This is a genomic window from Paenibacillus plantiphilus (genome assembly GCF_927798095.1).
Taxonomy (GTDB): domain Bacteria; phylum Bacillota; class Bacilli; order Paenibacillales; family Paenibacillaceae; genus Paenibacillus_Z; species Paenibacillus_Z plantiphilus.
Window position 1 is genome coordinate 57,672 of the sequence record NZ_CAKMMF010000005.1, and the last position, 57,065, is coordinate 114,736.

Genomic DNA, 57,065 nt, shown 5'->3' on the forward strand with positions numbered 1-57,065 from the left:
CAGAACAGAACGATGTGGAATAGGAGCGGGTATCCCCCCCTGTCCATACAACGGAAAGGAATGGATGACATGGACCTGGAAGAAAGGGGATTGCCGGATTTCCAAGCTAGTATGAATCATTACCGCGTTCCGGGAATCGGAATGACTGTCTTTCGGGAGGGCATAATTGAGTGGTCAGGGGTCCAGGGAGTTGCAGAGGCAGGCACACTACATAAAATTACAGCGGAGAGCCCCTTCCATGCATGCTCTATGAGCAAGATGGTCACCGCTATCGGGGTGATGCGTCTAGTCCAAGAGGGTTTGCTGGACTTAGAGGAAGATATAAGCCGGTATTTGGTTTCATGGCGGCTTCCGGAGAACGCGTTCACAGATCAAAGGAAGGTCACACTGCGCAGTTTGCTGGCTCATCAGGGGGGATTTGTAGACCCGGAGGGAAGTTTTGACGTTTATTATAAAGGGGACCCGTTCCCCACACCCGCAAATATACTCGAAGGAAATACCAGATATTATCCAGAACCTGCACAAGTGAAGTACATGCCGGATAGCCAATTTTCTTACTCCGATGCTGGTTATACAATTGTAGAGCAAATCATCGAAGATGTAACAGGAGAGTCCTTTGCCCAAGTGATGGAGAGGGCCGTAATTGCGCCACTTGGCTTATCGCGGACATTCTTCTGGGGCGGCGATGCCGGAAGCGGGGCGAGTTTGGATATAGACAAGGCAAGAGATGGAGCGGTGACAGGACATGACAAACACGGCCGTCCTGTTGAGGGGAAGCGAGCGCATTATCCTAATTTATCCGGTGCCGGTTTATGGACGACCGCTACTGAGTTTGCATTATTGTCTATGGAAGTGACCAAGGCCTGGAATGGTGATACAGCATCGTTCTTGCGACCAGATTTAGCTCGAATGATGCTGACTGGGCACGGGTGTGCGAAGGGAGTTGGCCTCGGGGTTTTCCTTCCGAAGGAAGGTAAGGAGCCACATTTCGTTTCCCAAGGTTGGGGAGTAGGCTCTCAGTGTATGATGGTTGCGTACCCAGAACTAAACAGCGGTATCGTTGTTATGACAAATTCTGAACCGGGAAAGCATCAGAATGAGGCATTGGTAGGGGAAGTTATTCGAGAAATTAGCAAGAAGTATGGCTGGCCGAGCGTGTAGGGGAGATTATTTATTGTTTTGGAAGTTTTAAGTTGCAGATAAACGTCGGCAGGCTGCAAACAATAGCGTTGCAGCCTGCTTCCAGCCGATCCGCCCTTAAGATAAGAATCCACTCGCTTCATCCCATTCCAATAGTTGAAATCCTTTTCCCGGGAAGGAACGATGGCTTACGACGTCTACGGCTTGCAACCGCTGTGGCCAGCGGAAGCATGGGGGACAGTGGGATCTCATCGTATTCACTCCCGGGGGGAATGCAAACTTGAATGATGTATAATAGGCTTGGAAGGGACTGGATTGTGAGAAAATAGAACATTTTGAGGTTTGACGTCGACTAGTACCTTGACCACTTCTGAATAAAGGTTTGGCACCGACAAGCAGGCCAGTGTGACCCATTGTATATGAATAATCACATACATTTGGTCTTCAAGGAGCTAAATTCGCAATTGTATACGATAAATCACATACATTTGGCCTTCAAGAAGCTATATTGCGAATTGTATACGATAAATCACATACAATTCGCAATATAGCAAACGTGGAGCCCGTTCTATTCGAAAAATCATAGAATGAATACGGGCGAGCTTGTTCATATGCACACCCAAGGTTAGCCTATCCAGTGGGATTATACCACACCCAATAGAATTTCAAGAAAGAAGAAAGGGAACGGCAGCTCCTATTCTTGATTGCGGATGAACGACAGCAAGCTTTTCGAGAGGAGTATCCAGGACTCGACCAGCGCATTCCGCAGTACCAGATCGCCTTCTATTGGGGCATCAGTCCAGTCTCGCTCAGCCGACTGGAAGAAACATTAACATAGGTTAATGAGCTGTCCGCTCCCCCAAGCTATGATGGAGTCATACGAAGGGGGAGGATTAGGTTTGAATATAACAGGACAAACGGTGCTTATTACGGGGGGCGCTTCAGGAATAGGTCTGGCGGTTGCGAAGAAGCTTGCTCGGTTGAACAATCAGGTTATTATCGCAGGGCGCGATCCCCGGAAGCTGGAGGCAGCATGCGCTGAGGTGAAGGAGCTGATCGCCATCCCTTGCGATATTAGCAAGGAGGAGCAACGCTTATCGCTTGCGTCTGAAGTTGCTGAGCGATATCCGAAGCTGACGCTGCTGATCAATAATGCAGGGATACAGTTTCAAAGCCGATTCGATAGCAACCCGCCGTCGCTTGAAGCCATCCACGAGGAAATGGAGACGAACTTCGTCGCCGCGGTGCGGCTCATCGCGCTTATGATACCGAGTTTGCTGAAACAACCGGAAGCCGGAATTATTAATATGTCATCCGGGCTCGCTATCGCTCCGAAAGCAGGAGCGCCAATCTATTGCGCTTCGAAGGCGGCTTTGTCCGCATTCTCACGGTCGCTTCGCTATCAATTGGAGCCGACCCCGGTCCGAGTGTTCGACGTGCTTGCTCCGCTCGTCGATACAGCCATGACCGAGGGCAGAGGCAAGGGCAAGATAAGTCCGGAGCGCTTCGCCGATGAGCTGGTGGCGGGGGTGGCCAAGGATAAATATGTTCTGCATGTGGGCAAAACCAAATACTTATACGCGCTCTCCCGTCTGCTTCCGAAGCTGGCTTACCAGATTACGAAGAATGGGCTGTGAAGAAGAGCTTCTCGAATCCCGGTGCTCTGATAAACACGTGGCTACTACAGCCACGGCAGTTAGAATACGAAGGTATGTTGACGGAACATGGAAAGTAATTACTGTACTGTCAGGGCAAATAAAGTGCAAGTGACCAAAGAAATATATGAGAAATACAAAAAGCCGCCAAAATCGGCGGCAGTTATATTTTTGCGTGATTATATCCAGAAGAAATTCGCATTTGCGAGGCGAACTTCTTCGCTGGATGCAGGATGGAATACCGATTATGCGGCGTTGACCTTCTCATTTTCTTTGTTCTTGCGCCCGGACAGGAACCATCCGGTAGCGGCGATAAGAAGAAGCACCACATAGAAGGTCAGCTTCCATGCTGTCGATTCTGCAAATTCGTGCGGGATGACGTGCAGCGACGGGTGTGCCAGTGTATGGACAGCGAGCTTGACGCCGACCCAGCCAACGATGAAGAAAGCAGCGACTTCCAGCGCTGGTCTGCTCTCCAGCAGCTTCACGAACATATTCGCGGCGAATCGCATGATCAGAAGGCCGATAAAGCCGCCCAGGAAAATAACGATAAAGTGCCCGCCGTCCATTCCGCCGATCTTCGGCAAGTTCGTTGTCGGCAGTGCTACAGCAAGCGCGACAGCTGCCAGAATGGAATCAATAGCGAAAGCGATATCCGCGATTTCGACCTTGAGAACCGTCAGCCAAAACCCGCTTTTTTTCTTCTCTTTCCCTGCATTCTGATTCGCAGAATCTTCGCCTTTCTTTACGATGAGTTTTCGGAAAATGTGGTTCAACGCAATAAATAGCAGATATAGCGCCCCAAGTGCCTGAACCTGCCAAACATCCACCAGAAACGAAATCGCGAACAACGAAGCGAAGCGGAACACGAACGCGCCTGCCAGACCATAGAACAGAGCCTTCTTTCGTTGTTCCTCAGGCAAGTGCTTCACCATAATCGCCAATACAAGCGCATTGTCAGCTGCCAGCAATCCCTCAAGCGCGATCAATACAAGCAGTACCCAACCATACTCCATCAATAATTCAAATCCCATTCCACTTCCCCCTCTGACCGAAATGATGAGCCTACGCTTATTCTCTCCACAAAAGTAAAGAAACCTTCGCCAAGTATGGGCAAAGGTCTCGCTAACAGCGCCGTATCACGGCAATGTCAATAAAGCCGGAGAATGTGAGTTCTCGTATTGACGACTTTATTGTGACAGCTACTCCCCTTTGGAGTTTGGTTATCCATACGTTTGCGGTATGCGTCTTACAGAAAAGTAGTACGTTGAACGAGCCCCCCGGTTTCATTAATGTTCTCTCGTAAAAATGGAGGTGTGAAATGTATCAGTGTCGTCCTGTACTGGCTGAAGATTACTCATTCATTTGTTCGTTTCCTCAAAATGCAGAGGAATTATTTTATATGTTTCCTACAGCTGTCTACCCATTGACAGTGGATCAGATTGAAGGAAACTCGAATAGCAGATTAAAACCAACAGTGATCCTCAATCACAGTGGTCAAGTCACAGGGTATTCAAACCTATACAATTACGAAGAGGCCGAACGGTGTTGGCTCGGAAATGTAATTTTATCACCCGGTTATAGGGGAACAGGCTTAGCGGAGGCTTTAATAAATAACATGATAGCTATTGCACGCAATGAGTTGGTAGTGAAGACATTGCATCTATGTTGTCATAGTACAAATACAAGAGGGCTGCTGTTTTATTCAAAGCTAGGTTTCAAGCCGTATGATCTAACAAAGATTACTGGAAAGCAAGGGGAATTAATTGCCGGGATCCTTATGAGAATCTCTCTGAACGATTAATTGATATCGAGCTGCGCGCGGTGCGGAAGCTTATTGCATGGGTTGAAATAGCAGCAATGAAAGGCTCATATACAGCAAAGACTGCCGGCAAGATGCCGACAGTCTTTGAAAGCCATAGGATACCATATTACTACACTGCAAAAACACTATTCAGCGGTTTCGTTTACTTGCAATCGCTTGAATTGGGTTAGCAGATAGCCTCCTGTCAATACGGTTACAACCCCTGACCAGAAAAACCACGATTGAACGCCATACTTCTCCACGATGGGACCAGCCAGCAGCAATCCGAACGGTGAGGCGATCAGCATCACGCTGGTAACAAGTGAAATTACGCGACCAAGCATTGCAGGCTCGTACGCTCTCTGAATCATAGCCATATACGGCCCGTTGAAGAAAGGAGCGGCCGCTCCCATTACGAACGACAGAACGACAAAGATGTAGAAAGCCTCACTGCTGATTACTCCGCAAGCCAAGCAGGTTAAGCCTATGACAATCAGGCTCCAACAAATATACGTAATATCCTTCCACTTCGAAGCTGCGACGGCCAACAATAATCCGCCAAGTATCATACCGACACTGAACACAGCCTCGACAAGGCTTGCGCTATATCCTCCACGTCCAAAATGCGATAGCGTCATAAAAGGAAACAGTGTCGCAAGCGGCATAAACGCCAAGCTGAATATCGCCGTAGCCAGCGTAATGATGACGATTGCTCTAACTTTAATGAAAGCCCGCCAGCCCAGCATAAATTCGCTTATGAAGCTGGGTGATTGCTGCGCATCCGGCTTCGGCTGGTTGATGCGGACGAATAGAAGCATGAGGTTGGCGATTAATGCGCCTGCTACGTCCAAGAACAACACGACGCCAAGGGAAGTTGCTGAATAGACAGCAATACCAAGCGCCGGACCGATCACGGTGGAGAACGAGAAGACCATCTGGTGCCAGCCGGCTACCCGCGTCAATTGATCTTCGGGAGCCAGGAGTGGAATGGATGCCTGGAATGCCGGGGCGTGGAAAGCGGCGGCGACAGAACGCACCATTAATATGAGATAAACAAAGCCCAGGCTGGGATCGCCCAGATAAAAGTATATACCTAGAACGAGACTGAAGAATGCAATCGCGCTATCAGCTGCGATCATCGTTGTCTTGCGGTTCCATCGATCCAGCCAAACGCCGATAAATGGACCTAGAATCGCTTGCGGCAAAAAGCCGACAAGTCCGGCTATAGTCAGCACAATTGCCGACTGTGTTGTTTCAGTTAAATGCCAAATAATAGAGAATTGAACCATGGAGCTCGTTAATATGGAGAAGATCTGCCCGGTAAACAGAATCGCGAACGCTTTTTTCCAATGAGTTGTCATACAAAGACCCATCCCTTCGAATTTAGATAATGTGACAATGAAAACACAAATAAACCCTTACCATCTCTTTTTAAAAAAAATGGCTGAGCTGCGTGGTCCATTCTCTCATTACCATATCCGCTTGAAATGAATACCCAAAAGAAACACCTCCAAGTAAGCTACAGTTCAGTTTATCAATGACTGGATAACTTTTCAATAGAAACAGAAGAAAGGACAAAACTTCTGGACTGGATAGACGATTGCGGCTAGAGTATGATGAGTGTATAAGGAGGGGACGATATGCGATTTGAAGAGTTTCAAATTAACCAATGGTTAGAAAGCATTACTGTCGAGGAGCAAGCTGCGATTAAAGGTGTATTCAGTAAGCAATATAACGTAAACATTGTATTTTCACCCGAGGGGCTGGCGTCTTTGGACATAGAACTGTTGGTCCCCCTGAGAGATTGCATCCGTGGACTTGTACTGACTAAGACGAGAGTGCCTAATATGATAGACGAACACGCTTTGCGTTCGAAGAAGCTGTCACGTAAAATTGAGTTTGGAGCCGTAAGGGACTCGGAAGAATAAGGGTATTCAGATTGAGAGAGTGTCGAATACGGATTTGAGGACTGCGACAGGTTAGGAGCATGTGGCCTGCTGCAGCCCTCTGGGACCTGGGTGTTGTTCCGACGCTTGCAGCCGCAATTTGGGTTGGCGGCAAGACAATGCCATATTAACGCTTGAACTCGACTGGTCCCTTATCCATCAGAAACGTGCCGTCATCGTTAAGCTTGGGGGAATTCTCCCTGAATGCTTTCGAATAAGTCTCGACGTGACTGATCTTCATCTGTTGATTATCGGTGAAATCAATATGGGCGATGGCTACCCAATAGGAGAACTTATTTTTCTCCAGCAGCGGGACCACGATCGTTTGCCCACTATGGTTGTCCACCTCCGCTCGGGCTTTCATTGCATTGAAGCTGCCGAACCCATTGGATAATGCACTATACGCGCAAAAGAGTACATATTTCAGATTAGCAGTCGAATGAATCGTGATGGTCTCTGTTCCTGCTGAACGAGAATCCCCATCAAGGACGATATAGGGAGCTTTGTTGGCATCGCCAAGCTGTTTATAGTAGATTTTGTCGTTCACACCGTCATTCGTTACATAGAAGCAATAGAGATCAAGATCCTTGGCGTTGTTGTCCCAACGCAGCTTGGCGGTTATCTTGTTCGGTTTCGCAATCGAGACGCTTTCCTTCTTCTTCAGATCCAGCTTGCTTAATGTAAAAGGAGCTGCTACAGGCGGTTGTGGTTGTTCTGCCGGCGAGGGCTTCACCGGTTCAATTATAGCATCCTCTTCAGCCTCAACCTCCAATCCATAGTGGTTGCACAGCGCTGCCAATCCACCGTTGAAGCCGCTGCCGATCGCGCTGAATTTCCATTCTCCGTTATGCAGATAGAGCTCACCGACAACAATGGCGGCCTCCTGCTGCAGATCTTCCCCAAATTCATAATGGAGCAGTTGTTCGTTGGTATTCGGGTCGACGAGACGAATATAAATGTTCGAGACATCTTTGAAGTATTGTCCCGCCTTCTCCCCTTCATGAATCGTCAACGTAACAGCGATTCTCATAATCTCCGCAGGCAGCTCCCGCAGCGAGACATCTATTCGTTCCTTATCTGCTCCCTCTAGCTTGGCATGTACGACTGCTTGAGTAGGGCTGGCAGGATTGCCATAGAATACAAAATCCTCATCGCGTTCGCATATCCCTTTGCCTGTGAGCAGAAATGCGGCGCCGTCAATTTCCATATTTGCAGCTGTAGTCTCCCACCCCAGATATAAGCTTACTCGGCCCAGACCTCGATTCTTGCTCACATCTGCTTTCTGTCCTCGCATCAATTTCATAGATTGGGAACTCCCTTTCTTCATCTGACTGATGGGTATGATTCTCTTAACATATAACTATGTGTTGCGTATAATTTCTACATTTGGGAACGAATACCCTTCAGCAGCAGACATAAGAACGCGCCCCGCCTCAGTTGTTGGCTGAAGGGGGCGTGTTCTTATTTGTTCAGGCGTGAGGGCTATCCCTTGCTGTTCTTCTTCTCCATAGCGGCCTTGAGCAATTCGCCAAGGTTGGAGCCAGCGGACTCCTGACTTTTGCCGTATTGCTGGACAAGCTTTTGCTGCTCGCGCTTATTGATATGTTTGCTATCCTTATTCACCATTTCCGTAATGCCGCATGACAAGCACTGCACATACATGCCGGCCTTGCCTTCCTTCATCTCCATCTTCTTATGGCATTGGGCGCAGCGGCGATTGGACAGTCGCTTCTCGTCGGAACGGCGGTAGCCGCAATCCTCGCTCGGACAGACAAGCACGAGTCCGCGTTTAGATTTCTTCTCCAGCAGCCGTGTGCCGCAGTCTGGGCAATGGCTGCTGGAAACGTTATGCGGTTTATAAGAAGCGTCACTCTTCTTGATGCCGGACACAAGCCCCTGTGCCATATCACGAATCCCTTGTAGGAAGGGCTCGGGCTTGCCTTGTCCGCGGGCGATTCGTTCCAGCTCGGCTTCCCAGCTGGCGGTCAGCTCTGGCGACCGCAAGTCCGTAGGAGCAAGCTCAATCAATTGCTTGCCCTTGCCCGTTGGGTGAAGCTGGTTTCCTTGCCGCTCAATCGTATCCGAGCTGACAAGCTTCTCGATGATGTCCGCCCGTGTCGCTGGCGTTCCAAGCCCATGCTTCTCCATTTGTGTCAGCAGAGCCGCTTCATTGTACCGTTTTGGAGGCAATGTCCGTCCGCTCTGAATGCGACACTGCTTCACGGTTAGCGATTCGCCTTCACGCAGCTCAGGCAGAACTGCTGTGCTCTCCTCGGACTCCTCTTCATTCTCGTCGTCCTCCAGGGAGCGCATGTCATAGACTGCACGCCAGCCGCTGTCTTTGATCGTCATGCCTTTAGCGAACAAGGTTTCGCCAGCCATGCTCACAGTCACAGCAACCTGATCGAACCGGGCTGGAGCATAGAACAAGCTGATGAACCGTCTTGCAATGAGATCATATAATTTGCGCTCTTCCGTGCTTAGCAGGTTCAGATGAACGGCCTGCTCTGTCGGAATGATCGCATGATGATCGGTTACTTTGCTATCGTCGATGATGCGTTTGCTAAGCGGGAGCGTGCCTCGCAGCAAAGGTCTTGCCAGCGGTGCATAGGGGCCTACCGCTATACTCGCCAGCCGTTCCTTCAGCGTATCCTTCATATCCGAGGTCAGATAGCGGGAATCTGTTCGCGGATAGGTGACCAGCTTATGCTGCTCATAGAGCCGCTGCAGCACATTGGAGGTTTGCTTCGCCGAAAATCCGAGCAGGCGGTTAGCATCCCGCTGCAGCTCGGTCAGATCGTAAGCGAGGGGATGCGGCACGGTTTTCTCGCTTTTCTTAAGGCTGGCGATTTTGCCGGTGCGTCCTGCGAGCTTTTCCTGCAGCTCTTTCACTTTCGCCTCGTCAAATATTCTCGAATCCCCGTTCGTTCCTTTCCATACTGCCTCGAATTTCCCCATATCGATGCGGAGAACACTGTAATGGTCGGATCGGAATGAGAGAATGTCGTTCTCCCGCTGCATAATCATGCCAAGGGTCGGCGTTTGGACGCGTCCAGCCGATAACGGGGCCCCGAATTTACAGGTTAGGGCGCGTGTTACATTGAGTCCGATCATCCAGTCTGCTTCGGCGCGGCAGCGGGCGGATTGGAACAATCGGTCAAATTGGCTGCCCGGCTTCAGCGAAGCGAAGCCCTCCTTGATCGCTTTGTCGGTCTGCGAGGAAATCCATAGCCGCCGAAAAGGCTTTTTCCACTTTGCCCTATCGATAATCCATCGTGCCAGCAGCTCGCCCTCCCGAGCCGCATCGGTTGCTACAATCAGCTCGCTAATATCTTGCCGCTGCATGAGGGCTTGCACCGCTTTAAACTGGTGGCTGCTCTCGCGCAATACTTTGAGCTTCATTTGGCCAGGCAGAATCGGGAGATCCTCAAGCGCCCACGTTCCAAGCTTCACATCGTAATCCTCAGGCTCAGCCAGTCCCACGAGATGGCCCAACGCCCAGGTTACGACATACTTCGGCCCTTCAATATAGCTTTTGTTCTTATTGTGGCTTCCCATTACACGCGCGATTTCTCTTGCTACTGATGGCTTTTCCGCCAAAATTAATGTTTTCATATGCGCAAAGAAACATTCCCTTCTCAATTATTCTGCCTCCGGCTACAACGGTGGCCTTGTTACATACAGCATATTTCAATTAGGCCTCCATCCGAAGCTGTAACGAGCGTTCCAGCGCGCCTCGGCCCACTTTTCCGAGCTGTAACGCGAGATTTCCGCCTAAATGGAGCTAGCCAAAGGGCATTCTGCGATGCCTTGGCATCTGTAAGAAGGTTTTTCAGTGTTTCAGCGCGCCTTGGTCCATTTTTTCGAGCTATAACGTGATATTTCCGCCTTATGGAGCTAGCCAAAGGGCATTCTGCGATGCCTTGGCATCTGTAAGAAGGTTTTTCAGTGTTTCAGCGCGCCTTGGTCCATTTTTCCGAGCTATAACGTGATATTTCCGCCTTATGGAGCTAGCCGGAGAGCTTGGGGGCTATTATTTGGACCAGTAAACACTACCCCTCAAGTACACAACATTGTACTTTCTTCCAACTAATTATACTATCTTGCATCCAGGTATTACAGCCCGAGGGGCTGCAGGATTCTGATCGGCATACCCGATACAGCACAAAGGCAAGGGAATCGCCTTGTAATTAAGTAATATTCTTCTTTTATATATAAAATTTTGATATCATTGAATATCTGATCTATCATGGATGGTTCACGTCAAAGTCATTTAACAAAGGGGCCCATTTTAATGAAGCAGCTGTTTCATTTTAGCGAGGAAAGCGCCATAAAAGTTTTTGTGCCCAGAGTGAAAGAGAATCGCAGGGATATGCCGCCTGTCGTCTGGGCGATTGATGACAGGCATGAATTTACCTTTTACTTTCCCAGAGAGTGTCCGAGAATTGTTTATACGAGAACGAATGATATGACTGAGGAAGATAACAGCAAATTTTTTGGTCTGACTAATTCGGATATTATCATCACGGTCGAAACGGATTGGTACGAGCGAATGATGAACACAACCACTTATAGATATAGAATGCCTGCCGATTCTTTTCAACTGTTTGATCGGACTGCCGGATATTATATTTCCACTCAAACCATAGTGCCAGAGGAGGTTGAACCGCTCAATAATCTGGTGGACAGACTGATAAGTCTCAACATTGAAGTAAGATTCACTCCAAACTTGTATCCGCTGAGAAACGCTATTCTTAGCTCATCTATCACTGATTTCGGCATACACAAATTTGCTAATGCCATGTCCGAGACATAGGATTCGAATGTGAGAGAGTAGGAGGAATAATAGTGAATAGAATAAGCTTAATTATCCTGTGCATAGTAATCGCATTCGTTCTGTCATCATGTAATAACGAGAGCAGTAATGCTTCGATAATCGAGCAGCCCCATAAGGTTGCAGACACAGCTGGATCTGGAATAACGGTTACAGCAGGGGGAAGCGAAACAAATGAGGCTGTAAAATCAAATTCAAGGTCTATCGAGATTATTGATTACGAGAATACGGAGCTTTACCAAATGATTATGAATGATTCTAAGGGCTCCATTCCATATGTCGAGCTTGGTGAAAGCATACAAATCGCCTTTAGCGGCGAGCCCCCTGATTCATATCAATTAACGGATAACGTCTTGCTTGAAGACGGAACTATCAAATATGGGGGGCAGAGGCAAGCCGTGAGGCCTATCAATATTAAATTCGATCATGGAATCGGGTCCTTTATCCTTCGGGGGAATATGTCGACTATGTATAGCTCTAACATGAAGGATGATGAGCCGGGTGCAACAATACGCGGTTTCCGATTAACAGGTACGTGGAAGAACGAAATAAAGGAATATGTATTCATAATCCGAACAGATGCGCGTAAAAAAAGCTAACGAGGGAGCGCCAATGGATTTGGCAAACAGCGGGATATATGTGAATACGGGGCTGTATCTAGACAATATCGTCTCACTCTTTAGAGAAGAGCTGAGTGGGAATTTAGTAGGCATTTACTTGCATGGCTCATTGGCAATGGGATGTTTTAATCCTCAGAGAAGTGATATCGACCTCATCGTTGTGGTCAAAGAGAAATTGACGGCGGACAATAAGAAAACAATCGCACAAAGGATTTTAAAGATAAATGATGAACTGCCCAATGAAAGAGGGCTTGAGTTCAGCGTGATCATGGAGACGCATCTGGAACCGTTCGTTTATCCTACTCCATGTGAGCTTCATTATTCAGATTTTCATAAGGAAAGGTATCGATCAGATGAGAACTATGTTTGCGGAGGATATGATGACAACGACTTAGCGTCACAACTGGTTGTTGCCTATTACAGGGGGATGCCCTTATATGGCCGACCCCTCAATGAGCAATACAAGCCTATTGCAAGACAATACTACTTGGCGTCCATTCTGCATGATATAGAGGGTGCTTCTCAAGATATTGTTGATCATACGATTTATGTGGCGTTGAACTTGTGCAGAGTGCTGTTCTTTTTGAGAGAAGGAATAATATCCTCCAAAAAAGAGGGGGGAGAATGGGGACTCCGCTCACTTCCGAATCAATACGAAGACGTAATCAGAAAATGTTTAGATGAGTACACAGGGATTGCAGATAAGAGTGGATTTGATAGTCAGCTTCTGTCGGAATTTGCTGATTATATGCTGCGCGAAATTGATTTCATTGTCCATCGCGACGTAGTGGAGGGAGCAGGGGATGTCTAAATTTAAATGCATTCGTATAGCTGCTGTAATTGGAATATTGATTCTGAGCGGGTGCAGCGGGACAACTTCGGAGCCAGAAATACCTGCTATTGGGAACTCTACTTCATGTAAGGAACCACCGGAGGTTCTGAATTGGCTGGGTACGAATTATAGCCTAAAGGAAGCAAGCACCTCATTGGAACCAGGTATGAAAATTGGCTTTGTTCAATGCGATGATGGAAGATTTGCACTTGGAGATGAAGGGCCACAATCATTTCGTGTATACAGCAATGGCGACCCTCGGACCAATAATGACTTGCTTTTCTTAGGCGCATGGGGAAGAGCGTTATATACAAAGCAAGGTGAAAAGTAATGGCTTAAACGACCCAAAGACTTTCATATCGGCGTCAATTAGGAAAGCGAAGAGCGGGTAACGAGAACGATCAATGGTTGAACGGGAAATTAGAGATGGATAAAGAGCTGGCGGCATTATTTGATCTGTACCAAGATTAGGCACATAGTTGACCAACTTCATTCATGTATCTATAATGTTTACAAGGAATACTAATCAGGCGATAATCAAAGACATGATTTCCTTTGCGAGCTGTACAGAGAGAGAGGTTCAAGCTGAAAGCCTCTCAAGCTATCGGAAGCGAAATTACCCCTTTGTAGCCGTGTCGTTGAACCTGTGAGCCATTCATGCTCATGATGAAAGTAGACGATGCCGCCTTATCCCCGTTACCGGATACTGATTAAGGACCTTGCCCAGCATGTTTCGGCATATAGCTGATTCATGATAAGCGGCGGGTTGAATTAGGGTGGAACCACGAGCTGAACGCACTCGTCCCTTCGAGGAGATGTGCGTTTTTTTGCGTTCAATTCAACCCTGAGGAGGCTCAACATGGTCATCAAAGTAACATTGCCAGATGGAAAAATTCGAGAGGTCGTGCAAGGGACGACGATTGAACAGGTGGCGGGAATTATCAGCCCAAGCCTAAAGAAGAGTGCGGTAGCGGGTAAAATCAATGGCACACCTGTTGATCTGAATAGATCAATCGATGAGGATAGCCGGATTGAAATTATTACACTTGATAGCCAAGACGGTCTGGAGGTTTATCGTCATAGCACAGCCCATTTGATGGCTCAAGCGATCAAGAGAATTTATGGACAGACAGCCGTGAAGCTGGGTATTGGACCTGTCATTCAGGAAGGATTTTATTACGATATTGATATAGAGCAGCCGCTGTCCTCCGATGACCTGGCTGCTATTGAAAGAGAGATGGAAAGGATCGTGCAAGAGAATCTGCCGATCATTCGACGTGTCGTTAGCCATCAGGATGCGAAGCGGGTGTTTGAAGAGCTTGAAGATCCACTTAAGCTGGAGCTGATCCGGGATCTCCCGGAAGATGCCGTGATCACTCTGTATGAACAAGGTGAATTCGTGGATCTCTGCCGGGGACCGCATCTCCCGTCAACTGGCCGAATCAAGGCATTCAAGCTGTTAAGCGTGGCGGGTGCATACTGGCGCGGCGACTCCAACAATAAGGTGCTCCAGCGAATTTATGGTACGTCATTCCCGAAAGAAGCCCAATTGACCGAGTATTTGCATGTCCTGGAGGAAGCCAGGAAGCGTGATCATCGCAAGCTGGGAAGAGAGCTTGGACTGTTCATGTTCTCCGAAGAGGCACCAGGAATGCCGTTCTATCTTCCGAAGGGAATGACGATCCGGACCGAGCTTGAGGACTTCTTGCGCGAAGTGCAGAACAAACGCGATTACGAAGAGGTGCGCACCCCTTTCATGATGAATAATCGGATGTGGGAGCAGTCGGGGCATTGGGAGCATTACAAGGATAATATGTACTTTACGCAGGTAGATGAAACGAAATTTGCACTCAAGCCAATGAACTGTCCGGGACATATGCTTATTTTCAAGAATACGCTTCACTCCTACCGGAGCTGCCGATTCGGATATCGGAATTCGGCCAAGTGCATCGCCATGAATTCTCCGGGGCTCTAAACGGAATGATGCGGGTACGCACATTCTGTCAGGATGATGCGCATATTTTCCTTCGTCAGGATCAGATTGAAGAGGAAATCAATCGGACGATTGCGCTCATTGATCATATCTATCAGGTGTTCGGCTTTGAATATAAGATTGAGCTGTCGACTCGACCCGAGGATTTCCTGGGAACTGAGGAGATCTGGAACCAGGCGGAGCAAGCTTTGCAGAACGCATTGGATAAGCGAGGCATGGATTATCAAATTAATGAGGGCGACGGTGCTTTTTACGGGCCCAAGATCGACTTTCATATTCTGGATGCCCTTAAGCGCAGCTGGCAGTGCGGGACGATTCAACTTGACTATCAAATGCCGGAGAAATTCGACCTTACGTACATCGGCGAGGACAATCACAAGCATCGGCCGGTTGTCATACACCGGGCAATATACGGCTCAATCGACCGGTTCATAGGTATTCTGACCGAGCATTACAGTGGGGCATTCCCACTGTGGCTTGCTCCTGTTCAAGCGAAGCTGCTGCCGGTCTCGGACAGCTTTAACGATTATGCGCTTCAAGTGAAGCAAGAGCTTGCGGAAGCGGGTATCCGCGTTGAGGTGGATATCCGAAGCGAGAAGCTGGGATATAAAATTCGCGAGGCGCAGTTGGAGAAAGTCCCCTACATGTTCGTAATCGGTGAGAAGGAGAAAAGCTCTGGTTCAGTGGCCATTAGACATAGGGGAAGAGGGGATATCGGTTCCATGCCAGTCGCTGAAATTGCCGAGCATATTATTAAAGAAATTCGAGAAAAGAGATAGTTCAACGCTACATTCATTCATCATCTGTTCGGAGGTAGAAGGCAGTTGTTGCAGCATTTGCTATAGCGACTGCCTTCTATTGTGTAGTGCGTCTTGCCAAGCTAGGTGCGATAAGTCGGTACGAATGATTTACTCACCAAAAGACGCGCCAGGAAATACGGTGTAACGATCCAAATACTGCGTTGAATTGGGGACAACTTTAACAGAACCGATCTTGCCGTCTGGACTATATGTAAATCCCCATTTCTCCACTTTTATCTTATAATCGTCTTCCGCAGTTACCCGCTGTACAATTTGTACCGTAAATTTATCGTCTGTGGATTCAACTGCTCTGAAGTCGACAATGCTTGCCATATCTAAAGTGCCAACTGGAAACTCTGAATAAATATCGGTTGTAAAGTTGTCGGAGACCAGGTTCTTGATGGCGTCATAATCTCTTTCATCATAAGCCATGATAAACCTATAAATAGGGTTCCTGCTCGAAACATATGAAACCCAACCTCGCTCTTGTTTAAAGTTTGGATCAGAATTGACATAAACCGTCTTGGTTTTGTTGTCCCAGCTAATCGGTGTTCCAAATCCATCAGAGATCGCTCGAATGGGAACATAGACATTGCCGTCGATAATTTTGGGCTGTGTACTGGTTTTTACTTGATTGTTGTTTACAAAGATTTTGGGAGTAGTCATGGCAGTGGCAGCATAAGCCCCAGCACTAAATATTAAAGCGCATCCTAAACTAATTAGACCTATCTTAGCTAATCGTTTCATTGAATACCTCCTAATTAAATGTCATACTATTGACGTAAATAGTAAGAAAAGGTTTCAAGTGTAAACGAATGTTCAGTTTGCAGAGCTACATGAGGTTCGGAGGGTGAACGAGTGATGAAATATTTTACAAAAGAATGGTATGAGAAAATGCAAGTAGTAGGTTTTTTGGCCTTTCCTGAGACGGAACAGGAGTGGGAGGAGAATGTTGCTTGGTATCAAGCGGAAGGAAGAAACTTTGATGCTTTGTGCAGGGAGGAGCTGGAGCATCGCAAACAAGAATTGCTCAAATTCCTTCCTGAATCATTCCATCCTTATATTCATGCTGGAACGCTGAGATGCCAGTTCCCTACGACAGAGCTTAGGGAAATGGCTGAACGGTGGCGACAAGAGTGCTACGAAAGAAATGAAGCTATGCGTAAAGAATACCGCAACTACTATCTTTCGATTAAAGATTCCCTGCCCAGTGGTGCCGTTCAAATATATGAAAAGTCATTGCACGATGCAAGAGTTCGGTCACTTGAGATGCCTGCTAAGGATACTTTCATAATGATATTGGATTGCAGGGGAAGCTTTCATTATTACACCGACGTGAAATTAACATTCACAGGCGTGAAGCAGCTGCAATGTTCGGATATACATGCGGACAGTTCCTGGCTTTATGACGAAATTTACTATACTGATGCTGGATTTAAGCTTCAGGTGCTATTCGAAAGTCCTTTAGAGGAACTAACCATTATTGCAGACAATGTTTTGATTGAAGTGCTTGGATGACGGATTAGACCCACTAATCGAGTCGCCACACGCCGGAAGAGATCAGGGATAAAGTAATGCATATGGTGCTGAAGGTGGCAAATTGTGAAACAATAAGAGAGACACACTATTTTACACAAGAAGGAGAAATGAAAATGAACCAGGAAGTCGTCGATTTTATTGAAGCGGTAAAAGAGCCTTGGCAACGGGAGCTGTGCTCTCGCCTGCGGGGGGTTGTCCACGGAGCGATTCCAGACCTTCAGGAGCGCATCCAGTATAAGAAACCTCATTTCTTGAAAAATGGGAAATATGCCGCCGTCATTTCAACATCGAAGGATGCGGTAAGCTTTACAATCTTCAATGCGAGCGGCCTGTCGCTTCCAGAAGGATTGTTCGACGGTCCTCCTGAGAGAAAGACAATCAAGTTGCGGCAAGGGGATACAGTTGATACCGAGCAGCTGTCGTCGCTGGTTAGTCAAGCAGCCGCGGCATTATAAACGAACGCGGGACAGGTCTTCAAAATTGACATAAAATCCCTATCGCGTTATCATTTAAGAATCATCATCCCAAGAGTAATGCCGCACAGGCATAGCCTGTCGTCTCTTATTGAGATGGCGGGCTTTTTTTTAGAAAAGAAAGGGGATTCAATTATGCCGTATATTAATTTGCAAATTACTAAGGGTGCTACCCGTGAACAAAAGGCGCGAATTGTGAAGGAGTTTACAGAAACGCTCGTTCATGTGCTAGGCAAGAAGCCTGAACATACTCATATTGTCATTCAGGAGGTGGAGGATGAGAATTGGGGGTTTGCCGGTATATTAACCGATGAATATCGGAGAATTGAAAACAGCACCCCTACTGCTGCCAAGGAGGAATAGGAGCTTGAAATTCGTGTGGTGACACCGCACCGCCCTACGCGCGCTGGGAGCAGCGCGCGGTACAGAAGGTTGCCGGAGATGCGAATAAGCCGCCAGAAATCTGGCGGCGAGTGAATCAGGATTAGTGTTATGGCAACACAATCACGCTTGTCACGATTACATCTTCAATCTCAATTCTCGTATGATTTCATGTCCGTTTCGGTCCACCTGCTGGAAACCCAAAGAAGCGTATAAGCTAGACGCTCGTTCGTTCTCAGGCCGATGCCCAAGTACGATTTGGCCGCAGTCGTGCTTTTCCTTCATATAGCGTATAAGCTCTACCATGCCAGCCCGTCCCAATCCTCTATGCTGGAACCTATGATCGATCATATAGGACATGATCCAGTATTTCCTGTCATCGGGATCGACGGTGTAAACCGCGAATCCTGCTAAATGATCGCCTGTGTAAATAGCCAAAGGGAAAAACCCGCAATAGGCCGACTCTGCAAGCCAATATACAGCTGGGACAGGGAATGTGCTCTTCTGCTCCTCCGCAGCTTCAAGCTGGGTGCAGGCATACCAATTGCTTTGGTCAATCGGTTTGAGTTCCACTGCTGGCCGATAACGTTCACGTATCCGATCACATATCCCCAGCAGCTTATCCTTAAGTCCAGCGGCCCAATCCGGCGAGCTGGCGATATCCATATCTTCAATACTGCGCAGCAGTCGTGCGAACTTATACAGGTCTGCAAATCTCTGAAACACGGGTAGCAAGCTCATGAAACGTTCATCCAGCAGCTTGACGGACCTATACCCTGCAAGAAATTGCTCAATCTTGCTTCTTGCTTCTTCGCCATCTTGTTCCAGAAGATCGGAAATGGCGGACGCAGCATCCATCATGAACCAATGCACCATCGCGTCATCGAAATCAATGGCGTAGTATTGCTTTTCCTCTGCTGCATAGAAAATATTGTCGATCTCAAAATCATAATGGATAAGCCCCGTATATCCCTCGCCTGCAGGCAGCTCTGCGAGCTGGCCCCGCAATCGTTCGAGCTCTTTCAGAAGGCCTATTTCCTCAGGGTAACGCTGCAATACTGACGAGATAAACGTCAGCGCATCGGTCCAGCTTCTTCGTGATGTCGTACCCGCGACATAGGTTTCGGATAAATGATGAAGAGAAGCGAGCTGTCTGCCCCAGCTTTCAAAATGAACCTCCGACATCTGATCAATCGGGATATGCTGCCCATGTGCCTGCTCGAAAACTACACCGTAATAAAGTCCACTTTCTGTAGCAATTGTTTCAATCCAATGCCCGCTCTTGGAGCGCACAGGAGCAACAGTCGGATAACCGTTGTCTAACAAATACAGCATGAAATCAAGCTCAGCCTGAATATGCTCGATCGTGTTGTCCTCTTCATGAATGAACCTGAGAAAATGCCGAATACCGTTTCTCTCGAACGAGTAGATGAAATTGCTGCTTGCTCTCCAGAACTTCAATGTTTCCGCATCATGATCCCACAACGAAATCAGTTGTTTGGCCGGGGAATCATTTGCTGATCCTCTTACCATGTTTCTTAAAGACATCATTGCCTGTTTGCCTCCCATTACCTAATGAGAGGTGTATTCGTTTACGAATGATGACCTCTCACAGGCTCTCTTGTGTTTTTGTACGTATTCAAACACCATCACTCCTTAAGTCGTAGTAGGGATATATAGACTGTGTGCAATTTGAATTGATCCCCCATGAGAACATTATTGGGTATACACCCAATTTTATCAAGTTTTAATTTGCTAAGGCATGCTATTAGATCAGGTTGCTTCCTTTACAAGCTCCTCCAAATCATTCATCAAAGCAGATATCCAGGCTGCTGATCCAGGAATTGTCTCTGTACCTAATTAAGCTGTGCTATAGATAGGTCAGTACCGTTCTCGTGAAGAAATGCAGCTAGCATATCCGCCCTCGATACATGGCTCCAAGCACGGGCCTCCTTAATTAAGCAATATAAATCACCCAGATGGGGACTTAAATAACCGATAGCCCAATCAATCGGCAGAATACGACTCCCTTGAATCAACAGGTTTTTGGCATGATAATCGTGATGGACAAGTGTAAGGGGGAGCGTATCATATAACGTATGCAGATCGCACGGAAACGTGGTTTGCAGTCTACTAAGAACGCTGTTATCTGAGAAATGATTCGACCGCAGAAGATCATCCAACAGGGTGAGAAAGTTTGCAGCAGATACGGTGTATAAACGAATCATGTCGCCTGGAATATTCAATTCCAGATTATCTGCTGCTATCGTCCGTATTCTTGCTAGTTCCCTTGCTGCTTCCAGAAAATAATCGGAGTGGGGCTGCTGCTCCAAATTATTGCTTCCACGATCCTCCATCACCATAACTGCACTATTCCCTACTTCAAAATAGCCAAAGATGTAGGGAGCTTTAATATTCAATGGGCCCACCAGCCGCTTATAAATAGCAGCTTCTCCCGCCATGTCGTCTCTGCCCCATTTCATAATGCGAGTTTCACCGCTTGCCAAAGTTGCTCTATATACTTCAGAAAGCGACCATTTCCTCAATAGCGACCATTCAATAGCTTCATCCAGCACAGGCATTAACGAGCGATAAGCAGAAAAACATTCTGGAATCATCGGTTTATTTTCCTCCGTATTCGTGGTAGTGGCACAGAGAAATTTTTACATATACAACCAAAAAAGTATAGACTTATAATTCCCCCTCTGCTATGATGTTGAATAAGGTCTTGGAAAAATTCAGGACTCTTTTTTTTATAGGAACAATGAAGCAGCCCGTCCTTAATGGGAGTGGGTTTTTTTTGCATCCAAACGATGATAGAGGAGGCACTTATATGGAAATTTATCTCCATTCAGAGAGACTGCATTTACGCCTGTTGGAATCAGGAGATGCGGATGTTTTGGAAAAACTAGCTGGGGACAAGGACATAGCCAGCACTACGTTAGGCATCCCGCATCCATATCCTAAGGGTTCGGCAGCGGGATTTATTGCAAATAGACAAGAGGCCGCATCGCAAGGCGAAGGCTATTCTTTTGCAGCATTAACGAAATCCGAGGGAACGTTCTTGGGCGTTGTCGGTCTGCACCTGGATAAGAATCATAACAACGGGGAATTAGGCTATTGGATCGGGAAGCCATATTGGGGCAAGGGGTACGGCTCGGAGGCAGCCCGAAGGGTGGTTCAATTCGCGTTTGATGAAATCAAATTAAACAGAGTTTGGGCAGCAGCAATGACTAAAAACCCTGGGTCCTCCAGAATTATGGAGAAGGCGGGCATGAAGCATGAGGGCACTTTTCGGGAGCACATACTGAAATGGGATGTTTACGAAGACCTGTCTTACTATGGCCTGCTCCGATCGGAATATCTATTGGGGTGAACCCCAATAGAATCCGTTATTTTAGGGGGAGTGAATATGAATCGAGCTGAAAAGGATCGAGATAAGATGCTTCGTATAACGAAAATAATGGAGAATGAAATAGAATTAAAAAAGATCAACCAGAAGAACCGGTCGACCTCATAACAGGAGCTTGCGGAATCGTTAATGTTAGTCTCAATGCTGCCTGTCAACCATTATCGGCAATGCCTGCGAAACGGTCGATGACGTCTAGCGGCAAGTGATCCGTAACCAGACGGCCGTAGTGCACAATCTGCAGGATGCCACTCTCATCGATGAGGAACTCTGCTGGAATACGGTGCATATTGGACCCCGCCTCTGGAGTCAATGCAAAACCTTCGGCTGCTGCCTCAGCCACAAATGTCTGTGTGCTCGAATCGGCTATCGTCGCCTGTACTTTCTCCTCGGACACCTCGACACCGTACAACTTGTAAAGGTCGGCCAGAGGATCGGCACATAACGGGAATGGCGACTCCTGCTTGCCGACATGCTGGAGCATGCTAGAGTCTGGCGACTCGAACACCGCCACTACCTCCAATCCATGCAGATGCCACTGATTATAGCGCCGGATAAAGTGCCGAATGCGCAAGTTGCACAGTGCACAAGCGGCGTTGCGCAAGAACGCGATTAGTACCTTGCGACCACGAAGATCGGACAAGCGGAGAGGATTCCCGTCGATACCGGTGAACGTGAAGTCAGGGGCCTCCATCCCCGAAGACAATGGATTTCTCATTTGTAATAACCTCCTGGTTATAAATGGTGTAAACATCAGTCGAGCTGACTTTATTTACTTTACCAGGCGGTGCTATACGGCTTCTGTGACCTGGTCACCAATGAGTTCAGTCAGCGCTCCCCGCTGCCGAACGGTAACCACTCCCCGTCCAGTTTCTATCCACCCCTTCTTCTTCATTCGACCCATAACACGGCTGACTACTTCACGAGCGGAACCTAATTCGACAGCTAACTGCTGATGCGTAATCCGAACGGTCGGCTGCTGCGCCGACGTCAGCTTCAACAGCGTCTCGGCGAGTCGGAAGTCCAGCGGCTGCGACATTTTATCGGAGAGGAGACTGCCCAGTTGAATTAACCCATCTAGAATATTGCCGAATACTGCATTTCGGATAGGTGCATATACTTGTATCCAATGCAAAAATGCTTTTTTCTCTACGAACATGACCGTTACCTCAGTCTCGGCTGTGATCGTTCCGGGATATTCGCGATCGCTCAAACCACTCAGCACCATCATGGCACATATATCGCCAGCGGAGAGACGGTTAGTCAGCGCTTCACGGCCACCTTCGGTTAGATTCAAGATTTGCACAGTTCCTGAAATAAGGAACAACGTATAATGAACAGCATCATCACTGCGAAATAAGGTCGATTTGGCAGGGAACGATCTAAGGTGAGGTTTTGCCGCAGCCCACTCCTCAGTGGGGATTGTTCTGAAACAGGGAAAGATATCGAACAGGCTATGCAATTCGGGAAGAACATGAGCCATAGGAATTCTCCAATCTAATATAGAATGTGTTTTCATTGTACATTCCGAGAACTCATTACTCAAAGGAATTCACATCTAAGGGAAATGATTGCTCTATATTGCAGGAGCTGACCATAATCCCCCTATGATATTAATTGGATAATACGCGAGGGGAGGAGTGGTCGCCAAGTTCATCGGCAAACAGAGCGTCGAAATCTCCCTTATCTCCGTACAAATAGAGTACGTCTCCGGCTTCCAGCGCGGTTTCGTACTTTTCTCTGCGCACATTGGACCGTCCCTCGCTTGATGTATAGCAGGTTCAAATCAGCATCCAAGGATAGGACATCACTCATTTTCTGCCCGATATAGGGGGAATTCGGACTGATCGGCATTTCTGCAAAGTGGTCGGATTCCTCCAGTAATAGAACGTCTTTAATAGGCAGCTCATGTACGTCGAATTTGCGTTCCAACGAGCGGTTGAATTTGGAGGATAGGAAGGCTGTCATCATAGGAGTACGCACCAAGATAAGTAGGGCGATTAGAGAACATGCGGACACGGCCAAGTAAGAGGACTGAAATCCCGGGGCGAGAATAGTCGCAAAAGCAGACACGATGACCGCGAATGAGAAGAGTCCGAAGAGAATGAGAAACATACCGATCCGGCGGCGGATTGGATGGTCGCTAATGAGCTCCGACTCCATTGTCGTAAAGCCGGTACTCGTAAGAAGCGAAATCACCTGAAATCGCGAGATATCCTTGTCGAGTCCGGTAGCACGCATGAGGACAACGGAGATTTCGACAACGGCAAAGACGATGACCATATAGATAATGATGAACTCCATGTATTGCCACCCCCTGAACTAGGCTGCTGCTACTCCTGTTTTACCCCAAATCTTAAATCTTCAACAGCCGGAGTACGGTTTCTTGTTGTTCGACGCCTATGATCTGGCCTGGGAGCCATTCGATCAAGCCATGTTCGAGCATCACAAGACCTTGATTGGTCTCAGAAAGACATGCCGCGTTCTGGAATAGCGAGCTAGCGTTCATTCGCAATACGGAGCCGAAGGTAATAGCATACAGCAGAAGAAGTGGGAATGAGGAATACCTCATTCTGGTTAATCTATCCGATCAAGCAGCGACGCCCCAATTTACAAACGGGGATATGGCAGTAGCAGCATTTTCCAGCCGGACGACGAAGGAAGTCATCTATCGCACAGGGGCAGATAATGATGCTCCAGCATATCTGCATGGCCGGCTATTTATTCATCCCTATGAAACGTTGATTGTAAAAGTGTGAGAAAGGACTTCGACGCGGCGGAGAGGGGAACTCCCCGTAGTGTCGCAATCCCTACATTGCGCTCCGGTATAGGAGGGCTCAATGGAATTTCGACGAGATGGCCGGCATTCAGCTCGTCCAATACATAATTGCGAATGACAAATGCAAGCCCGAAGCCCCGGATAGCGAACTGTGCAAGCAGGTCGATGCTGCCAAGCTCGAACTCTGGCGTTAACTTAATCCCATAGGCGGCAGCATAGCTATCAATGAAATTTCGTGTGCTTCCACCTGGCTCAAGTATTAACAACGGATATTCATGAATGGAATCCAACGATAACGGACTGTTTGCCAGCGCAGCGAATTTCTTGCCGCCTACGAGGCAGTCTTGAATGGGGGAGCTTGGCTGAAAGTCAATCTGCTTGTCCGATGCGGGCAAGCTGACGATGCCGAAGTCAATCTTCCCCTCTTTAAGCAGCGCAATTGTTTCGGGCGTCGTTCGGTTTGTTATGCGGATGCGGATATCGGGATATTGCTGATGGAAGCTCTCCAGGCAAGGCAGCAGATAATGCTTGCACAATGTGTCACTCGCTCCGATATTGATCTCCCCGCGATTCAGGCTGTGCATCTCTGCGATGGCCCTCTCGCCAATCTCCACAAAGTTAAAGGCTTGCTGGATATAACGAAACAACACTTCGCCTTCCGCATTAAGCCGCACTCCCTTGGGCGTTCGGAAGAACAGCTGCCCGCCACAACTCCCCTCCAATTGCTTGATGGTATGGCTTACTGCAGGCTGTGTAATGTGCAGCCGTTCTGCTGCTCTTGACAAGCTGCCTGTCTTCGCTGTCCAGTAGAATACGCGATACCATTCCAAATTGATTTCCATAGCTATTACCTCACCTTATATCAGGTATTATCAATATTAATTTTTCTAATGCTGATTCTTGGAATTATAATAATTGATGTCAATAAAATCAAGTTCGGGAGGCGGAGTCTGTGACAGTAACCGCAATTGTAGGCGCTAATTGGGGAGACGAGGGCAAGGGGAAGATGACGGATGTGTTGGCTGCCCAATCCTCTTTTGTAGTACGGTATCAGGGAGGAAGCAACGCAGGACACACGATTATTAACGAATACGGCAAGTTCTCACTGCATATGCTGCCGTCGGGTGTTTTTTATCCCTTCGTTACGAACGTTATTGGACCGGGAACGGCGCTTGATGCCGAAATGCTGCTCGGGGAGCTGAAGGAGCTGGCGGCAAGAGGCGTGCCGGAGCCGAAGCTTGTTCTATCAGAACGGGCTCAGGTGGTGCTGCCGGTACATCGGCTGTTTGACGAGCTTGAAGAGGAGCGGCTGGGGGCAAAGGGCTTCGGCTCCACCAAGCGCGGCATAGCGCCATTCTATGGGGACAAGTATGCGAAGCTGGGCATTCAAATCGCAGATTTGTTCGACCAAGCCCGATTGCTTGACCGAGTCGAACAATTGCTTGCAGCCAAAAACGTCTTGCTGGAGCACCTGTACGGACGACCGCGAATTCAGCCTGAGCAATTGATGATCAAGCTGATCGAGCAGGCGGAGAGTCTTGCTCCGTTTGTTTGCGATACGACTGAGCTGCTGCAAAAGGCTTATAGGGAGGGCGAGTCCATCCTGCTTGAAGGACAGCTGGGAGCGCTTCGCGATCCGGATCACGGGATTTATCCGTTCTCGACATCATCCTCTACGCTCGCGGGCTTCGCCCCTGTCGGCGCTGGACTTCCTGCGTACTCAGTAACCAATGTCATCGCAGTCGTTAAGGCGTATTCCAGCTGTGTTGGCGCGGGACCCTTCGTGTCTGAGCTGGAAGGAAGCGAAGCAGACGAGCTTCGACGTCGCGGCGGCGATGCAGGCGAATACGGAGCTACTACCGGCCGACCTAGACGAATGGGATGGTTCGATGCCGTTGCTACCCGCTATGGCTGCATGATTCAAGGGGCAACTGAGGCGGTGCTGACAAATCTCGATGTGCTGGGATACTTGGATGAGATTCCCGTCTGTACGGCTTATCAGTTGGCAGACGGCACAATAACCGATCGTTTCCCGGTAACACCCAAGCTGCATACGGCCCAACCGCTATTGACGAGGCTGCCGGGCTGGAAATGCGATATCTCCCAGGTTAAACAATTCCACGCGCTGCCCCAATCTGCCAAGCAATACATTGATTATATAGAATCCAGCATTGGTGTTAAGATCAAGACGGTGTCCGTTGGTCCAAGGCGCGAACAGGTAATTGAACGGTAGTGAACGGGGAGAACTGTAGTCGGCAGAGAGAGCGGTAATTGGTAGGGGGAACTGTAGTCGGCAGAGAGAGCGGTAATCGGTAGGGGAACGGTAGTCGGCAGAGAGAGCGGTAATCGGTAGGGGGAACGGTAGTCGGCAAGGAGTGCGCGGTAGTCGGTAGGGGGAACGGTAGTATTCGGCAAGGAGAACGGATAACGGGGGTGGAGCTCTAAGATGAGTGAGCATAGACGGTTCAAAATGGCGGATATCGCTGAGAGGCTTGCGTCCAAGCCGATTCATGGCGAGAATAAACAAGAGCTTGAAGAGATTATTGGATACTTTGATCGAGCAGATAAAGAGGCGTTTTTTGCGTTACATTCGGATACGAGATGATTACCAATTTAATAAAGGTTGATCGAGCGTGTAATGCGTCGGGATCAATTTATGTTATGTAACAGATTGAGCACGTTTCCGGTTTTCAGACGGATTCGTGCTTTTTATACGAAAATAGATAACAGTCCCATTGCAGCAAAGGCAATGTCTACTGCTACTATCCGCTGTAAGCAGGAAATTCCGTGTTAACGCAAGAAATGGCAGCGCGAAGGGTGCTGTAAGCAGGAAAAATCGTGTTATAGCGGTGGACAAAGCCATTCCGCTTACTTTCTCTGTCACTTAAAACGGAAAAACCTGCTTACAGCGTACCAAACGAACATCTCGCTAGCTTTAAGCCGGAAAAAACGTCTTAATGCTGGCGCCGCGTGCAGCTCCCATCGCAGACTTTAGCGCTGCGTGACGGAGGGGTGGTAAGTGATGAAGCTGCACCCCTTTTCATTATGAAAGGGGACATCAAAGAAGTCCTGGGATTTTTGCACATACATATTGATGCGCACTATGATATTCTATATCATACAATATATAACATTATATGTTTGATCGTTGCAATCTACTTCAAAGGGGCTGAAAAGGGTGACGAATAAGGGATCATATGAAGGCATTGTTGCTGATACCTATGATATCTGGTTTTCGGGGGATGTCTTCGATGATACAGCATTTTACGAGAAATTAATTGCAGAAGCATCTGGTCGCGCATTGGAAATCGGATGCGGCACAGGAAGGCTTCTAGTACCGTATTTGCAGAAGGGGCTTGAAGTGGAGGGCGTGGACCCTTCATCGGAAATGTTGAGCGTATGCAGAGAAAAAGGAGAGCAGACGGGTGTATCTCCCGTACTGTACGAGCAATATATGCAGGAGCTCCAACTGCCGGGCAAGTACAAGACCATTTATATTCCGCTGGCATCATTCATGCTTGTCATTGATAGAGGAGAAGCTATACAAGCGCTCCAACAGATGTATCTCCACTTAGATGAAGGCGGACAAGTTATTATCCCTCTCTTCATACCCTGAGAGCAATTATCCAATCCGAAGAAAGAGTGGACGGTTCGTCGTGTAGGGGATCGCAGTGATGGCGCCAAGATTGTATTGAATCAAGCATCAGAGATCGCTTTCAATGAACAAGTACAGACGAATTGGAATCGCTATGAGATATACAGCAATGACGTATTGATAGAGTCCAGATTTACGACATCCCAGTTGCGCTGGTATTACAAGCATGAGTTTAGAATGATGCTCGAATCCGTTGGATTCACCGATGTGTCTATATATGGTGGCTATAATTGCAGTCCTGTGTCGGACGATCAATCATTTATGATCTTCAGAGCGTTCAAGTAAGTACCAATTGCGGCTTGTTTGCCAGGGATACCGAAATGGCTGCTACATTTATGCATAGCGGGGTTATTCGATGATTGACTTTCTGTATCATTACTACGATGAATCAACAGGACCGTTTCTCAATTTGTCCGATCTGGAGCTGGAGGAAGCGGAACGTGTTCTTCAGGATATCCGGATTCAGAAGAAGGGATTCGCGAGTCAAAGGTCTGCGGACTATCTCACGATTCGACGGGGTCTTGAATGGAGGGCAAGAGAGCTGTTCATATTGAAGGGCGGCAGGCCTGTTCGAAGATATCCCCATTATATGACGGTTGGAGAATGTGCATGGCTTCTGGAGTGGTTCGAGAATGGCCGAGAGCTTCGTATACCTGCTGCAGCCTTCGACCCTTATTCCATAAGCTTTACCTATGGCGATCTGTTTCCAACGATGAGATATGAGGACGGGAAGGTCTACCGGGGACAGGTATACACGCTGGATGAAATTGGCAGGGTAATAAATAGATTCGGATTGCCGCAACAATGGAACCCCCAAGGGGACCATGGACCAGAGAGATATGTAGAGGTTCAGATTTGGGCGGATGATGTGCACCAGCTATGAGAGTACGCAGCAATGGAACGGGAGTTGAATGAAATTAAAATTTGGCTGATGGTCACAACAGATAAATGTACACGAATCACAAATGAAAATGACGATGATTACTACAATTTCATATCTCCTTATTTCAAGGGGACCCGTACAGAGTGGAAGCCCATAAAATTCACTACGGGAAGGAAGGGCAATAAAAGCGACTGTGCGGAGTTTGAGCTGGGCTATCCTGTTTTTATGAGAAAAGCGAAGGAAATTCTTGCCCCCTATATGGAACAAGACGTGGAGTTCCTTCCCATCATGCATGATGAGCACGAGTTGTTTATGGTGAAAGTCAATCGCGTGCAGGACTTTGTCGATATGAGCAATCCAGTGCAAAGAAGGATCAACTACGGCTTCTTCTCAGACTATGTGCACATCCATCCGGAGAAGATTGATGAAGATGTCCACATCTTTCGCAAACCGCAGCCTTCAACCTCGTTTATCTATGTATCCGATGTTTTGAAGCAAGCGGTGGAAGCAAACAAGTTAAAGGGATTTCATTTTGTTGAAATATGGGATACCGAGAATACGGAGGATACCAAGAAGGAGCGGCTTAAACGCTATGACATCTATTATGAGGGTCTCTCATCGAGAGAAAGAGTATCTTTCCACGATGCTTGGAGGATGGTCAGCCATGAGGGGAAGATAGTCCGAAACAATAACAAAATGATTAGAAACAGTGAAGGCGTGATTCTAATCGGAGAGATTTTTACAGATGAGACGGTGCGCTGGATTGATCCGACTTATATTGCCCCTCTTTATTTTGACTTGCAATGGATTGTTTATGAGGGTAACGAGAGCGACAGAAGCATGCAAGAATATTTTGCCGAATTGTCATTTGAAGTGAATGGTCCAGGGGGCAATCCAGTTGCAATTCCAGATAAAGTTCTGGAGGCGATCATTCGAAGAGAGCTGCAACTATATAAGGATGAGCTGACAGATACGAATCTGCTGAAGCTTATTCAATTATCACCTGGACATGGGGATGCGTCTCCGGCTTCTTTGAGAGGTCTTGAGTTTGCGAAGAATCTAATGTCGCTCTCGGTTGGTAATCACCCGAATTTCGATCTGAAGGAGTTAACGCACATCCCAGAAAGTGTTGAAGCACTGGCGATGAGAAATTGCGGGCTGTCGGGTATTGCGATTATGAAAGATTTGACGCTTCCTAGAATCAGCAGCTTGTATCTGGAGGACAACAGCATTGATGATTTGTCTCCACTCATTAAGTTCTCAGCGACACTCTCTCATATAAATGTGGGATCCAACCAAATAAAGAGTATTCTCCCTCTTAATGAACTTCGTCGATTAGATTATATAAACATAAGAAATAATCCTGTAACCAACATTAGTGAACTCGAACTGCCCAAGCTTCGATACCTTTATATCGACGGTATACAGACAGAGGATTGGAGCTTCCTGTCGATGAATTTCCCCGCCTTGGAATATGTATCGATATCTGATGAAGGCATGACAGAGGGAGCGGCCAAGAGCTTGAAGGAAGTCATTAAGAAGAAGCTGTTCACAGTCTATTGGAGTAAGTCGGAAAATGGGGATGGTAAGCTGTACAACAGGAAATTTATAAAGTGAAGTAGCTGTTGAAGTAGCTTTTAACGATAGCGGAGTTCATCGAGGGAGGAGTGAATATGACAATGAATTCAGAGTATAGGATTCGCAAAGCTGAAATCAACGATATACATTCACTTTCGGAATTATACCATGCGTTTGTTGGGCAGCATTCCAATACTGCCAATATGGTAGAACAGCTTGAAATCATATCAGGAAATCCTTGCTACTATTTAGCAGTAGCTTGTGACGGCAATCAAGTAATGGGTACCGCAATGGGAATAGTCTGTTTTAGTTTGGTTGGAAATTGCAATCCATACATGATGATTGAGAATGTAGTTGTAGCGTCGGAATATCGGGGCAAGGGCATCGGAAGGCTGCTAATGCATTCTCTTGAAGAGTTCGCGCGGGATAATCATTGCAACTACTTGATACTGGTATCAGGCATTCATCGTTCAGAAGCGCATGAGTTCTATGAGACAATAGGATACGAGAGACACGCCGGATTCGAAAAGAGGCTGAGCCCTCAAATATAAAAAAGGTCCAATGGTACGCGGAGCTATCTGAACTTGAGGGGGGCAGGAGATGCAAGAGAAACCATGTCTTGGCTGTCAGCTTGCACATAAAAGAATTGAGACTCACACCGTGTATGAAAATGAGTGGGTGGCCTGTATTCTTGATATTGAGCCCTTGAATGAAGGGCATATGCTAATTCTCCCCAAACAACATTATCATGATGTCGATGATCTGGATGACCGAACTGCGCAAGAGATTATGAAGGCGTCCGCCATGCTGGCAAAAGTGCTAAAGACATATTTTCAACCGGATGGAATCACAGTTATTCAGAATGGCGGAATATTCAACGATCTGACGCATTATCACATGCATGTTTTCCCGCGTTATGAGCAGGATGGATTCTCATGGATAGAACCATCCGACCAGTCGAACGCCAAAGGGCGGCTGAGCGAAACCTGCGAGAAGCTGCTGCGGATAATGAATCCATGACAGAAAGCGTGCAGCCGGGTCCATCAAAGCGTGATAGAACCCGTCAGTCCTTCCTATGAGGGCTGCCGGGTTTTGTGCCTGCGAGCTGCTATACGCCGCAAACCTATGATTTAATATAATTGCAAAGCACACAACCATGGCATGACAGGTAGACATCATGCTTTAAGCAGCGAGGATAGCCAGGTGGAATCGTCGGGCAATCGTCCCCCTCCTCGATCTCAGACCACTCTTCATAGTGCTGGGTGTCTATATCCTCCAGTCGAAAAGCCGCGACCATCCTTTCAAACTTACGTAATGTGTTTACGATAAACTCTTCGGTCGGCTCATAGTTCAATTTCTCCCACCCAGTTCGAGCAAGCGCGCCGTTAATAGTGCGAAGTAGAAATTGCTGATTGCTTACAAATTGTTCAGGGCACCAGGGCAGCTCATCCAAGCTAAAACCAACAGTTCCGATTCCCACAACACTCTGATCTCTCTGAGCAAGCCAAATAATGAATTCTTTTTCTCGGTTCGTGCTCGCTAGTACTGATCCGCTAAGAACGATGACGTCGATAAAGACAGAAGTCAGCCCGTTCGACATACGTAGACATTCGGAAGAATGGTCCGCACTTTGCGTAAGATAAATGGAGTTTCCCATATTTGCTCCTTTAGACTAAAAGTAACATATAGCCAATATTCTTGTTCATAATGGTAATATATAGTCAAAAAAGCAAAGCTGCCGTTCAACATATGCCCGGTCTCCTAACAGGATTACAATCAATAACGCTCTAATCCAACTGTTGAATATTTAAGGGAGAAAATGTATTATTTAATAAGGATAAATAGTAGGATTATGTTTATATGAGAGAAGGCGTTTATCTTGCATTATTTCATCATAACGGGGGCATCCCGCGGTATTGGCGAGGCGCTGGCTGTTCAGCTTATCGCGCCGGATAACCACTTGTTTTGTATATCAAGGAATAAGAATGAGCAATTGATTTCTCAAGGCGGCAACCTTGATTATTACGAGCTGGATCTGAATGATCTTGCGGAACTTGAGCGCGTGATGGCCCAGATATCGCACCGAATAGATGAAGAGAAGGCATTGTCTGTCTCACTAATAAACAATGCAGCAATCGTCGTCCCATTATCTAATATTGAACGCAGCAGCTGGGAACAAGTGAATCAGAACATAAGTGTTAATCTGATAGCTCCGATGATTCTCACTGCCGAGTTTATTCGACGAACGAGTCATCTGAGAATCGAGAAGAGGATCATGAATATTTCCTCTGGGTCCGCGAAGCATCTCGTACCGGGCATGAGCTGCTATTCGACGGCAAAATCAGGCTTGGAGACATTCACGAGGTGTATCGCAATCGAGCAGGACAAGCAGCCCAATCCTGTTAAAATCATGTCCGTTTGGCCTGGAATGATCGAAACGACTCTTCAGGATGAAGTGATAAATGCCGATAAGGAGATATTTGCCGCATCGGAGTTTTTCAAGATGGCACGAGAGCATGGCATGCTGGCAACGCCAGAGGCTACGGCGGCAAGGCTACTGGAAATTCTGCGAGGAGACAACTTCCCTCAAGGAATCGTTATTGAGAATATATATGAATAGCTTAACCCCACTTCGGGGAGCCGCTTTGGGAAGCAGTGGATATTCTCGATTTGGAAGAAAGATGGAGGGTGATTGCGGTGACACATCAAACGTTCGAAATCATTGAACGTTCCCCAACAGTTGCGGAGCACAAATTCCTGTGGGAATCTGTGGGGTGGGGACATGTCAATATAGAGATGACCGAGCAATCCCTTGCCAATTCTGTTTATGCTGTAGTTGCTCTATGTGATGGGGACATCGTCGGTATGGGGCGAATAGTTGGCGATGGAGCGATGTATTTCTACATACAGGATGTAGCTGTCAGACCGGAATATCAGGGAAGTGGCTTAGGTAAAATGATTATGGATCAATTGCTAGCCTTTATTAAACGGCGCAGACATAAGAATGGCATTGCTTTTATTGGACTGTTTGCGGCATCGGGTAAAGAAAGATTTTACGAGCAGTACGGATTCAAGGATCACTCGCCAGAGATGACAGGGATGTTCACCGTGTTGGATAACTAGCGGCGTGTGGCTCATACGTATTCGAATAAGGAACAGGAGATCATCCAGTGAAGCAGCAGAAGCAGCAATGGCAATGTGCAGTAGACGCGACAATTCAGTTATCCGAGCGAGAGCGCGATCAATTAGAGCGTACATTTACTGTCGAATATATGGATATTCATAAAGCGACGAAGCAACAGCTTGCGAATTTCGATATGTTTCTCATTCATTCGAAAATCCCAGACACATGCATGGAAAGCTTCGTAAAATGCAAATACATTGGCATTCGTGCCCATAATACCGATTATGTCAGCAGCGATCTAGCGCATAAGCTGGGAATTGAGCTTCGAGGAATCCCCCAGCTCGGAGAAAACGCTGTTGCTGAGCATACATTTTCTCTGATTTTCGCCGTTGCCAAGCAGCTCTTTCTTTCAAGCGACAATATTAACGAGGGCAAGTGGCGTGCAGGACTTCAGCCGAATGTTGAATTAAGAGGGAAGCACCTGGGGATTATCGGTTACGGTACAATTGGCAGAGCGGTAGCGTCGATTGGACGCGCCCTTGGCATGCATACTTTAATTGCCGCTAGTCGAACAAGCGCGGAGGACGGCAGTCTATCGCTGGAAGAAGTGCTGCAGCAATCCGATATCGTCACCTTGCATGCGTCCACAAGAGGTCATACCGAACCGTTAATCAATAAGAGGCAGCTTGAAATGATGAAGGATGGAGCGATTCTCATTAATACAGCAAGAGGAAGCTTGCTGAACGATGCCGATTTAGAAGCAGCCTTGCGAAGCGGCAAGCTGATGGGGGCAGGATTGGACGTCTATCCAGAGGAGCCTTATACGAATCGAGGGCTGTATGAGCTGCCCAATGTTGTTTGCACACCGCATCTCGCATTTTATACGAATGAAACGATCAGCAGCATGAACCAGCATTTGCTGGAGCAGGCCATTCATTATTATAACGATAGGAATGGTTCATGAGAGCGCACAGGAGGATCATATGCAAGCGAGAATCGAGGAATTAATCCGTTATTATTTAGAGGACGAGCATCTGAATTATAATATCGACTCGGTTCCATTTGGTCTGACGAACCTGACGAAGATTGTTAGCATCCATGATGAGCAGTATGTCGCCCGCATCTATAACAGGCATACGAAGGATATACCGGGCATTAAGCTGGAGGCGCAATTAACCTCCTATTTAAGCAATAGCAGGCTTTCATTCGAAGTGCCTGTATTTCTGCGTACGCTTGCTGGAGAGGACTTTGTCCAATTCTCGGATGGAACATTAGGCGCGATGGTGACTTTTCTTCGGGGGAGCGTGCCTGAGCTATCATCGATCCGGCAAGCTGCCGAGTTTGGCCGGGTTGTCGGGGAGCTGTCCTCCGCGCTAGAGAAATGCGACAGCGGATCATTAGGCTTCATCGGAAAATCATTCTCGGACATCTATGGCCTGCATCCACTAGCTGATACGCTTGCTGTACAATCCTTTATGGACGAGCCGCCCTTTCCTATTGCCGAGAACCACCTTCGCTTTTATCATGAAATGGTTTCGACTGTAGAGAAGTCGATTCCTCTTCTGGAGGAATTGCCTCAACAGTTCGTTCATCATGACGTATTGATCTTCAATTTATTGGCCCAAGGGAACGATATACGTGGTGTATTGGACTTCGATTTCGCCTCGCGAGATGCAAGCTTCATGGAATTTGCCATTTGCCTGAATCATGTTCTTCAGATGTCGAACGGTTCTGCGGCAATGCTGGAGGCATTTACTAAGGGCTATGCCGATTTCCGTAAAGGGACCGCACAAGAAATCGGGCATTTGCAGCTTTTGACCCAGATTTACCATGTTGCTGTACTTCATATTTATGTGGGCCAGCATTATTCAGGCGTAGACATTGAACAGAACTTCAACTATATCCTCAACCAATTCCGCACCCGAAACGATTGGCTGAATGAGCATGGTTCTGTTGTTCGGCAGCAGCTTGAGTATTTCTTGCTTTATTAGATGAAGGAGCATAGATCAGGGGCAATAATATCTCCACCAATAAGCCCAAACAATTACTCACTTTATCCATTCCTGTTCTCGTGATGTTACAGTATTTTGAATATGTGGGAATGTAAATCATTGGGGTGGTGGATGAAATGAATGATTTCTATCAACGTGATATTGTTTTAGAGAATAAGCATGTCAAGCTGGTTCCGTTTCATGCGTCCTATGAGGAAGGCCTTAAGCAGCTCCTGTTTGATCGCGAAATTACTGCGTTCACGGGAGAGCATTTTACCAATGATCAGGATGTGAAAAACTATATCGGGAGAACGCTTAACGGTCGGACTGCGAACGAGAGCTATCCTTTTATCGTTATTGACAAATCCTCAGGTCAAGCAGCGGGATCAACCAGCTTCGGTAATATACGCATGAATCAGAAGAGGCTCGAAATAGGATGGACATGGTATGGCAAGGCATTTAGAGGCACTTATGTAAACAAGGCTGCAAAGTTTGAGCTGTTGAAATTTGTTTTTGAGGAAATGGGCTTTAATCGTGTTCAATTTAGTGTAGATGCAGAGAACATACGGTCACAGAAGGCGGTTCTCAAGCTGGGGGCCAAGCAGGAAGGGATATTCCGGTGCAACTACGTCAATGCAAGCGGCGAATGTCGGGATGATATCTATTTCAGCATAATAAAGTCGGAGTGGCCGGAGCTTGCGAGAACGGTGTTCAGCGACTATCTCCATCATTCTGCGAATAGCTGAAGCGGGGTATAACGGGGGTCGAGCTGGTCGACCTCCCTTAATAGATGAGCTCCTCTTTAAATGCAATGTTATGCGCTGTACAATGATCTCTGTATTTCTTGAGAACGGTATACACATCATCTTGACCAACCAGTTGGTTGTTCTCATCGAAGTATTGAAGCGCCCCGCTTAAAATAAATAATGTAATGACCTCTTCATCCTCGGTAATTAAGGTGTGAATATCTCCTGCGGGTTCATAGATGAAGGTTCCCGGCCGCGCGACCCACGATTGTTCTTGATATCTCCATGTACCCTGTATATTATATCCGATGACTGTGCCCCCGGTATGTCTATGGCGACTCAGCGTTTGGTTGCTCTTAATCTTGAACAGGTAGATCCACCCGCCTGTGTTCAAATCGAATCGCAGCGGCTTGAAGTGACAGGTTCCATCGTCAAAAGCGACCCATGGCAGCTCATCGATGTTAACGACTCTTTCTGGAAGCTGGAATTGATCAGCGAACGCGATCACAGCGTCCCCGATAATAGGATTCATCTTATACAACCGCCTTTATCAATGGATTTGATTCATTCTGGGTGTATAAAAAGCATCACCGTCCAATGAATACTATTTTGCACCTAATAGTAGCATATGTTGGGTTTATATGGTTGTATTATTTTATCATTCTCATAAATGGTTGCTATTAGCTGAAAATATCTGGTAGAATGAGTGGGAACTAATGTTCCTATAAAAGGGGCGACGTGGATAATTACTCCGTATCGCCTGAAGAGATAGGCAGTACAGCTATTCAGCATGAGGCGGGAGCAATGGAAAATCGATGGGCACTTGATGCAGCAGGGGGAATCTCGAATGATCATGTATGAGATAGCAAACTCCAGATTGTCAGAAGTAAAGCTGTTGGATGAGGATTTCGTTATACAGGAAATCGAAAGTATTATTGCCGACTTTCAGCTTGAAGTAACACTGAAGACAACTCTGTCCACAATGAAGGGCTCTATTCATTATCACCTGAAGCAAGGGAAGAAATCAGGCGTCCTTGAAGTGACCTATTGGCCCAGCAAAAAACGGCTGTTCGTTGAGATTCATAATAATAGATTGTCAGAGTGGAATCAGAATATGATCGCCCCGTTCGCTGAGGCATTGGCGCAGCGCTTCTCTGGCATCGTTCAATCGAAGGTGTGATCCCATCTGCTAGATGGATCGAGCGAATAGAGCATCTAGCAGATCAAGCGGAAGGTGTGCCCCACCGCTATCCGCTTTATATTTCTTTATAGTACAGCACGGTTTCGTGCAGCTCGCCGTTTGCTGACTTGGCGAAGTTGGGTATCCGTCCTGCTTCTATATAACCGTAGGATGTGTACAGAAGATTGGACGGATCGCCTGCACGTGTATCCAGTATTAATAGGCTTCTGTTCTCTTGCTTGGATACCGCCTCGATTTCATGCATCAATACTTTGGCAATTCCGTTTCTGCGATTATTCGGATGCACCATTAATTTGGCAACTTCGGCTCTGTGGTTGGAATTCTGCTTCTGAGCAAGGTGCAACTGGATGGTTCCGACTGTCGCATTGTCCAATCTAGCAATCAACAATACAACGCCAGGCTGTATAACATCCTGCCAATACTGAATGGCGTCCATTCTGCTCAGCGGCGGCAAAAAACCGATAGAAGCGCCATCGTCAACGACATCCATCAACAGTTCTGTCAGCTCGTTCAGGATGTTGGACTCCATCCGAGTAATTTCAAGCACTTCAATTTTGTTTGCCATCCTTAATATCGACTCCCTAGAATAAAATGTGCTAACCATATGAATACACAATAATAATTACATAATAACACAAATAATGGGTGTGTATAGTGGTGAATGTCCATTGCCTACCTAGTTGCCCACTGCATGAATGAATAATGCGTAAAGAGCGAAGAGACCCCGGCCTGCGAACAGGTCGGGGTCTCTTCGCTGCCTACAGCAGCTGATCAAAAATCAAAGTTGTCGGGATCGGGACCGACCCGAAGATTCTGGTTCAGGCTATCGATTCTAGCGACCTCATCGCTCGTCAGCTCAAAGTCGAACACGTCTGCATTCTCGCTGATTCGATGCTCCTTCGTTGATTTCGGTATCGTAATAACGCCATGCTGCAAGTCCCAACGCAAAATAACCTGAGCAACTGTTTTGTTATGCTTGGCGGCAATCTCTTGCAGGAGAGGCTCATCCAGCAGCTGGCCCTGCATAAGCGGAGACCACGCTTCGAGCTGGATGTCGTGCTTCTTGCAGAATGCGCGAAGCTCCTGTTGAATCAGACGCGGGTGGAATTCCACCTGGTTCACAACCGGCTTCACTTTGGCATCCTTCATCAAGTCCTCCAGATGATGGATTTGGAAGTTGCTTACCCCGATTGCCTTCACCTTGCCGTCCGCATACAAGGTCTCCATCGCTTTCCATGCTTCTTTATACAAGCCTTTTTTGGGCCAATGAATGAGGTATAGATCCAGGTAGTCCAGACCGAGCTTCTGCAGACTTGTTTCGTAAGCGGCTAGAGTAGATTCATACCCCAGATCCGAATTCCATACCTTCGAGGTGACAAAAAGCTGTTCTCTGGAGAGTCCTGTTTCCTCCAAAGCTTCTCTTATTCCTTGTCCTACGCCATGTTCATTGCCATAAATGGCTGCTGTATCGATGCTGCGGTAGCCATGCTTAATGGCAGCCTTTACCGCACTCACCAGCTCGGCGCCTTCCTCAACCTTGAATACGCCTAGTCCAAACCATGGCATGGTTGTGCCATTGTGCAGCGTGGCTGCAGCTTGAAGATTCGTTGTCATAATAATTGTTAAGCCTCCTGAATGGTTTGTTTTGTAGTAGTAATCATTGCTTCTTTATTGTCCAGTACTCGGCTCCAGCCGGTTAAGAATACGGCTCCCAGAACCATCAGCGCGCCGATCCACGGGGTATGAATGAGCCCGATTGAATCTGCGATGACACCGCCTAAGTAAGCCCCGATCGCGATACCGGCATTGAAGGCGGCGATATTGAGCGCGGAGGCGACGTCCACCGAGTTAGGTGTGAAACGCTCTGCAAGCATAACGACATACACCTGCAGGCCAGGTACATTCATGAATGCAAACAGACCCATGATAAAGATGGTGATCAGCCCGGCTGTTTTGTACGGAATGGCAAACGTTAGGGCGAGCAGCACCAAGGCTTGCACTGCAAACATATAGAATAGGGCGACAACAGGTCTGCGGTTCGCAGCTTTACCGCCGATCACATTGCCGATGGCAATCGCAATGCCGTAGAGGAGCAGGATAGCTGCTATCGTCCTCTCAGGGAACCCGGTTATATCATGCAGCAGCGGGGATAAATAAGTAAAGACAACGAAGGTCCCGCCGTATCCCAGAGCTGTTATTCCGAATGCGAGCAGCAATCTTCCGTTCGTAACAACTTTAAGCTGATTGCGAATCGTAGTTGAAGCTGCTTGGCGCAAGCCGGCAGGGACCAGCAGTCCATTTGCGATAAGAGCAATGATGCCGACAATTGCAATTGCGATAAAAGCTGCGCGCCAGCCCATCTGTTGACCAATGAGCGTTCCGATAGGTACTCCTGTGACAGTTGCGATCGTCAGCCCGGAGAACATGACGGCGATTGCGCTCGCTCTGCGGTTCGCTGGCACGAGATCGGCGGCCAGCGTTGAACCGATGGACATGAATATGCCGTGTGCGAAAGAGGAAATGACACGGGCTGCGAGCAGCACGCCAATTCCGCCGGCAGCAGCGGCAATGCCATTGCCGACAATAAATACAACCATAATCCAGAGCAGCAGCGTTTTGCGCGGAACTTTGGATGTCAGGGAGGTCAGAATAGGGGCTCCGAACATGACCCCGAGTGCATACAAAGTGACCGTCAAGCCAGCGGTTGTTACAGATATATGCAAGTCCTCCGCAATCAAGGGAAGCAGTCCTACGCTGATGAACTCCGTTGTTCCAATGGCAAAGGCGCTTATCGCTAGGGCAAGCAACGCCATCGTACTTCTTCTGTTATGTCCTACCATTTGCTTTCCTCCTCCTGAATGGAATCTTCGGCCGGCAAATGTTATTATAGGCTTCAATATCCGCGACGAACAGTACGTACTTATTAGTAACGCAGGCACCAAAAAGTACCCTAAGCTGCTGCACACCGCAAGAATGAACGGGATACGGAAGGAGAAGGCTATGATAAAAAAGAAGTACAACATATCAGTGGAAGCAACCTTGGAGGTTATTGGCGGCAAATGGAAGTGCGTCATTCTATGCCATCTCATGCACGGTAAAAAACGAACAAGCGATTTAAAGCGTATTATGCCCGGGATCACGCAAAAAATGTTAACCCAACAGCTGCGGGAATTGGAAAAGGACGGCATCGTCAACCGGATTGTCCATAACCAAGTACCGCCAAAGGTGGAATACCAGCTCAGCGAATATGGAGACAGCCTTCGAATTATTTTGAACTCCCTATGCTTATGGGGAGATAATCATATCATTAAAGAATATGGTTCCAAAAACGCCGTTTTGGAAGACAATGTATTAAATAATCTTGAAGAAGAGAATGATGGCAGGGTGCGGTCCTAGCTGGATCGGCAGCTCCAATTGCCGCTTCGCAAGTCCCCAGAAACAGCAGCGCAGGGCTGGGCCGGGAACAATTGAGATTGCTCCCCATAAAAACAAGTTGTGCCGACGCTCCCTCTAATCCACGCCTCTACTCGCCAATGGTATGGTACAGAATTTGCAACATACTGGCACTACTCATCTGCACGGACCATTTTATTACACCTCTTTCGCGGCTCGCTTGCCGCAGCCGGAGACGATTGTTAGTACATATCCCCGCCAGTAAGAAGTAAGCCTCTCTAGCCTTTGCTAGTATCCCCGTTGCTGCAAAAATACATGTGATTGGGCTAGAAAGCGCTATTTCAAAGCCATCACCTGCAAAAGTACATCAATATAGCAGAAAAATTCCGTATACGAGGTGTCATAGTAATATTTGATGTATTATCGCAGTTACTCCGGCTGAGAGCGGCTGTTTTTGATTCTGTAGATGTATTTTTGCAGCAACGAGCAATGAGTACTGCTGTGTAAACTAGTAAAGAGCACTGAGCAACGAGCATATCTAATCGCGGAATTTAGGGTAGGATGCGGCTCGTTTCTGAGAAGGTTCGCACAAATAATCAAACAACAGCTTCCAATATCCGTTAGAATCAGTGTATTAGCTGTTCAATATACGATTGAGACAAAGGATTGTAGATAATGAACTATTACAGAAGCATTCAGAATGCGATAACCTTTATCGAGAAGAATCTTAACGAAGAGCTGAGAATAACCGAGGTTGCTGCGGCAGCCTGCTTCTCAGCCTTTCATTTTCAGCGCGTGTTCCAAGCGATTTCGGGCTTTACCGTTCAAGAATATATTCGAAAGCGGCGATTGTCGGAGTCTGTTCGGCTGCTGGAGACGACAGCAATGAGCGTGCTGGAGGTTGCTGTTGCTTCACAATATAGCTCGCAGGAGGCGTATACACGAGCCTTCGAAGGTTATTTTGGCGTGACGCCGGGCAAGTATCGGAAGATAAAGGGAGACGCGAGCTTGAGCTTGCAGGCGCCTATCAATTTTATCGATTATCAAGCGAGCAAGAAGGGGGATCTGGATATGAAAAAGCCCGTTTTCGTCCCATTGGACACAGTGAAGATTATCGGCTATCCGTACAAGACAAGCTTGAATAATGACCGCCATTATCATGAAATTCCGAGTTTCTATCGGGAGTTTGGAGAAAAGGAAAGATTCATGCGAATCCCCAATAAGCTGGCGCCAGGCATGTCCTATGGCATCTCCTGCAGCTTTCAGGATAATGGAGATTTTTCATTCCTTATAGGTGAAGAGGTGCAGCAGTTTGAAGAGAAGCTGGAGGATGGGCTTGTGAATTTCGAGATACCAGCGGGACAGTATGCGGAGTTTGAAGCCAATGGACCTGCGGGGTTCGTTCAGGAGGTTAGAAATTTCATCTATGGCACATGGCTCCCGAATTCCAATTATGAGCGGAAGGAAGGGCCGGATTTCGAGGTGACTGATGTTATCCATTCTACTTTTCCAGATGACCTAAGGATCAAAATCTATATCCCCCTCAAGTAAGTAGAGCGAGGTGCATCGCATACCAAAGTGTCGTGTGACGAGTACGCCGTATGCGCCAATAACGACGCAAGCACCAAGAGCGCCGTATGCGCCAATAACGACGCAAGCACCAAGAGTGCCGTATGCGCTAAGAGCGCTGAGCATGACAAAGGCCGAGATTCTTCTTCTAGCGAGAAGACTCGGCCTTTATTGTTGTAGCATAGCAGCTAGTTGTATAGACAATTGAAGCATTCATATTCATTTCGCAACCTCCTAGTTAGGTAAAATGTCGGGAAACTCGCTCGCAAGGCCGCAGTTCATTCTATGCGTGCGATTAGTTGTAGTAGTTCTGCAGCAAGCGTTGCGTTTCGGCAGCATGGTCGGTTGGTTCATGAATGCCGTTCTTAATCCAGCATTCCGTGCAAGCCTTTTCCGTTGTGCACTGGTCGGCATTCTCGCAAGTGTAGCAGAATTGAAGCAGGTTCCTTGTTACTGTGTTGGTGGTAGTGGCTGTCATGACGATCATCTCCTTTGATCTTTCCTATGAGTTAACTGTAACATGTTGGGCCGAGAATGCATGTGATTTTTATCACATAATTGTCGTTGGAGGGAGTGGATTTTTTTATGGTAGAAGCAACCATTTATGAATAATTACGTCTACTTATGTAGTGGTTCTAAAAATAAGGCGGGGTCAGAATGGAACAAGGAAGATCGATAAAGGTTTGGATAAGAGGCATGTGTACCAGAGGGCTCGTCTATTTGCTCATCGCGCTCGCGCTGGCAGCAGCATCCGGCTGTGAAGCTGAGAAGTCGAACGATGATCATGCCGCGAATTCTGCTGTGGAACCGGCATCGGGCAATGGCAGGAAGGCGGACAATCCACCAAGCGGTGATACTGAGCGGGCTCCAAGCGATCAAGCAGCAGCAACGGCTGCGCCAGAAACCGCCACTTCAAACGGAGATCCGTCAGCTGCTGCAGCTCCAGTGTACACAGATGAGGAATATGCAGCGCTTATAGCGAGCCAGTTCAATAAGGTTCATCAGCTCGATAAGGCTGGGGAGGGGGAGTACTTCTACGAGCTGGCGGTGCTGGGAGAGAATGAAGTGGTATATGGCATGGACAATGGGGACGGATTCGAATTGGTCCAGCATGATTTTCGAACTGGGAAGACCCGTTCTATCATCTCGCTTAAGGGCGAGCTGATTTCGTTGACATTCTCCCCGGAGCGGCAGATGCTCGACATTTCGTATAGTCTGAATGATGCGTGGAAGTTTAAAGCATGGTCCTTTTCTGCTGGGGAATTGAAGGGCAATCTGAGAACCGTATTGGCGGAGAATGAGAAATGGTCATTAGTTCGATCTGACAAAGGGGGAGGCATATGGGGCGTGGCTCGTGACGGCTCTGGGAAATTTAAGCTGACAGATAATGCGCTTGATCATTCTCCATGGTGGATACCGGGTACGAATCAGTTTGTGTTTCTTGCCCATACGAACCGCAAGATTAATGATGGATCGGGCTATGAATATGCGCTAATCCTTTATGATATGGATACACGCAAGTGGAAGGAGCTTTCATTCGATAAGGGACCATGGAAGATACTGGGCTGGATGGAGCCTGGAAAAAAGCTGCTCGTCGACCATGCCTTTAACGAAGGGGTTGACCTTAACTACACAGAGCCCTATATAGTGGATTTGGAACTAATCGAGGAATATCCGTTGTTCTCAGCAGGTATGGATGCTTACGATCTGGCGTTTAATGCATCATCTCGATCTTTCGCTGTTACTATTTCGGGCTACCTGGCTTTCTATGACCAGAAGGGAGACATTCATTCGTTAGAGCCTTGGCTCGTATATTCGTCTGAACAGTTGGGCAGTCCTTTCACCTATTCGCCCGATGGCAAGCGAGGCGCCTATTTGGTTAAGGCTGCTCCGACCAGCGATGGCGCTTCTGGCGCACTTGGGCGTCTTGTTATAACGGATGCTTACGGCAGAGAGCCGATGGTGCTGCATGATTATAATCTGCCTGTCATATCCTTCGAGTGGTCGCCTGATGGGAAGGCGATAGCATGCTTTATCCAAAATAGCCACGGCAGCTTCATTGTTATGAAGGAGCTGGAGTCGCTCGGAGGAACGAGTGGACGCGGCAATTAGTGTGTGTTGACCGACCTCGTGTAATTAAAGAAAGGCCCCTATCCCTGGGACATGCTCTGGGATAGGGGCCTTTTGTGCGCTTCAAGCGTGCGGTGTGGCGCTGCATGACGACAGCGATGGACCCGATCCGATAAACATGGCGGTCAGGAAACGCCATCCTTTTAACATTATTTTATGGTGAATACCTTGCCAGCGGTTGTCATATAGACGAGCGAGCCGTTCAATTGCCCCAGATACTGGTCGGTATTGCCGAGCTTGGAGACGGTTTTCTTCTGGCTGCCGTCCCGTTTGACTTTTGTCAGTGAAACAGCAGTGGTTATGCCATTCTTGTCCACAGTGGCTTCTTCATAATAGAACCATTGATTGAGGAAGCCGACAGGACGGATGGAAACCTTCGATGAGAGGGTTGTTTTATTCTTGCCGCTGACATCGATCAAGTAGCCTTTGCCCGCGGTTTCTCGTTCGCTGTAATATAGAACGCCGTCGTACAGCTTGTATCCATCATAGGGATCGACTTCCTTCGCGGATATTGCCGTCTTGCCGCTGCCGTCCAGCTTAGCACGGTACAAGCGGGAGTCTCCTTTCGTATCTACGTAGAGGAAAGTTCCATTCGTTACAATATAGGACCAGTGCTCCAGCTTGCCCTTCACAATCTTCGAGCCTGTTCCATCCAGATTCATAGAGCGCAGCTTGACGCCGTTTTCATCAAACGTGCTGTAATAGATTTTTTTGCCGTCGATGAAGAACCGCGAATACACTTTGTTGTCTTTGGTAATTTCGGTTAATTTGCTTCCGTCCTTCTTCATTCGAACGATATTCCCAGAGTCGATATCTGAGCCTGGGTCCTGCTTCAAGAAATATACCCAATCCCCTGTAACGGCAAGAGAGGAAGCCGCACCTTTGTAAAGCTGCTTGGACGTATTGTTCTTGCCAGTGATGGTTGTAGCGTTGACGCCGATTCCGCCGTTTGCCTTGATCTCGCCAACCCAGATGAGTATGCTGCTCTTGGCTGCTGCTGCGGCCATCGTCGGGATGCTGCCGAGAAGCAGAACAAGCGCCATCAGCGATAATAGTAATGATTTTTTCATGGGAATCCTCGCTTTATCATTTTTTTGCAATCATGAATTATATAATAAAGAAATATTTGGAATATATCAACCTGATTTCATAGTAATAGATTCTATGCCGTCGCCGGACCTTGCCGGATAACCAATTTCATTCCATAGGCAAGGGGGACTAAATTTGATAAACTCTTATTGAAAATAATTATCAATATCAATTAGAGGTGGTTGACGCGATGACTTTGAAGTCCAAATCCAATCCTCCCTTACATAAAGAATACCAGGAGCCGCTGGAGCTAGACCGGCTAACGGCAAGATTATGCGATATTGAGATCATGTCGGGCAGAGGCGGCTTTCAGCTGGACCAGCAGCTGACGATTCCTCATGCGTTCATTATTTTGCTGAACGGAGAAGGGGTGCTGAAGCGGGATGCCGCAGCATGTCCGATGCGAGCGGATACGGTATATGTCTGTCCGCCGGAGAGTACGTTCGGATTCGAAGGGGGGACGAACGGTGAGATCTCCATTGCCGTCATTCGGTTCTATCTGTACCAGGAATCCAGCCGAAGCAGGAAACGGCTGGATGCTGTTGATCCGGCGGGGCTGCTGCCCTACAACGATGGCATCATGATCGCTCCGGCGGGTCGATTGAATGCGCTTTGCCGATCGATGAAGGAGCATAGCTGCAGCAGCGACAGGCTCGTGCAATGGCGGGCGCAGCTTGACTATCAGGAGCTGCTCTATGAGACATTGGCCGCAGCCCGCAGGCAGCCTGCGGAGGATACGCGCCATTCGCTGGAGCGGGCGAAGCGCTATATGGAGGAGCACTCCAGTGAAGAGCTGACGATTGAAAGGCTGGCGGGCATCGCGGAGCTCAGCCCGAAGTATTTTGTCGATCTGTTTAAGAAAACGTACGGCGTCAGTGCGCTGGATCATTTGACCCATCTGCGGATCAATAAGGCCAAGCAGCTTATGCTGCGCTCCGGGCTGCTGCTGCGGGATATTGCCCATGAGGTGGGCTACGAGGATGAGTTTTATTTCAGCCGAAAGTTTAGAAAGACGGTGGGGATGTCGCCAACGGCATTCATTAAGAAGCGCCGACATCGCATTGCCGTATATGGCTCGGCTTCGTTAATCGGATATTTGATGCCGCTTGGAGTGATTCCATATGCTGCCCCGCTTCATCCGAAATGGTCGGGCTATTACTTTGATCAGCTTGGCGCGGACATCCCCGTTCATCTGGATGCTTACCGCCAGAATCATAATAAAGCCTCGAATCTGGATAAGCTGGCAGCTGTTGAGCCAGAGCTGATCATATGCCCGCCGGGGCTGGACCAGTGGGAGAAGGAGCGCTTGGCCGGCATGGAGGCATCGGTGTATGAGATGCCTGATGATCATGCGGGCTGGCGAAGGAAGCTGCTTGCTGTCGCCGAGCTGCTGGGCGAGGGGGCTGAGGCTGAGCGATGGGTGGCTGCGTATGAGCGGAATGCCGAGCTTGCCCGCAAGCATATTGAAGCAGGAGAGAAGCCCGCGACAGTGCTGACGCTGCGGCTATTGAAGAACCAGTTCTTCGTGCATTGCAGCCGCAGCATGTCAGATGTGCTCTATGACGGGCTGGGACTGCGGTCGCCACTCGCAAGCTGCGAACAGGCTCCATTCGATCACCCCATTACGCTTGCGCAATTAGATGAAGTCAGCGCCGATCATATTCTGCTGCTCATCTGCAAGGAGTCCGAGACGCTTGAGGGGTGGAGCAAGCTGCAGCAGTCTCCGCAGTGGCTTTCCCTGCGGGCAGTTCGCGAGAACAGGCTGCAATTGATTGCCTCCGAGCCATGGCGCGAATACTCGCCTATCGCGCTCGAACGAATGCTGGATATTGCACGCGATCTTTTTTCAGGAAATCGTCCATAACTTTTCTGGATTTTGTCCATGGTCGAGGGAGGCTCTATCCGCTATCATCAATAATGAGATTCATTCTCAATTAGAGGGGCAGTCATGGAAGGGAGATTTATATCAATTATGAAGAAGTCTGTATTAAGTTTGGGAGTCATTGTGGTGTTAGCGATGGTATTGGCAGCGTGCGGAGGCGGCAACAACGAGGCTGCGCCTGCGTCGGATAAAGCGGCACAGAATACGGGAGAGGCGAATCAATCCGCTTCTGAGAAGCCGGAGGAGCAGGCAGGAGCAGCGACGAAGCGCATTACCTATCTCGATCAGGAGTACGAGCTTCCGGCGAGCACAGAGCGGATCGTCATTACGGGAGCAGTCGAAGCGATGGAGGATTCCATCGTACTGGATGTGAAGCCGGTAGGAGCGGTTACGTTCTCTGGCGTATTCCCGCCGATGTTCCAATCGATTGCGGATAGTGCGGTATCGGTTGGCGAGAAGGCCGAGCCGAACTTCGAGACGATTCTGTCGCTGAAGCCGGACGTGATTCTCGCTTCGACCAAGTTCCCTGCTGAGGTTGTGGAGCAGCTGAAGAAAATTGCGCCAACTATCGCTTATTCCCACATCGCGACGAATTGGGAAGCCAATCTTACGCTGCTGGGCGAGCTGAGTGGCAAGCAGGAGCAGGCTGCACAGGCGATCGAGCAGTATAAGAAGGATCTGGATACGGCGAAATTGCAGTTGGGCGAGAAGATGAAGGATAAGAAGGTCATTGCGGCTCGTATCAGAGCAGGCGAAATATATCTCTACCCGGAGACGGTCTTCTTCAATCCGGTCTTGTACGGGGATCTGGGGATCAGCGTGCCGGAGGAAGTGAAGGCTGCCAAAGCGCAGGAGGCGATCTCGGTAGAGAAGTTCGCAGAGATGAACCCGGATTACCTGTTCCTCCAGTTCTCGCCGGATGAGAACAAGGATACGCCGGATGCGCTTGAGGCGCTGCAGAGCAATCCGATCATGAAGAACATTAATGCGCTGAAGAATGGTGCGGCATTCGTAAATGTCGTCGATCCTCTCGCGCAGGGCGGTACAGCGCACAGCAAGATTGAATTTTTGAAGGCAGCGTTAAGCAGCTTGTCCAAATAGATTTAGAATAAGGCGTGTTTCTATGACATATAAATTTTCGCTGCCGGCGCTCATCCTGTTGATGGCGCCGGCAGCGGCATTGCTGTTGATTGCTTTATCTGTCCTCTATGGGGCCAAAGATATTACGGTAGCGGAGATTTGGGAATCGATAATCCGCTTCGACACAGACAGTGTGGATCACCAGATTATTAGGGCATCACGTCTGCCAAGAGTGATCGGCGCTATGCTGATCGGAGCCTTTCTTGCTGTCTCCGGCGCGATTATGCAGGGAATGACGAGGAACTATCTGGCGTCCCCATCCATCATGGGCGTCTCCGACGGCTCGGTGTTCCTGGTGACGATGTGCATGGTATTCCTGCCTCACACGAATTCTGTGGGTCTAATTACTTTCTCCATGCTGGGCTCTGCGCTGGGCGCGGGTCTTGTGTTCGGCATCGCCTGGCTTATTCCAAACGGGCTGTCGCCGGTTCGGCTTGCCATTCTCGGCACGATAATCGGAACATTCCTAAGCGGAGTGGCCGATGCGGTGGCGACCTATTATCAGATCTCGCAAGGGCTGAGCTTCTGGTATAACGCCCGTCTCCATCAGATGGATCCAGCGCTTATCAAGCTGTCTATTCCATTCGCAGTCGTAGGACTGGTACTTGCGATGGCGGTATCCAAATCGATCACTGTGCTGTCGCTTGGGGATGATATCTCCGCCAATCTGGGTCTGCGCTCCAGACTTGTGAAGGTGCTGGCGATGCTGTCGGTCGTCATATTGACTGGAGTCGCGGTTGCGCTCGCAGGCAAGGTTGCTTTTGTCGGGCTTATTGTTCCGCATGTGGCGAGATTTCTGTCGGGGGTCGATTACCGCTGGATTATCCCGGTGTCGGGTGTGCTGGGCGGCTTGTTTCTGGCGATGTGCGATATTATATCCCGCTTCGTCAATTATCCGTTCGAGACGCCGATTGGAGTCGTCACGGCATTGTTCGGCGTGCCGTTCTTCCTCTATCTGATCAAGACGAGAGGGGGCGGCAAGCATGGATAGCTCGATGGGCAGACGCTTCTGGACAGTGGCCATTGCTTGTCTTTCTGTTATCGCGATTGCGCTGTATCTCAGCTTAACGAACGGGACCTTCGACATGTCGGTGCTTGATGTCGTGCGGACATTGCTGCGCTTAAACCCCACGTCAGAGCATGATCTCGTGGTGTTCGAGTTTCGTCTGCCCCGTATTGTGCTGGGAGCACTGATCGGCTTTTCGCTCGGTGTAGCGGGTGCTGTCATTCAGGGCGTAACCCGCAACGGTCTGGCTGATCCCGGCATTCTTGGCATTAATGCGGGAGCCGGCATGGCGGTCGTTCTGTTCATGTTCCTGTTTCAAGGACAGCTCAATACGACCGGCTGGCTCGCTGTAATGACGATGCCGATGTATGGGCTGGTCGGCGGTCTGATGGCAACATCGATAATCTACATGTTCGCCAGACATCGCGGCAGGCTGGACCCGCAGCGTCTTATATTGGTCGGCATCGCGGTCGCTTCGGGCTTCGGAGCGGTAACGATGTATGTATCGCTCAAGATGAACCCGAATGACTTCGAGATGGCAGCGGTATGGATGGCGGGGAGTATTTACAGCGCGAACTGGAAATTTGTCATTACGATGCTGCCGTGGCTGATTGTGCTTGTGCCCATTGTATGGATTCGAGCGCATATTCTGGATCTATTCCAACTGGATGATTCCAGTGTGGGCAGTCTTGGCGTGGCGACCGAGCGCGAGAGAAATATTTTGTTGCTGTGCTGTATTGGACTTGTCAGCGCGAGTGTGGCCGTATCGGGCAGCATCGGCTTCGTCGGGCTGATTGCGCCGCATTTGGCTCGTCGTCTTGTCGGCATGCAGCATCGGCGGATCATTCCGATAAGCGGCTTGACCGGAACAGCAATGGTTGTGATTGGCGATTTCATCGGAAAAACCATATTCGCGCCCGCACAGCTGGCTGTCGGAATTGTAATCTCGATCATTGGCGTACCGTATTTTGTCTATCTTCTCATACGTTCCAAGAGATAAGCGCACAGCTCTGCAAGAGAGGAGAAGCTATGAATCACTATAAGAGCATCACGGTAAATGGTAGAAATATGGTCGTGTATGTGCCCCCTTCCTACAAGACAGACCCGGACAGATGCTTTCCAGTCGCATATGTGCAGGACGGCGGAGAGCTGATTGACCATTGTACGAATCAAATGGAGCATTTGTACGTTCAAGGGGAGCTGGAGGAGGCTATTCTCGTCGGGATTGAGCCTTATAACCGCAATGACGAATATACGCCTTGGCCTGCGGAGCCGCTGCTGAGCAGCTATCCTGCTTTTGGCGGCAACGGGCGGAGCTATGTGGATGAGGTGGCGGATGTGCTGAAGCCATTCATGGATGAGAATTACCGGACCAAACCGGACCCGCAGCATACCGCCATGATCGGCGGCTCCTTCGGCGGGCTGATCTCCTTGTTCGCGGGCTGCTGGCGGCCCGACACATTCGGGCGGCTCGGGCTGTTGTCCGCTTCCTTCTGGTATGAAGGCGTTCTGGACTTCTTCAGAGAGCATGCCGCGTTTGCTGATCAAGTGCGTATCTTCATGTCCGTAGGGAGCTGCGAAGGCATTTACAAGCAAACCGTGCAGAAGGACATGGTGAGCAATACGCTCAAAGCCCATTCGCTGCTGCTGGAGAAGGGACTCTCCACGGGGCAAATGCAGTTCGTTGTGGAGGAAGGCGGCACGCATGATGCGGTCTTTATGGCCATGCAATTTCCTAGCGCACTGAAGTGGCTGTTTGGGGACAGAGCTGCGGATGCGCTGGCAGAGCCTGCCGAGAAGGCGACAAATTACATCATTCCCGGAACCACGCAATGGACTATGCATGGGCGGAATACGGGCCGTGAATATCGGCTATTCATATCCGTGCCTGCAACACCGCCGCCGGAGAAGGGTTACCCCGTTCTCTATGCGCTGGACGGCAATGCTTCGTTCGGCTCGTTGACGGAGGCGATGCGGCTGCAGGGGCGCCCGCCGCATGGCTTTCAGCCGAGCGTCATCGTGAGCATCGGGTATGACTCCGATGAGCCTATCGTAACTAATCGGAGGTTCTATGATTATACGGAGCCGGCCGATCACGCTGTACTGCCGACCAGACCGGATGGCTCGCCATGGCCTGAGACGGGAGGGGCGGACGCTTTTTTGGATTTTATAGAAAATGAGCTCAAGCCCGCAATTGAAAGGCACTACCCTATCGATCGCGAGCGGCAGTCGCTGTTCGGCCACTCCCTTGGCGGCTTGTTTACTCTTCATGTACTCGTTGCCAAGCCTTGCGCATTTCACAATTATATTGCAGGCAGCCCGTCCATATGGTGGAACAATCATCGGCTGCTGGAGCGAGCAGCCCGGCTGGGGACAGAGCTGGAGCGAGGCGGCGGGCCCGCGCTCTTGATTGGCGTGGGCTCGGAGGAGAAGCCTATGATGGTAGAGGATGCGGAGCGAATGTACCAGCTTCTCCTGCCCTATCAGGCCACCACTGGCCTGCGGGTGACTAAGCGGGTATTCCAGGGCGAGGGCCATGTCTCGGTTATACCGCCGCTGATCAGCTGCATGCTGCGGTTTATTTCGGAACAGGAGGGATTGTAGGATGGAGCTATCGCGAATAATGAGGGAACGGCGTTCCATTCATCGTTTTCAGCAGAAGGAAGTGCCGATTGATCTGGTTATGGAGCTGATGGAGACGGCTGTCTGGGTGCCTAATTATCATATGACGCAGCCGTGGCGGTTCATCATCAGTTATGGGGAAGGCAAGCGCAAGATGGCGGAGGCAGTCCGTTATATGAAGGAGATTCGGGAGCCAGACCCCGAGAAGCGCACGGCAACAGGCCAGAAATTTTATGATAAAATTATGGCTGTTCCGATGATCATCACAGTCATCATGCAGGAGAATACGAATCTGATCGTCCGTGAAGAGGACTACGCTTCAACTAGCTGCATCATCCATAATTTCAGCCTGCTGGCTTGGGAGCAGGGTATCGGACTCGTATGGGAGACGTATCCGTGGCTGCTGGAGGGCGTGTTCCGTGATGCGATGGGCATCAAGCCTGGGGAAAAGGTGCTGGGCAATCTGCATGTCGGCTACCCGGCACAAATTCCGACTGCGCAATCCCGTGTACCCGCGGCGGAACGGATTACTATTATTAACGAAGCTTAGCTGGAAATAGCAGCAATCAAGCTCAACCGGACTGCACGATGTCCGATGTCCAGTCCTCCTTCAACATAGCATAGATGACGAGATCGATATAATGACCATTGAGCCATTGCGCTTGTCTGACGGTTCCTTCATTCCGGAACTTCATTCTCTCTGGAATGGCTCTGCTTTTGGCATTGAGAGCGGCTGCCCTGATCTCTACCCGATTCAGTGACAGGTCATAGAAAATATAGTCGATTAATGCTCGGCAAGCGCTTGTCATTATGCCCATCCCCCGATAGTTTGCCGCAAGCCAGTATCCGATAGAGGTCTGCCTATTCGCCCAGTCAATGGCATGCAGCCCTATGCATCCTGCCATGCTGCCCCGATAGAAAATGCCTGCACTAAAGCCATTATTCTCCGAGAATGCCTTTAATGAGCTTCTAATATAACCCTCCGTCTGCACTGAAGCTGTCGTGCTATCCACCCAAGGCAGCCATTCTCTCAAATACACTCTGTTCTGATCTGCCAGTCGGAATAATTCATCCGCATGCCTGATTTCCAGAAGCCGCAACTTTACATCCGCATTAATAGTATGGCTGAACATACGTTAAACCTCCTAATCGTGGGGCTAAGCTGTTATACTAAAAAGTAAAATTCATACATCTCTTACAAGAGAGTATAGCTGACTTATGGGATTTGCAACAGAGGGAATAAGCTTGGAGCAGTATTGCTCCAGCATGCCCTTCATGAAGCCGCCCACAAGGGATATGAGAATCTCTACCTGTGCACGGATCTGGAGGGTTATTACGAGAAGTATGGCTGGGACTGCTTGGGGGGGGCGGTTATATTTTCAACGGTGATCCGACCAGAATATATGTACATTCCACTATGTAGAGGAAGATGAGTATGAAAGATCCATTGGCACTTATGAATATCCAGGCAGAGGTTCTATATATCCACGACTCTCGGGGGAGGATCACGTCCATTAATGAGCATTCGCGCCATCCTGCGCCTCGTTTATTCTGGGGGCAGACGAGGCAGGGAAGCGTGCTGCGATTCCGCAGTGATGTCCCTGATGCCATTGTGGATAGGATCGTCCACACTAGTAGTAACGGCGGGGCCAGCAGTCAGATGGCTAGCATAATGGATGCTCTACAGCGCCATGAAAGCATTCGCAGTATGTGGCTGGGACCCGCCTATGTTTTTGCAGCCAGTGCAGCGGAGGCCGCAGTTGCAGCGCGCGATGGGGTGGTATGCGCCGGCAGTAGTCAACCTCCGGAGTCTCACGCTTGCAATGGAGCTGTAAAGGTAACAGATGATAATCGAGCATATTTGAAGGACAGCTTCAAGGAACTATGGACTGACGTCCTGCATCGCGAACCATGCTACATGATGATCGAGGATGAAAAAGCAGTCTCGGTATGCTTCAGCGCACGGGCCACTTCACAAGCTGCGGAGGCAGGGGTGGAGACGTTAGAAGGCTATCGTGGCAAAGGTCATGCGATAGCAGTAGCAACCGCATGGTCGGAAGCTGTGCGGCAATCTGGCAGAATTCCCTTATACAGCACATCCTGGGATAATTACGATTCACAATCGTTGGCTGAACGCTTGAAGGTTACGCAGTATGGAACAGATTTTTCGTTCTATTGATGGGGTCGGCATTGCGAACTACGATCCAATTCGATTCTGCTGAGAAGAGAATGCGGCCCTATCCTGTTCGATTCGGGGATTGTATAGTAGGTATTAGGTGATGAATATGAAAATCGAACGTTTGCTGGCAATCGTCATTTATTTGCTGAATAACGGAAGAACGAGCGCGGCCCTTCTGGCGCGGAAGTTTGAAGTTTCGAGCAGAACGATTCAACGGGATATGGAGGCCATTAATTTGGCTGGCATTCCGATTGTTGCATACCCTGGGCTGCAGGGCGGCTTTGAAATTATGGAGGGCTATCGCCTAAGTCATCAGGTGCTGACGAAGGATGAGCTGATTGCTGTAATGACAGGGCTGAGAGGGCTGCAAAGCCATGCTTCAGACGAGCGCGATGTTGCCGGTACTCTGGAGAAAATGCGCGCCATGCTCCGAAAGAATGAGCTCCACTATACGGACAAAGCACTGGAGCAATGGATTATTGATCTGTCCCCATGGACCAGCAATGAAGAAGAGAAGCGGAAAAATGCCCTTCTTCGGCAGGCTATAGCGCAAAGGAACGTGGTTACATTCCAATATACCAATTTGCAGGGGGTTGTATCTCAAGCAGCGACTGAGCCGGCATCTGTCGTTCATAAAGGCTCTCACTGGTACTTATATGGCTTTTGCAGAGCAAGCTTGAAGGCCAAGCTATACCGTTTATCAAGAATGAGGGAGCTTGCGATAACGCCTGATATTTTCAATAGGGAAATCGAGCCTTATGATGCAAGCGCAATTGAAGCGGGATGGATGCTTAGCTCGTCAACGGTACGTCTGGTTTTGCGATTCCAGCCGAGTGTCAGGGTTAGAGTGGAGGATGCGATGCAGGAGGGGATCATAACCTATGAGGATAGCGGTACGCTGCTCGTTGAGGTCGTTTATCCGGAGGACGAGTGGGTTTACGGGATGCTCCTGAGCTACGGGGATGCCGTTGAGGTGCTCGCGCCGGATTCGATTCGAACGATTATTCGCGACCGGGCGATGAAGATATGGCAGATTTATAGCGAGGATCGCAATGAAACTCGTGGAAACTAAGCATACCATTATGCAATCATGACATACTGTTGTCGTGGTTAGTGCCCTACAATTAAGATCTAGTTAAATCTGTAGGAGGATGATGGTATGCTTAAGCAAGTGGAACTCTTGGAACAGTTTGAAGAATTAGCACAATGGTATGCAGCGCTGACAGGTTCTGAGCAGGGGTGGCGTACGCCGATTGGGGAAGGCAAATGGTGTCCTGCGGAAGTGGTTGCTCATTTAGTGAAGTGGGATGAGTATCTGCTTACAACTGTATTGCCGGCTGCTTCGAGCACTATCGGGCAAGTCGAATTCCCCGATCACGATACCTATAATGCGGTATCCTTGGTCTATGCGCGCTCAGGCATATCGGCAGCCGAGCTGCTGCAGGAAGCTTGCAAGACGAGAGCCGATTTAGTGCAGGAGCTGCGGAATCTGACAGAAGAGCAATTGTTCCGGGCGATTCCAGTAAACGGGCATACACACTGTCCGCAGACGAACACCCCCTATTCGCTAGGATATCTTATCTGGGAGTTTATCCAGCACGATGGTCACCATCGCAAGCAAGTCGAGGCATCTATCCGCTAATCTAGCATAAATGATCGAAATTGCTGCATACAGCTCTCGGCTAATCTAGCATAAATGATCGAAATCGCTGAATGCAGCTCTCGGCTAATCTACCATAAATGATCGAAATCGCTGCATAGAGCTCTCGGCGCGAGGTGGAGCAATATGTGCTGGCAGTAGAAATCGCTGCCAAACTCTCATGTACATATAAGCAAAGTTGATGCCGAACTGTCCCGCTGTAAGCAGGAAATACCGTGTTAACGTAAGAAATGTCAGCATGAAGGGGTGCTGTAAGCAGGAAAAATCGTGTTATAGCTTGAACAAAGCCACTCCGATCGCGCTTTCTGCCACTTTAAAACGAAAAAACCTGCTTACAGCTCATCGAACGAACATCTCGCCAGCGTTAAGCCGGAAAAAACGTCTTAACGCAAGTAGCGTGACAGGAAGCCCTACACCAATCACCTGTCTGTGATATCGATATGGAGACTAATGGGGCAATGATCGCTTCCGATGACATGGGCGTCTATTCCTGCGTCCAATATGGAGGAGCCCAGCCTTGCGGAGACGAGAAAATAATCAATCCGCCATCCCACATTCCGCTCTCTAACCTTGGGCATGTAGGACCACCAGGTATAAGCATCTGTCCGATCGGGGTAGATATAGCGGAACGAATCGACAAATCCCGCCTCCAGCAGCACCGTCATTTTACCGCGTTCTTCCGGGGTAAAGCCGGAGTTGTTGCGATTGGATTTTGCATTCTTCAAGTCAATCTCTTGATGGGCGACATTGAGGTCGCCGCAGACGATTACCGGCTTGTGACGATCTAGTTGAGCGATATAGGTTAAGAACCGATCCTCCCACTCCAGCCGATAATCCAGTCGTGAGAGGTCGCGCCTGGCGTTAGGGGTGTAGACATTCACGAGGTAGAAGTCGTCGAACTCCAGCGTGATGATCCGTCCTTCGGGTTCTTCATCCTCTTCCATTCCGAAGCGAACCGACAAAGGCTTGATTTTCGTGAAAACAGCCGTTCCCGAATACCCCTTCTTCAGGG

General features: G+C 48.5%; 59 protein-coding genes and 2 pseudogenes (1 of these 61 only partly in view). 41 read left to right on the plus strand and 20 right to left on the minus strand.

What is annotated here, in order from left to right:
- The first annotated feature begins 69 nt into the window (after positions 1-69).
- The 3 genes and pseudogenes from L6H65_RS05540 to L6H65_RS05550 all read left to right on the plus strand — a co-directional run bounded on the left by L6H65_RS05540 (position 70) and on the right by L6H65_RS05550 (position 2,777).
- Positions 70-1,161: a serine hydrolase domain-containing protein gene (locus L6H65_RS05540; protein WP_236339506.1), complete on the plus strand. Its 1,092-nt coding sequence runs from the start codon at positions 70-72 to the stop codon at positions 1,159-1,161.
- 646 nt (positions 1,162-1,807) lie between these two features.
- A pseudogene (locus L6H65_RS05545) lies at positions 1,808-1,978 on the plus strand (Crp/Fnr family transcriptional regulator); the annotation flags it as partial.
- A gap of 61 nt (positions 1,979-2,039) precedes the next feature.
- Positions 2,040-2,777: an SDR family oxidoreductase gene (locus L6H65_RS05550; protein ID WP_236339507.1), complete on the plus strand. Its 738-nt coding sequence runs from the start codon at positions 2,040-2,042 to the stop codon at positions 2,775-2,777.
- A gap of 263 nt (positions 2,778-3,040) precedes the next feature.
- Here L6H65_RS05550 and L6H65_RS05555 read toward each other — a convergent pair whose 3' ends face one another.
- Entirely contained in the window at positions 3,041-3,829 is a 789-nt protein-coding gene (locus L6H65_RS05555) for a TerC family protein (protein ID WP_236339508.1), read from the minus strand.
- A gap of 368 nt (positions 3,830-4,197) precedes the next feature.
- Between L6H65_RS05555 and L6H65_RS26755 the strand changes: the two genes are divergently transcribed.
- Complete coding sequence (locus L6H65_RS26755; protein WP_371877668.1) at positions 4,198-4,599, plus strand: GNAT family N-acetyltransferase; 402 nt, start codon at positions 4,198-4,200, stop codon at positions 4,597-4,599.
- A 146-nt stretch (positions 4,600-4,745) separates the two neighbouring features.
- Here the strand turns inward: L6H65_RS26755 and L6H65_RS05560 are convergent, their stop codons facing one another.
- Positions 4,746-5,960, minus strand: a complete 1,215-nt coding sequence (locus tag L6H65_RS05560) for an MFS transporter (RefSeq protein ID WP_236339509.1) — start codon at positions 5,958-5,960, stop codon at positions 4,746-4,748.
- Between the two features lie 279 nt (positions 5,961-6,239).
- On the opposite strand from L6H65_RS05560, the gene L6H65_RS05565 reads away from it, so the two are divergent.
- On the plus strand, positions 6,240-6,527 hold the full coding sequence (locus L6H65_RS05565; RefSeq protein WP_236339510.1) for a hypothetical protein: 288 nt from the start codon (positions 6,240-6,242) through the stop codon (positions 6,525-6,527).
- 145 nt (positions 6,528-6,672) lie between these two features.
- Here L6H65_RS05565 and L6H65_RS05570 read toward each other — a convergent pair whose 3' ends face one another.
- Positions 6,673-7,848, minus strand: coding sequence for a TerD family protein (locus L6H65_RS05570; protein ID WP_236339511.1), 1,176 nt, complete (start codon positions 7,846-7,848; stop codon positions 6,673-6,675).
- 179 nt (positions 7,849-8,027) lie between these two features.
- Complete coding sequence (locus L6H65_RS05575; protein ID WP_236339512.1) at positions 8,028-10,160, minus strand: DNA topoisomerase III; 2,133 nt, start codon at positions 10,158-10,160, stop codon at positions 8,028-8,030.
- A gap of 679 nt (positions 10,161-10,839) precedes the next feature.
- Between L6H65_RS05575 and L6H65_RS05580 the strand changes: the two genes are divergently transcribed.
- The 5 genes and pseudogenes from L6H65_RS05580 to thrS all read left to right on the plus strand — a co-directional run bounded on the left by L6H65_RS05580 (position 10,840) and on the right by thrS (position 15,603).
- Positions 10,840-11,361 carry a DUF6886 family protein gene (locus L6H65_RS05580; RefSeq protein WP_236339513.1) on the plus strand — a complete coding sequence of 174 codons (522 nt, stop codon included), beginning with the start codon at positions 10,840-10,842 and terminating at the stop codon, positions 11,359-11,361.
- A 32-nt stretch (positions 11,362-11,393) separates the two neighbouring features.
- Complete coding sequence (locus L6H65_RS05585; protein WP_236339514.1) at positions 11,394-11,978, plus strand: hypothetical protein; 585 nt, start codon at positions 11,394-11,396, stop codon at positions 11,976-11,978.
- A gap of 13 nt (positions 11,979-11,991) precedes the next feature.
- Positions 11,992-12,810, plus strand: a complete 819-nt coding sequence (locus L6H65_RS05590) for an aminoglycoside adenylyltransferase domain-containing protein (RefSeq protein ID WP_236339515.1) — start codon at positions 11,992-11,994, stop codon at positions 12,808-12,810.
- Positions 12,803-13,162: a hypothetical protein gene (locus L6H65_RS05595; protein ID WP_236339516.1), complete on the plus strand. Its 360-nt coding sequence runs from the start codon at positions 12,803-12,805 to the stop codon at positions 13,160-13,162. The genes L6H65_RS05590 and L6H65_RS05595 overlap by 8 nt, the downstream gene beginning before the upstream one ends.
- 528 nt (positions 13,163-13,690) lie before the next feature.
- A pseudogene (gene thrS, locus L6H65_RS05600) lies at positions 13,691-15,603 on the plus strand (threonine--tRNA ligase).
- A gap of 129 nt (positions 15,604-15,732) precedes the next feature.
- Here thrS and L6H65_RS05605 read toward each other — a convergent pair.
- Complete coding sequence (locus tag L6H65_RS05605) at positions 15,733-16,371, minus strand: stalk domain-containing protein (RefSeq protein WP_236339517.1); 639 nt, start codon at positions 16,369-16,371, stop codon at positions 15,733-15,735.
- A 114-nt stretch (positions 16,372-16,485) separates the two neighbouring features.
- Between L6H65_RS05605 and L6H65_RS05610 the strand changes: the two genes are divergently transcribed.
- The 3 genes from L6H65_RS05610 to L6H65_RS05620 all read left to right on the plus strand — a co-directional run bounded on the left by L6H65_RS05610 (position 16,486) and on the right by L6H65_RS05620 (position 17,999).
- Positions 16,486-17,142 carry a DUF4085 family protein gene (locus L6H65_RS05610; protein ID WP_236339697.1) on the plus strand — a complete coding sequence of 219 codons (657 nt, stop codon included), beginning with the start codon at positions 16,486-16,488 and terminating at the stop codon, positions 17,140-17,142.
- 134 nt (positions 17,143-17,276) lie between these two features.
- A complete protein-coding gene (locus L6H65_RS05615; RefSeq protein WP_236339698.1) occupies positions 17,277-17,618 on the plus strand; it encodes a DUF1801 domain-containing protein in 342 nt (113 codons plus the stop codon).
- A gap of 153 nt (positions 17,619-17,771) precedes the next feature.
- Positions 17,772-17,999, plus strand: coding sequence for a tautomerase family protein (locus L6H65_RS05620; RefSeq protein WP_236339518.1), 228 nt, complete (start codon positions 17,772-17,774; stop codon positions 17,997-17,999).
- Between the two features lie 156 nt (positions 18,000-18,155).
- Here the strand turns inward: L6H65_RS05620 and L6H65_RS05625 are convergent, their stop codons facing one another.
- Both L6H65_RS05625 and L6H65_RS05630 read right to left on the minus strand, forming a co-directional pair.
- Positions 18,156-19,568 (minus strand): GNAT family N-acetyltransferase, encoded by a 1,413-nt coding sequence (locus L6H65_RS05625; protein ID WP_236339519.1) that lies wholly within the window; start codon positions 19,566-19,568, stop codon positions 18,156-18,158.
- 305 nt (positions 19,569-19,873) lie between these two features.
- Positions 19,874-20,635, minus strand: coding sequence for a phosphotransferase (locus tag L6H65_RS05630; RefSeq protein WP_236339520.1), 762 nt, complete (start codon positions 20,633-20,635; stop codon positions 19,874-19,876).
- Between the two features lie 215 nt (positions 20,636-20,850).
- On the opposite strand from L6H65_RS05630, the gene L6H65_RS05635 reads away from it, so the two are divergent.
- Positions 20,851-21,393 carry a GNAT family N-acetyltransferase gene (locus L6H65_RS05635; RefSeq protein WP_236339521.1) on the plus strand — a complete coding sequence of 181 codons (543 nt, stop codon included), beginning with the start codon at positions 20,851-20,853 and terminating at the stop codon, positions 21,391-21,393.
- A gap of 187 nt (positions 21,394-21,580) precedes the next feature.
- Here the strand turns inward: L6H65_RS05635 and L6H65_RS05640 are convergent, their stop codons facing one another.
- The 3 genes from L6H65_RS05640 to L6H65_RS05650 all read right to left on the minus strand — a co-directional run bounded on the left by L6H65_RS05640 (position 21,581) and on the right by L6H65_RS05650 (position 23,730).
- On the minus strand, positions 21,581-22,144 hold the full coding sequence (locus L6H65_RS05640; protein WP_236339522.1) for a peroxiredoxin family protein: 564 nt from the start codon (positions 22,142-22,144) through the stop codon (positions 21,581-21,583).
- 72 nt (positions 22,145-22,216) lie between these two features.
- On the minus strand, positions 22,217-22,945 hold the full coding sequence (locus L6H65_RS05645) for a Crp/Fnr family transcriptional regulator (protein WP_307728303.1): 729 nt from the start codon (positions 22,943-22,945) through the stop codon (positions 22,217-22,219).
- Between the two features lie 164 nt (positions 22,946-23,109).
- Complete coding sequence (locus tag L6H65_RS05650) at positions 23,110-23,730, minus strand: hypothetical protein (protein ID WP_236339524.1); 621 nt, start codon at positions 23,728-23,730, stop codon at positions 23,110-23,112.
- A gap of 155 nt (positions 23,731-23,885) precedes the next feature.
- On the opposite strand from L6H65_RS05650, the gene L6H65_RS05655 reads away from it, so the two are divergent.
- The gene (locus L6H65_RS05655; RefSeq protein ID WP_236339525.1) at positions 23,886-24,185 is read left to right on the plus strand and encodes an alpha-glucosidase C-terminal domain-containing protein; all 300 of its coding nucleotides are present in this window, start codon (positions 23,886-23,888) and stop codon (positions 24,183-24,185) included.
- On the opposite strand, the gene L6H65_RS05660 is transcribed toward L6H65_RS05655, so the two are convergent.
- Entirely contained in the window at positions 24,148-25,047 is a 900-nt protein-coding gene (locus L6H65_RS05660) for a LysR family transcriptional regulator (RefSeq protein WP_236339526.1), read from the minus strand. The genes L6H65_RS05655 and L6H65_RS05660 overlap by 38 nt on opposite strands.
- A gap of 110 nt (positions 25,048-25,157) precedes the next feature.
- Between L6H65_RS05660 and L6H65_RS05665 the strand changes: the two genes are divergently transcribed.
- The 8 genes from L6H65_RS05665 to L6H65_RS05700 all read left to right on the plus strand — a co-directional run bounded on the left by L6H65_RS05665 (position 25,158) and on the right by L6H65_RS05700 (position 31,341).
- Complete coding sequence (locus L6H65_RS05665) at positions 25,158-26,438, plus strand: adenylosuccinate synthase (RefSeq protein ID WP_236339527.1); 1,281 nt, start codon at positions 25,158-25,160, stop codon at positions 26,436-26,438.
- A gap of 213 nt (positions 26,439-26,651) precedes the next feature.
- On the plus strand, positions 26,652-26,810 hold the full coding sequence (locus tag L6H65_RS05670; protein WP_236339528.1) for a hypothetical protein: 159 nt from the start codon (positions 26,652-26,654) through the stop codon (positions 26,808-26,810).
- A gap of 573 nt (positions 26,811-27,383) precedes the next feature.
- The gene (locus tag L6H65_RS05675) at positions 27,384-27,821 is read left to right on the plus strand and encodes a class I SAM-dependent DNA methyltransferase (RefSeq protein WP_236339529.1); all 438 of its coding nucleotides are present in this window, start codon (positions 27,384-27,386) and stop codon (positions 27,819-27,821) included.
- 75 nt (positions 27,822-27,896) lie between these two features.
- A complete protein-coding gene (locus tag L6H65_RS05680; protein ID WP_236339530.1) occupies positions 27,897-28,145 on the plus strand; it encodes a hypothetical protein in 249 nt (82 codons plus the stop codon).
- Positions 28,146-28,215: 70 nt separating this feature from the next.
- Positions 28,216-28,743, plus strand: a complete 528-nt coding sequence (locus L6H65_RS05685) for a hypothetical protein (RefSeq protein WP_236339531.1) — start codon at positions 28,216-28,218, stop codon at positions 28,741-28,743.
- 12 nt (positions 28,744-28,755) lie between these two features.
- Positions 28,756-30,360, plus strand: a complete 1,605-nt coding sequence (locus tag L6H65_RS05690) for a leucine-rich repeat domain-containing protein (RefSeq protein ID WP_236339532.1) — start codon at positions 28,756-28,758, stop codon at positions 30,358-30,360.
- A gap of 56 nt (positions 30,361-30,416) precedes the next feature.
- Complete coding sequence (locus L6H65_RS05695) at positions 30,417-30,872, plus strand: GNAT family N-acetyltransferase (protein WP_236339533.1); 456 nt, start codon at positions 30,417-30,419, stop codon at positions 30,870-30,872.
- 49 nt (positions 30,873-30,921) lie between these two features.
- Positions 30,922-31,341, plus strand: coding sequence for an HIT family protein (locus L6H65_RS05700; RefSeq protein ID WP_236339534.1), 420 nt, complete (start codon positions 30,922-30,924; stop codon positions 31,339-31,341).
- A 103-nt stretch (positions 31,342-31,444) separates the two neighbouring features.
- Here L6H65_RS05700 and L6H65_RS05705 read toward each other — a convergent pair whose 3' ends face one another.
- Positions 31,445-31,921: a hypothetical protein gene (locus L6H65_RS05705; RefSeq protein ID WP_236339535.1), complete on the minus strand. Its 477-nt coding sequence runs from the start codon at positions 31,919-31,921 to the stop codon at positions 31,445-31,447.
- A 279-nt stretch (positions 31,922-32,200) separates the two neighbouring features.
- Between L6H65_RS05705 and L6H65_RS05710 the strand changes: the two genes are divergently transcribed.
- From L6H65_RS05710 to L6H65_RS05730, 5 genes are all read left to right on the plus strand, one after another.
- A complete protein-coding gene (locus tag L6H65_RS05710) occupies positions 32,201-32,941 on the plus strand; it encodes a (S)-benzoin forming benzil reductase (protein WP_236339536.1) in 741 nt (246 codons plus the stop codon).
- A 77-nt stretch (positions 32,942-33,018) separates the two neighbouring features.
- Positions 33,019-33,444, plus strand: coding sequence for a GNAT family N-acetyltransferase (locus L6H65_RS05715; RefSeq protein WP_236339537.1), 426 nt, complete (start codon positions 33,019-33,021; stop codon positions 33,442-33,444).
- Positions 33,445-33,491: 47 nt separating this feature from the next.
- On the plus strand, positions 33,492-34,409 hold the full coding sequence (locus L6H65_RS05720) for an NAD(P)-dependent oxidoreductase (RefSeq protein ID WP_236339538.1): 918 nt from the start codon (positions 33,492-33,494) through the stop codon (positions 34,407-34,409).
- A gap of 19 nt (positions 34,410-34,428) precedes the next feature.
- Entirely contained in the window at positions 34,429-35,436 is a 1,008-nt protein-coding gene (locus L6H65_RS05725) for a phosphotransferase enzyme family protein (RefSeq protein WP_236339539.1), read from the plus strand.
- Positions 35,437-35,573: 137 nt separating this feature from the next.
- Complete coding sequence (locus L6H65_RS05730) at positions 35,574-36,182, plus strand: GNAT family N-acetyltransferase (RefSeq protein ID WP_236339540.1); 609 nt, start codon at positions 35,574-35,576, stop codon at positions 36,180-36,182.
- 37 nt (positions 36,183-36,219) lie between these two features.
- On the opposite strand, the gene L6H65_RS05735 is transcribed toward L6H65_RS05730, so the two are convergent.
- Positions 36,220-36,714 carry a 2,4'-dihydroxyacetophenone dioxygenase family protein gene (locus L6H65_RS05735; RefSeq protein WP_236339541.1) on the minus strand — a complete coding sequence of 165 codons (495 nt, stop codon included), beginning with the start codon at positions 36,712-36,714 and terminating at the stop codon, positions 36,220-36,222.
- A gap of 315 nt (positions 36,715-37,029) precedes the next feature.
- On the opposite strand from L6H65_RS05735, the gene L6H65_RS05740 reads away from it, so the two are divergent.
- Positions 37,030-37,362, plus strand: coding sequence for a hypothetical protein (locus tag L6H65_RS05740; RefSeq protein WP_236339542.1), 333 nt, complete (start codon positions 37,030-37,032; stop codon positions 37,360-37,362).
- 76 nt (positions 37,363-37,438) lie between these two features.
- Here the strand turns inward: L6H65_RS05740 and L6H65_RS05745 are convergent, their stop codons facing one another.
- From L6H65_RS05745 to L6H65_RS05755, 3 genes are all read right to left on the minus strand, one after another.
- Entirely contained in the window at positions 37,439-37,948 is a 510-nt protein-coding gene (locus L6H65_RS05745) for a GNAT family N-acetyltransferase (protein ID WP_236339543.1), read from the minus strand.
- A gap of 206 nt (positions 37,949-38,154) precedes the next feature.
- The gene (locus L6H65_RS05750) at positions 38,155-38,997 is read right to left on the minus strand and encodes an aldo/keto reductase (protein WP_236339544.1); all 843 of its coding nucleotides are present in this window, start codon (positions 38,995-38,997) and stop codon (positions 38,155-38,157) included.
- Between the two features lie 8 nt (positions 38,998-39,005).
- Positions 39,006-40,223 (minus strand): MFS transporter, encoded by a 1,218-nt coding sequence (locus tag L6H65_RS05755; protein WP_236339545.1) that lies wholly within the window; start codon positions 40,221-40,223, stop codon positions 39,006-39,008.
- Between the two features lie 160 nt (positions 40,224-40,383).
- Here L6H65_RS05755 and L6H65_RS05760 point away from each other — a divergent pair, with 160 nt between their 5' ends.
- Both L6H65_RS05760 and L6H65_RS05765 read left to right on the plus strand, forming a co-directional pair.
- Positions 40,384-40,779 carry a winged helix-turn-helix transcriptional regulator gene (locus L6H65_RS05760; protein WP_236339546.1) on the plus strand — a complete coding sequence of 132 codons (396 nt, stop codon included), beginning with the start codon at positions 40,384-40,386 and terminating at the stop codon, positions 40,777-40,779.
- Positions 40,780-41,451: 672 nt separating this feature from the next.
- Positions 41,452-42,327, plus strand: a complete 876-nt coding sequence (locus L6H65_RS05765) for an AraC family transcriptional regulator (protein ID WP_236339547.1) — start codon at positions 41,452-41,454, stop codon at positions 42,325-42,327.
- Between the two features lie 313 nt (positions 42,328-42,640).
- Here the strand turns inward: L6H65_RS05765 and L6H65_RS05770 are convergent, their stop codons facing one another.
- The gene (locus tag L6H65_RS05770) at positions 42,641-42,823 is read right to left on the minus strand and encodes a hypothetical protein (RefSeq protein WP_236339548.1); all 183 of its coding nucleotides are present in this window, start codon (positions 42,821-42,823) and stop codon (positions 42,641-42,643) included.
- A gap of 179 nt (positions 42,824-43,002) precedes the next feature.
- Here L6H65_RS05770 and L6H65_RS05775 point away from each other — a divergent pair, with 179 nt between their 5' ends.
- The gene (locus L6H65_RS05775; RefSeq protein ID WP_236339549.1) at positions 43,003-44,457 is read left to right on the plus strand and encodes a TolB-like translocation protein; all 1,455 of its coding nucleotides are present in this window, start codon (positions 43,003-43,005) and stop codon (positions 44,455-44,457) included.
- 167 nt (positions 44,458-44,624) lie between these two features.
- Here the strand turns inward: L6H65_RS05775 and L6H65_RS05780 are convergent, their stop codons facing one another.
- Positions 44,625-45,545: a DUF5050 domain-containing protein gene (locus tag L6H65_RS05780; protein WP_236339550.1), complete on the minus strand. Its 921-nt coding sequence runs from the start codon at positions 45,543-45,545 to the stop codon at positions 44,625-44,627.
- A 209-nt stretch (positions 45,546-45,754) separates the two neighbouring features.
- Here L6H65_RS05780 and L6H65_RS05785 point away from each other — a divergent pair, with 209 nt between their 5' ends.
- The 6 genes from L6H65_RS05785 to L6H65_RS05810 all read left to right on the plus strand — a co-directional run bounded on the left by L6H65_RS05785 (position 45,755) and on the right by L6H65_RS05810 (position 52,764).
- Positions 45,755-47,428 carry an AraC family transcriptional regulator gene (locus L6H65_RS05785; RefSeq protein ID WP_236339551.1) on the plus strand — a complete coding sequence of 558 codons (1,674 nt, stop codon included), beginning with the start codon at positions 45,755-45,757 and terminating at the stop codon, positions 47,426-47,428.
- A 108-nt stretch (positions 47,429-47,536) separates the two neighbouring features.
- Positions 47,537-48,547: an ABC transporter substrate-binding protein gene (locus L6H65_RS05790; protein ID WP_236339699.1), complete on the plus strand. Its 1,011-nt coding sequence runs from the start codon at positions 47,537-47,539 to the stop codon at positions 48,545-48,547.
- A gap of 22 nt (positions 48,548-48,569) precedes the next feature.
- Positions 48,570-49,577 (plus strand): FecCD family ABC transporter permease, encoded by a 1,008-nt coding sequence (locus L6H65_RS05795; protein ID WP_236339552.1) that lies wholly within the window; start codon positions 48,570-48,572, stop codon positions 49,575-49,577.
- Positions 49,570-50,592 carry a FecCD family ABC transporter permease gene (locus L6H65_RS05800; protein WP_236339553.1) on the plus strand — a complete coding sequence of 341 codons (1,023 nt, stop codon included), beginning with the start codon at positions 49,570-49,572 and terminating at the stop codon, positions 50,590-50,592. Before L6H65_RS05795 ends, L6H65_RS05800 begins: the two co-directional genes overlap by 8 nt.
- Before the next feature lie 29 nt (positions 50,593-50,621).
- Positions 50,622-52,196: an alpha/beta hydrolase gene (locus L6H65_RS05805; protein WP_236339554.1), complete on the plus strand. Its 1,575-nt coding sequence runs from the start codon at positions 50,622-50,624 to the stop codon at positions 52,194-52,196.
- Between the two features lies 1 nt (position 52,197).
- Positions 52,198-52,764, plus strand: a complete 567-nt coding sequence (locus L6H65_RS05810) for a nitroreductase family protein (protein ID WP_236339555.1) — start codon at positions 52,198-52,200, stop codon at positions 52,762-52,764.
- 22 nt (positions 52,765-52,786) lie between these two features.
- Here L6H65_RS05810 and L6H65_RS05815 read toward each other — a convergent pair whose 3' ends face one another.
- The gene (locus L6H65_RS05815; RefSeq protein ID WP_236339556.1) at positions 52,787-53,347 is read right to left on the minus strand and encodes a GNAT family N-acetyltransferase; all 561 of its coding nucleotides are present in this window, start codon (positions 53,345-53,347) and stop codon (positions 52,787-52,789) included.
- Positions 53,348-53,649: 302 nt separating this feature from the next.
- Here L6H65_RS05815 and L6H65_RS05820 point away from each other — a divergent pair, with 302 nt between their 5' ends.
- From L6H65_RS05820 to L6H65_RS05830, 3 genes are all read left to right on the plus strand, one after another.
- Positions 53,650-54,393: a GNAT family N-acetyltransferase gene (locus L6H65_RS05820; RefSeq protein ID WP_236339557.1), complete on the plus strand. Its 744-nt coding sequence runs from the start codon at positions 53,650-53,652 to the stop codon at positions 54,391-54,393.
- A gap of 106 nt (positions 54,394-54,499) precedes the next feature.
- Positions 54,500-55,465, plus strand: a complete 966-nt coding sequence (locus tag L6H65_RS05825) for a helix-turn-helix transcriptional regulator (RefSeq protein ID WP_236339558.1) — start codon at positions 54,500-54,502, stop codon at positions 55,463-55,465.
- 87 nt (positions 55,466-55,552) lie between these two features.
- Positions 55,553-56,035, plus strand: coding sequence for a DinB family protein (locus tag L6H65_RS05830; RefSeq protein ID WP_236339559.1), 483 nt, complete (start codon positions 55,553-55,555; stop codon positions 56,033-56,035).
- 437 nt (positions 56,036-56,472) lie between these two features.
- On the opposite strand, the gene L6H65_RS05835 is transcribed toward L6H65_RS05830, so the two are convergent.
- Positions 56,473-57,065, minus strand: the 3' portion of a protein-coding gene (locus L6H65_RS05835) for an exodeoxyribonuclease III (protein ID WP_236339560.1). 172 nt of this gene lie beyond the right edge of the window; 593 of the gene's 765 nt are visible here — the last part of the coding sequence; the start codon falls outside the window, past its right edge — the gene reads right to left on this strand; its stop codon occupies positions 56,473-56,475.

Coding starts and splice junctions, on each gene's coding strand:
- L6H65_RS05615 (WP_236339698.1), top strand. CDS start 17,277: ATGAACCAGGAAGTCGTCGATTTTATTGAAGCGGTAAAAGAGCCTTGG.
- L6H65_RS05725 (WP_236339539.1), top strand. CDS start 34,429: ATGCAAGCGAGAATCGAGGAATTAATCCGTTATTATTTAGAGGACGAG.
- L6H65_RS05700 (WP_236339534.1), top strand. CDS start 30,922: ATGCAAGAGAAACCATGTCTTGGCTGTCAGCTTGCACATAAAAGAATT.
- L6H65_RS05765 (WP_236339547.1), top strand. CDS start 41,452: ATGAACTATTACAGAAGCATTCAGAATGCGATAACCTTTATCGAGAAG.
- L6H65_RS05815 (WP_236339556.1), bottom strand. CDS start 53,347: ATGTTCAGCCATACTATTAATGCGGATGTAAAGTTGCGGCTTCTGGAA.
- L6H65_RS05660 (WP_236339526.1), bottom strand. CDS start 25,047: ATGGAAATCAATTTGGAATGGTATCGCGTATTCTACTGGACAGCGAAG.
- L6H65_RS05555 (WP_236339508.1), bottom strand. CDS start 3,829: ATGGGATTTGAATTATTGATGGAGTATGGTTGGGTACTGCTTGTATTG.
- L6H65_RS05795 (WP_236339552.1), top strand. CDS start 48,570: ATGACATATAAATTTTCGCTGCCGGCGCTCATCCTGTTGATGGCGCCG.
- L6H65_RS05745 (WP_236339543.1), bottom strand. CDS start 37,948: ATGGCAAACAAAATTGAAGTGCTTGAAATTACTCGGATGGAGTCCAAC.
- L6H65_RS05565 (WP_236339510.1), top strand. CDS start 6,240: ATGCGATTTGAAGAGTTTCAAATTAACCAATGGTTAGAAAGCATTACT.
- L6H65_RS05650 (WP_236339524.1), bottom strand. CDS start 23,730: ATGGAGTTCATCATTATCTATATGGTCATCGTCTTTGCCGTTGTCGAA.
- L6H65_RS05640 (WP_236339522.1), bottom strand. CDS start 22,144: ATGAGAAATCCATTGTCTTCGGGGATGGAGGCCCCTGACTTCACGTTC.
- L6H65_RS05820 (WP_236339557.1), top strand. CDS start 53,650: ATGAAAGATCCATTGGCACTTATGAATATCCAGGCAGAGGTTCTATAT.
- L6H65_RS05540 (WP_236339506.1), top strand. CDS start 70: ATGGACCTGGAAGAAAGGGGATTGCCGGATTTCCAAGCTAGTATGAAT.
- L6H65_RS05570 (WP_236339511.1), bottom strand. CDS start 7,848: ATGAAATTGATGCGAGGACAGAAAGCAGATGTGAGCAAGAATCGAGGT.
- L6H65_RS05790 (WP_236339699.1), top strand. CDS start 47,537: ATGAAGAAGTCTGTATTAAGTTTGGGAGTCATTGTGGTGTTAGCGATG.
- L6H65_RS05805 (WP_236339554.1), top strand. CDS start 50,622: ATGAATCACTATAAGAGCATCACGGTAAATGGTAGAAATATGGTCGTG.
- L6H65_RS05735 (WP_236339541.1), bottom strand. CDS start 36,714: ATGAATCCTATTATCGGGGACGCTGTGATCGCGTTCGCTGATCAATTC.
- L6H65_RS05730 (WP_236339540.1), top strand. CDS start 35,574: ATGAATGATTTCTATCAACGTGATATTGTTTTAGAGAATAAGCATGTC.
- L6H65_RS05785 (WP_236339551.1), top strand. CDS start 45,755: ATGACTTTGAAGTCCAAATCCAATCCTCCCTTACATAAAGAATACCAG.
- L6H65_RS05695 (WP_236339533.1), top strand. CDS start 30,417: ATGACAATGAATTCAGAGTATAGGATTCGCAAAGCTGAAATCAACGAT.
- L6H65_RS05580 (WP_236339513.1), top strand. CDS start 10,840: ATGAAGCAGCTGTTTCATTTTAGCGAGGAAAGCGCCATAAAAGTTTTT.
- L6H65_RS05775 (WP_236339549.1), top strand. CDS start 43,003: ATGGAACAAGGAAGATCGATAAAGGTTTGGATAAGAGGCATGTGTACC.
- L6H65_RS05605 (WP_236339517.1), bottom strand. CDS start 16,371: ATGAAACGATTAGCTAAGATAGGTCTAATTAGTTTAGGATGCGCTTTA.
- L6H65_RS05670 (WP_236339528.1), top strand. CDS start 26,652: ATGAGTGAGCATAGACGGTTCAAAATGGCGGATATCGCTGAGAGGCTT.
- L6H65_RS05760 (WP_236339546.1), top strand. CDS start 40,384: ATGATAAAAAAGAAGTACAACATATCAGTGGAAGCAACCTTGGAGGTT.
- L6H65_RS05690 (WP_236339532.1), top strand. CDS start 28,756: ATGGAACGGGAGTTGAATGAAATTAAAATTTGGCTGATGGTCACAACA.
- L6H65_RS05800 (WP_236339553.1), top strand. CDS start 49,570: ATGGATAGCTCGATGGGCAGACGCTTCTGGACAGTGGCCATTGCTTGT.
- L6H65_RS05595 (WP_236339516.1), top strand. CDS start 12,803: ATGTCTAAATTTAAATGCATTCGTATAGCTGCTGTAATTGGAATATTG.
- L6H65_RS05685 (WP_236339531.1), top strand. CDS start 28,216: ATGATTGACTTTCTGTATCATTACTACGATGAATCAACAGGACCGTTT.
- L6H65_RS05770 (WP_236339548.1), bottom strand. CDS start 42,823: ATGACAGCCACTACCACCAACACAGTAACAAGGAACCTGCTTCAATTC.
- L6H65_RS05705 (WP_236339535.1), bottom strand. CDS start 31,921: ATGTCGAACGGGCTGACTTCTGTCTTTATCGACGTCATCGTTCTTAGC.
- L6H65_RS05755 (WP_236339545.1), bottom strand. CDS start 40,223: ATGGTAGGACATAACAGAAGAAGTACGATGGCGTTGCTTGCCCTAGCG.
- L6H65_RS05625 (WP_236339519.1), bottom strand. CDS start 19,568: ATGATGTCTTTAAGAAACATGGTAAGAGGATCAGCAAATGATTCCCCG.
- L6H65_RS05620 (WP_236339518.1), top strand. CDS start 17,772: ATGCCGTATATTAATTTGCAAATTACTAAGGGTGCTACCCGTGAACAA.
- L6H65_RS05635 (WP_236339521.1), top strand. CDS start 20,851: ATGGAAATTTATCTCCATTCAGAGAGACTGCATTTACGCCTGTTGGAA.
- L6H65_RS26755 (WP_371877668.1), top strand. CDS start 4,198: ATGTTTCCTACAGCTGTCTACCCATTGACAGTGGATCAGATTGAAGGA.
- L6H65_RS05630 (WP_236339520.1), bottom strand. CDS start 20,635: ATGATTCCAGAATGTTTTTCTGCTTATCGCTCGTTAATGCCTGTGCTG.
- L6H65_RS05560 (WP_236339509.1), bottom strand. CDS start 5,960: ATGACAACTCATTGGAAAAAAGCGTTCGCGATTCTGTTTACCGGGCAG.
- L6H65_RS05830 (WP_236339559.1), top strand. CDS start 55,553: ATGCTTAAGCAAGTGGAACTCTTGGAACAGTTTGAAGAATTAGCACAA.
- L6H65_RS05590 (WP_236339515.1), top strand. CDS start 11,992: ATGGATTTGGCAAACAGCGGGATATATGTGAATACGGGGCTGTATCTA.
- L6H65_RS05610 (WP_236339697.1), top strand. CDS start 16,486: ATGAAATATTTTACAAAAGAATGGTATGAGAAAATGCAAGTAGTAGGT.
- L6H65_RS05645 (WP_307728303.1), bottom strand. CDS start 22,945: ATGAAAACACATTCTATATTAGATTGGAGAATTCCTATGGCTCATGTT.
- L6H65_RS05780 (WP_236339550.1), bottom strand. CDS start 45,545: ATGAAAAAATCATTACTATTATCGCTGATGGCGCTTGTTCTGCTTCTC.
- L6H65_RS05740 (WP_236339542.1), top strand. CDS start 37,030: ATGATCATGTATGAGATAGCAAACTCCAGATTGTCAGAAGTAAAGCTG.
- L6H65_RS05810 (WP_236339555.1), top strand. CDS start 52,198: ATGGAGCTATCGCGAATAATGAGGGAACGGCGTTCCATTCATCGTTTT.
- L6H65_RS05750 (WP_236339544.1), bottom strand. CDS start 38,997: ATGACAACGAATCTTCAAGCTGCAGCCACGCTGCACAATGGCACAACC.
- L6H65_RS05575 (WP_236339512.1), bottom strand. CDS start 10,160: ATGAAAACATTAATTTTGGCGGAAAAGCCATCAGTAGCAAGAGAAATC.
- L6H65_RS05825 (WP_236339558.1), top strand. CDS start 54,500: ATGAAAATCGAACGTTTGCTGGCAATCGTCATTTATTTGCTGAATAAC.